The organism is Kaistella pullorum (assembly GCF_014837035.1).
In the GTDB taxonomy this organism is placed as follows: domain Bacteria; phylum Bacteroidota; class Bacteroidia; order Flavobacteriales; family Weeksellaceae; genus Kaistella; species Kaistella rhinocerotis.
The window spans coordinates 57,672-115,342 of record NZ_JACSPS010000004.1 but is presented as its reverse complement, the minus strand read 5'-3'; the positions used below and the strand labels follow the sequence as shown (position 1 = coordinate 115,342).

Here is a 57,671-nt window from a genome sequence, read left to right as displayed (position 1 = left end):
CTTTGTCTACATCTACATCCACATTCAGGTCGGCAGCTCCTTCCTGAGCCTTAACTAAAATGGTGGCAAAATTTGCAATGATTGCCAATGTAAAAAACTGGATTTTCGTAAGTAGGTTAGCGCGTGTCATAATTTTATTTTTTTAAATGTTATGAACTGAGATATTCTAAAAGCGTACCAAAATTGGGTGATGTGATTTTTTTGAATATCTAATTTTAAATAAAAAATGCCGCAACCAAAGAGGTTACGGCCATATTTGAATTTTGATTATTTTTTTCTTCCTTTAAGGATAAATACCACAGCAGTGACCAAAATCAATGCACCAACAACCAAAAGCAGCGGGTTGCTCATGAAACTTTCGGCTCCGGGACCTTTGCCCTGGTCTTCGGCTTCTACCGAGAAATCGGCGCCACGTTCCTGTGCGGTTAGCACTAGAGAAGTGAATGTAAGAAAAAGTGAAACTGCGAAAAATTTTATCTTGGTGAGTAGGTCTGTACGTATCATAGCTTTATTTTTTTATGTTATAAAGCGATACTTTCTAAAACTGTACCAAATATTTTTTCCGGGAAGATTAAAAAGGGCGTTAAAGATGGTGTTCCATCATATAGTCATTCATCACGAAACCTTTTCCGATGTCAATAACGGCTTCACCATATACTCTAAAACCCTGGGAATCGTAGATTTTCTTTGCCGGATTGTTCTTGTTCACATTCAATATGATCCGTTGGTCGCCAAACTCCGAAACTCTTGCTTTTAAAAATGAAATGGAAGCTTTTCCGAGGCCTTTCCCAATAACTTCCGGAACCAGATATAAGCGGTGAAGTTTCGTGGTATTCGATTCATAATGCAGTTCAAATCCCATAAATCCAACCGCGTTTCCTTCGAAAATAATAATGTAATATTGATATTCAAAGGTTTGAAGTTGGTTGATAAGTTCTGATTCTGAATACATCTCAGCAAGCATATAATCGATCTGTTCCGCAGAAAGGATCTCGCGGTATGCGCTGCGCCAGGATCTTTCCGCGAGATACTGAATCAGTGCCACTTCTTTTTCGCTTGCTTTTTGAAATATAATATCCATGCTGATTATTGAAGTTCAAACAGTGTGATCTCAGGCTCTATACCCACGCGACCCGGAAAACCGATTACGCCGAAACCGCGGTTTACGTAAAGATATTTACCTTCACTTTCATACAGGTCCGCCCATTTTTTGTAGCGGTACTGAACCGGTGACCAGCGCACATTCTTCAGGTCGAGTCCGAATTGCATGCCGTGTGTGTGGCCGGAAAGCGTCAACTGTACATTGGCCGGATGTTTTTTCACGATTTCATCAAAATGCGTCGGATCATGGCTCATCAGGATCTTCACAGCTGAAACTGGGATTCCCGCCACGGCTTTATTGAGGTCGCCATATTGCGGAAAAGGCTTTATTCCCCAGTTCTCAACGCCCAAAAGATAGATTTTTTCCTCTCCACGCTGAATTACGCGGTGTTCGTTTCTTAAAAGTTCAAAACCTGCCTGCTGCTGAAGTTCGGTAAGAAACGGAATATTACGGTCTTTATCGGCCTGGGTGCGCCATTTTGCGTAATCGCCGTAATCGTGGTTTCCGAGCACGGAGAATTTGCCGTCTTTGGCTTTTATTTCAGCAAACATTTTTACGAAAGGCTCAAATTCCTGTGCATAATTATTCACCATATCGCCCGTAAACAAGACCATATCTGCGTCTTGCGCTTTTATCAGATCGATCGCAGGCTGCAGTTTGGCGGGATTAAAGAAACTTCCCGCGTGAATATCGGAAATTTGGATAATCTTATAACCTTTAAAAACATCGGGTAAACCTGCAATTTTCAGTTTTACTTTCCGCACGCGGTGCCGGTATTTTCCGAACGCAATACCATCAATAATAAGAATCGAAAAAACGCCCGCGATAGCCAGTCCCGTTAAACTCATGAACTTTCGGCGTTCAGGATAATAAGTCTCGGGCTGTGCAAAGAAGGTAAACAGGTATCTGAAAAACCGCGAAATATCTTCTATGAACAGAAAGAAAACCACGAAGAGTTTCGGCAATATAAATATTAAGAAGAGCGAAGCGACGATCTGTACGCGGTGATGATCACGGTCTTCCCGCCGAAAGCTCATCACTTCAAAAATGAAGTACGCGTAGGTAAGAATTGTGATGATCCAATATGCGGTGCGCAGCCAGGGATTCGAAACCACTGTTCGGAATGCCTGATATACGTAAAACTCCAGCAAAAATGTGATGCCGGTGATGATGAGGATGTTTTTCTGCATTTGTCTTCATTAAAAAAGCACAAACTGAAATGGTTTTGTGCTTTTATTTCTTAAAAACTTAAATCTTAATTAGGGAAACCTGTACACCAGCGCGTTGATGTTCATTCCTGCGCCCACAGACGCAAATACGATCGTTCCTTTTTCTTTAAATGAATGTCCTTTCATCTCACCTTTGATGATAAGGTCAAACATGGTAGGAATTGTCGCAACGGATGAATTTCCTAACTGTTGGATGGTCATCGGCGCAATCGCGTGATCATAGTTAGTGATGCCGTATAGTTTAAAAAGTCTAGAAATCATCGCATAATCCATCTTCGCGTTGGCCTGATGAATCAGGATCTTATCAATATCTTCAATGCTAAGTCCAGCCTGGTCAATGGTTTCTTTTATGGCAATCGGAACATTTTTCAGCGCATATTCGTAAATTTTACGGCCATGCATCCTGATGTAGAGGGGTTTACGGTCTTCGTCCTGTTTCAGAGAAGGCGCATTTTCCAGATACTGAAGTTCAGAATCGTTATCACAAAGTGTTGAATCAGCGATAATCCCGACATTTTCGTCGTCTGTTGCTTTTACCACCACAGCGCCGGCGCCGTCTGCAAAAATCATCTTGTTACGGTCATAGGCGTCAGTTACACGGCTTAGCGTTTCAGACCCTATTACTAGGATAAGTTTGGCTTTTTTAGCCTTGATAAGTGTATCCGCCATGATCATTGCTTCTACCCAGCCCGGGCAACCGAAGATCATATCGTAATTTACACATTTGCGGTTTCTGATGCCCAGTTTGTTTTTCACGCGGGCAGACATTGAAGGCATAAAATTCGTCATGCCATTTTTGTCAACTTCGCCAAAGTTGCTGGCGTAGATAATGTAATCCAGATCTTCCTGATCAATTCCCGCGTCATAAATGGCCTCTTTGGCCGCGCGGAAACCGAGGTCTGAATTAAACTCATCATCTTCCAGATAACGGCGGTCTTCAATCTCGGTGATTTCTACAAACTTCTGGATGATTTCTTCTACCGGTTTGTCTATTTTATCGCCTTCATCCGTATAAAAAACGGAATCCATAAAATGGTCGCGCCCGATAATTTTTGTTGGAATATAACTTCCGGAGCCTATAATGATAGTGTTCGGCATTTTTTAAATTGAAAAATTTAAAGCAAAGTTAATGATTAATATTGTATCATCAAGAAGCAAAATTATTATTAAATTTGCTCGGGATTACTACAAAATTAAATATGAAAATAAGTGCATCTACAAAGGGTTTGATCATCGCGGTTCTCACCGTATTATTCGCCTTCGGTGTTTATTTTCTTTTTTTGGCGAAACGCAACTACTACCTTGTAGATAATCCGACGGACAATACCTATTATTTCATTCTGAATAATGGCCGCGAGAACACCATTACCGCCGGCCAAAACTTTAAGGTTGATCTTAAAAAAGGCCGGAACCATGTAAAGGTTCTTGATGACAAGCGGAATTTGCTGTATGATTCCGCATTTGAGGTGAAAAAAGAACGCGGATTACTGAACATTGCACATGAGGATTATTATATCAATGAGCAGTTTTATGGTTATGGGCTTAATAAAGATTCGCTTATAGCTGCCCGAAAAGCCACTGTCATCGACAATAAAAACTACCTGAACGAACCAAAACTGATGAACAGGCTTTACAGCGAAGATTTTTATTATAATGTCGATGAAGATTATGACAAGGTGATAAAAAACGTACAGAAAATAGAATCACGTACCAAGATTTTCCGCAAAGACGACTTTCTTATTTACTATAAAGAGTACTATAATTTTTAAATAAAAGATTTTGAGCCAGATAAAACCATATAATACCGAAGCCGGCAAAAAACGCGAAGTAGAGGAGATGTTTGATAACATCGCCCCAAAATACGACCTGCTGAACCATGTGCTTTCGATGAAAATCGATGTTTTATGGCGCAACACGCTTGTGAAATGGATGAATGCAGACAAGCCGAAGCTCGTGCTTGATGTTGCCACGGGAACCGGCGATCTCGCTATTGCGGTTCAAAAGGGTACCGGCGCAGAGGTCGTAGGCTTAGATCTTTCACAGCAGATGCTGAATGTAGGTATCGAAAAAATTAAAAAAGCGAATCTCACCGAAGCTATTTCGATGCAGAAAGGTGATGCGGAAAACCTGCCGTTTGAAAGCAATAAATTCGATGCGGTTTGCGTTGCATTTGGAGTTCGGAATTTCGAAAACCTGGAGAAAGGCCTGGCTGAACTTAGCCGTGTGGTGAAAGAGAAAAAAAGCGTCTATATTTTGGAATTTTCGAAAGTTGAAGGCTTTCTGGGTCCTTTTTATATGTTTTATTTTAAGAATATCCTGCCGCTCATCGGGCGTCTGGTTTCCAAAGATAACCGCGCTTACACGTACCTGCCGGACTCGGTGAATGCGTTTCCGTTCGGTGAAAAGATGAAAAACATACTTTTGAACAGTGGTTTCAGTAAAGTAGAGTATAAAAAACTTAGTCTGGGCATTGCGACTATTTATAAGGCAACCAAATAATATGCGGAAAATATTTTCAAAGCTTAATGTTCTTACAGCCATTTCAGTTGCCACGCTCAGCAGTGCGCAACTTTTCCGCAATAAGGACCGGATGGACAACCTTGAAGGATTTGATAACCAAAAATTCAGCTATGGCTTTTATCTCGCAGGCAACAATTTCGATTACAAACTGGTTTTGGACCCCAAATTCGGGATGGACGGACAGAAAAATCTTGTGCAAAGCAAATCCACGTACAGTTTCGGCGCGGGCCTTATCGGTAAACTGCGCCTGAATGAAAATTTTGACCTTAGATTTGAACCCGGGCTGCAGTTTGTTGAAAGAGAACTTTATTTTGATACACAGGCTAATGACCGGTTTGCTGCAGGCACCAACTCCAACCCGCCGTTTACGCCTCGTGTTTTGAGCGATGCGGATAAACTCCGAACTATAAAATCTACCTACGTAGATCTACCATTACTTATTGAGATCCACGGTGACCGTTGGTATAATTCCCGACCTTACGCCGCGGCAGGTGTAAACTGGATGCTGAATTTGCAGTCAAATTCCAACGCAGCAGATGATAATTCGCAGGGCCTTTTCCGTTCCACTTCGAGCAATTTCGCGTGGTCAGCCGAGATCGGTATGCAGTTTTATTTCAGCAGATTCAAGCTTACACCGGGTTTCCGAGGCACCTTCATGATCAATGACGAAATGGTTCCCGACAATGCCGATACGCCACCGTATTGGACGCCGGCGATCGTAAGCGCGAAAAGCCGAGCTTTCATGTTTGTGCTGAAGTTTGAGTAAATACTCCTGACTTACTGTCGGACGTTGAAACACAGCACTTCGCCTGTTGCTTACGCTAAGATATTCTTAAAATAAGCGTCAGTATTACCCAAAATTTCCTACTTTTGCTAACAGTTAGAATAAATTGAACCTGAAAAATGCTGAAGGACCTTGAAAATAATTTTTCGGAATTAGAGAAAAAGATTCTAAGCATTAGCAAAAGCTACAAGAGTATCAGCGAGAAGTATTCAGAACTCTCAAAAGAACATGAGGAACTGAAAAACAGATACGATGAAGAGCGGAAAAAAAATCAGGTATTGGCAGAAGAACAGAAAAATATAAAACTTTACTCAGCAATCAGCGGAAATCCAGATCACAACAGGCTGATGAAAAACCACATCAACCGTCTGATAAAGGAAGTAGACCAATGCATTGCCGAACTTCAGAATAGCGGCTTATAAATGGAAGTAAGAAGAATAACCATCAACATTGCCGGGAGAACCTACCCGCTGAATGTGCCGTCTGCGGAAGAAGAAACCCTTAGAAAAGTAGGAAAGCAGATCGAGGGTATGATTAAAGATTTTGAGCAAAACTTCGATGTAAGGGATAAACAGGATGCGTTGGCAATGTGCGCCCTTAAACTGGGAACCAACGCTGAAGTGATGGCCCTAAGCAACGAAAAAAATATGAACGCGGCCAGCGAGCGGATCCAGGAGATCAGCAAACTGCTGGACGCAGTGGAAGAGTAGATTTTTCTCTTCCCTACAACCGACTGCCTACAATAGTTCTAACACATTAAGGTAAACTCAACGCTAAACAATTACCGGACGAAAGTTCACTTGATGGCGCGCCGGCCTGCCCGGATTACAGAAAGTGAAAATCAGTTCAAATCGTGTTGATTAGGAGTTTACTCTAAATCACTGAATTATTGTAGGCTTTTTTATGCCTTATTTGCAAACTGATTTTTTTAAATATGAACATTATTAAAACTAAACATATATGATAACAACCATTATTGTCGGCATCGTCTGCCTCATCGGAGGTGCGTTGGCAGGGATACTTTTCTCGAAAAGTTCTCTTAATGCCAAGGCGAAATTCATCATCGATGATGCACGCAAAAACGCCGAAAACCTTATAGAAAAAGCAAATGTGCAGGCAGAATCTGTGCGCAAGGAAAAGCAGCTTCAGGCAAAGGAAAAATTTCTTGAACTGAAATCCCAACACGATGCCGATATCCAGACACGTGAGCGAAAGATGCAGGAAGCGGAGAAACGTACGAAAGACAAAGAAAACAAGCTGAACGACGAACTGAGCAAAACCGGAAAACTGGAGAAAGAGCTTGAACGTAAGATCGCTGACTACAACAAGAAGCAGGAAGTAATCGAGAGAAAACAGCAGGAACTCGATGTAGCGACTGCCCAAAAAGTTGAGATGCTTGAAAAAGTAGCCAACTATTCTGCCGAAGAAGCCAGAAACGAACTGGTGGAAGCGATGAAATCTGAAGCCAAGACCCGTGCGCAGGCTCATGTTCAAAGCATTATGGAAGAAGCCACGCTCAATGCAAAGCAGGAAGCTAAGAAAATTGTAATTCAAACAATCCAGAGAATCGGTACCGAACAGGCGATAGAAAACTCTGTGTCTGTATTTAATATTGAATCTGATGAGGTGAAAGGCCGCATTATTGGTCGGGAAGGTAGAAATATCCGTGCTTTGGAAGCTGCAACAGGTGTTGAGATCATAGTAGATGATACGCCGGAGGCGATCCTGCTTTCATGTTTCGATCCTGTAAGAAGAGAGATCGCAAGACTTTCACTCCACAGATTGGTAACTGACGGAAGAATTCACCCGGCAAGAATCGAAGAAGTTGTTGAAAAAACAAAGAAACAGATCGAGGAAGAAATCATTGAAGTTGGTAAACGTACCGTAATCGATCTTGGTGTTCACGGGCTTCATCCGGAATTGGTGAAAATTGTCGGACGAATGAAATTCCGTTCATCTTATGGCCAGAACCTTCTTCAGCACTCGCGTGAGGTAGCGAATATCGCAGCAACAATGGCGGCTGAACTTGGTTTAAATGTAAAATTAGCGAAGAGAGCAGGACTTCTGCACGATATCGGTAAAGTTCCGGAGCAGGAATCGGAACTTCCACATGCACTTCTTGGTATGCAGTGGGCAGAACGTTACGGCGAAAATGCAGAGGTTGTAAACGCAATTGGTGCGCACCACGATGAGGTGGAAATGACTTCTCTTTTGTCGCCGATCATCCAGGTGGCAGATGCTATTTCGGGAGCGAGACCGGGCGCCAGACGTCAGGTTTTAGAGTCCTACATCCAAAGACTGAAAGACCTTGAAGCTGCTGCTTTGAGTTTTGACGGTGTTTCAAGTGCCTACGCAATCCAGGCCGGACGTGAGCTTCGTGTAATGGTAGAAAGCGGCCGTGTGAATGATGACCAGTCTTCACAACTGTCTTACGACATTTCAGAAAAAATTCAGAATGAACTTACCTACCCGGGCCAGGTGCGCGTCACCGTGATCCGTGAGACAAGGTCAGTTAATATTGCGAGATAATTTTTAAGAAATCAAGATAAACTCTCTTCCCACAAGAAGGGAGTTTTTCAAATAACTGCAAATGATGATGCCCTGAAAGTTTTAACAAATCAACACTAAAAAACTTTCTTTATTTATTATTAATAAGACTATTTTTGAACTATGAAAAAAGTATTTTACTTAAGAACTTGCGATACCTGCCTGAAAATCATTAAAAAATATAACCTGAAAGATTGGGAGATGCGCGAGATTAAAATAAATCCGGTCACAGAGGAAGAACTAGATGAGATGTACAAATTGGCCGGCTCTTACGAAGCACTTTTCAGCAAAAAATCTAACCAGATCAAACTTCGCGAGATCAATCCGAAGACTTTGCAGGAAGCAGATTACCGCGAACTGATCCTGGATCATTATACTTTTCTGAAACGTCCGGTTTTCATTACAGACAAAGAAATATTCATTGGAAGCGAAAAGAAGAACCTCGATGCGCTGCGCGGATTCTTTGCTGAACTCAATGGTTAATATATGACAAATTTTCAGGTTTGAATTTTTAATTTAGCTTTTTAAAAGTCATAATGACTTGAACAGCAGTATATTTATGAAAAAATGTCCGCCAAAGTGAGCGGGCATTTTTTTTGTGTTTAAGGAAGCAGATAAGTTGAAGTTTAACCTTAAAAATTTAAAGCAATGTCTAACCTAATCAGAAGAAACAGTTTTTTCGATGATTTCATCACCAAAGATTTATTCGATTTTGCGACACCAAGATTCCAGAAGACTGACTTCACACTTCCTTCCGTAAACGTAAAAGAACATGAAGCCGGCTTCGAGATCCAGGTAGCAGCGCCGGGAATCAAGAAAGAGGATTTCAAAATCAATCTTGAAAGAAATGTGCTCACTATCTCGAGCGAAAGACAGTCTGAAAACGAAGAAAAAGATAATAACGGGGCTTTCACACGCCGCGAGTTCAATTACAGTTCATTCTCGCGTTCATTCACACTGCCGGAGGTTGTAGAAGCGGATAGGATAGAGGCGTCTTATGAAGACGGCATCCTGAAAATTGATGTCCCGAAAAAAGAGGTGACCATGCAGAACGTGAAAACCATCGAAATAAAATAATTGGAGTTATTGATTTGAAATGCAAAAAAAGTCGGCTGGAAATCTTTCCAGCCGACTTTTTATTTAATATCATAACTTAAACAAAAGGAAGTTTCACCACTTTCGCCGGCACGCTTTTATTCCGGATCTTCACGAAAATATCAGTTCCAATCTTGAAATGTGGTTTGTCAACATATGCCAACCCGATTCCGATATTTTTCATCGGACTCATCGTCCCCGAAGTCACCGTCCCGATCTTGTTGCCCTCCGCATCTTCGAGCTCGTAGCCATGCCGCGGAATTGCGCGTTCCTGCATCTCAAAACCCACGAGTTTTTTGGTTACGCCTTCTTCTTTCTGTTTCGCGAATAATTCTTTATCTACAAAATCTTTGTCAAATTTCGTAATCCAGCCTAAACCGGCCTCAAGCGGCGACGTAGTATCATCGATATCATTTCCGTACAGGCAAAAACCTTTTTCCAGTCGCAGTGTGTCGCGCGAGGCAAGTCCACATGGCAAAAGACCAAACTCGGCGCCGGCTTCCGTCAGTGCAATCCAAATTTTTTCGGCACTTGCATTTTCAAAGTAAATTTCGAAACCGCCACTGCCCGTGTAACCAGTGTTAGAGATCATCACATCACTCACGCCAGCCACATTGCCTTCAGTGAAATGATAATAAGGAAGCTCAGAAAGATTGGTATCCGTAAGTTTTTGCAATGTTTCAGCCGCTTTCGGACCTTGGATCGCAATCAATGACAGCTCATCGGACCTGTTCGTGAGTGTCGCGTTATATTTTTCATTGTGCTTCGTAAGGTGTTCCCAGTCTTTTTCAATGTTCGAAGCATTTACCACCACAAAATACTTTTCGTCAGCCATCTTGTAGATGATCACATCGTCCACTATGCCGCCATTTCCGTTGGGAAAGCAAGTGTACTGAGCCTTTCCGGTCTCCAGGTTGTCAACATTATTTGTAGTCACATATTGCAGCAGGTCTTTGGCCGCGGCACCTTCTACCAGGAACTGGCCCATGTGCGAAACGTCAAAAATTCCAACTTTCTCGCGCACCGCAAAGTGCTCTTCGGTCACACCGCTGTATTGCACAGGCATGTCAAATCCTGCAAAAGGAACCATCTTCGCACCCAGCGAAACATGTTTGTCAAATAAGGCCGTTTTATTCATTGTTCAGATTTTTATATTTTTTTGGAGCCCGAAATTTTTTTCATCTCCTGAAGTCTGCGCCGGCTTTCCATTTTATCCCAGTCACCGCTTGCGCGCCGCCGGGGGATGCCATTGCAATCCGGGCTAAAAGTTCAGGCATTTTCCCCTCACCCAGGCGTTCGTGGAGATTTAGAGGTGATGTTTATATTCGTTCAGGATGATTTTGAACCATTCCGTGAAGTTTTCCGGGTTTGCCGCCATCTCAGCATCCAGATTTTCCATGGAGATGTACCGAATTTCAGACACTTCCTCACTGTTGAAATCTATTTCACCATCATATTTTCCGGTGAACACATGGTCCAGCTCATGTTCCCACAAGTCCTGGCCGACGTCCGCTTTATACGTAAAATGGAATTTTTCTGTAAGTTCCGCTTCTATTCCAAGTTCTTCCTGTAACCTGCGTTTTGCGCCTTCTTCGTACGTTTCGTCGATCCGCGGATGAGAACATACAGCGTTGGTCCATTGACCCGGCGAATGATATTTTCCGTCAGCTCTCTTCTGTAACAGCATTTCACCATTCTCATTAAACAAAAATACCGAAAACGCGCGGTGCAAAATACCGTTTTGGTGCGCCTGCATCTTTTCCATCACGCCTAAAACTTCGTCGTTCCTGGAAACTAAAACTACCTGTTCTTCCATCCTTACAAAATTAAGGTTTATAAAGCGGATGCTCAAATTTTAATACCAAATCTTACCACTTGGTGCATAGCATGTTAATAAGAAATACTGCCGGTAACCAACGAAATGTTGTAATTTTGCCCCTTCCTAAAAATTTTCCGATGGAGTTAGAATACAAAGATCACCTAAGCCCAATGCTGAAAGGCCATATCAAGAATTACCTGATTGATATTGACGGTACCATTACAGACGATATTCCTAATGAAGAACCTGAACGCATGGTGACATGTGAACCTTATCCCGATGCTTTGGAAACCATCAACCGCTGGTATGATCAGGGTCACATCATTTGTTTCTTTACTTCAAGAACTGAAGATTTAAAGCAAATTACGGTAGATTGGCTCGATAAACACGGATTCAGATACCACAGCGTTCTGTGCGGGAAACCGCGAGGTGGCAACTATCACTGGATAGATAATCATCTCGTGAGGGCAACACGCTACAAGGGAAAATTCACGGATATGGTTGAAAAGCAGGTGACAATTGAAGTATTTAAAGACTAAAGCAGAAGCATGAAGATATTAGCAAACGACGGATTAGACCGTTCTGGCGTTGAGGCGCTTACTCAAAAAGGATTTGAAGTAATTACAACCAACGTTCCACAGGAATTCCTTGCAGATTTCATCAATGAACACCGAATCCGTACTCTGTTGGTGCGCAGTGCAACGAAGGTGCGCAAAGAACTCATTGACGCGTGTCCTACTTTAGAAATCATCGGACGTGGCGGTGTGGGTATGGATAATATTGATGTAGATTACGCGCGCTCCAAAAATATTCACGTGATCAACACGCCAGCAGCTTCTTCGGAATCTGTTGCCGAACTTGTTTTTGCTCATTTGTTTTCGGGCGTTCGATTTTTGCATGATTCTAACCGAAAAATGCCGCTTGTTGGCGACACCAATTTTAGCCAGCTTAAGAAATCTTATGAACGCGGTATCGAACTTCGCGGTAAGACAATTGGAATCATCGGCATGGGAAGAATTGGTCAGGAGGTTGCGAAAATCGCTTTAGGTTTGGGAATGCGCGTGATCGCTGCGGACAGTAATGTAGGCCGCGCAAGCATTAAGCTTACTTTTTACAACAACCAGTTTATCAATGTAGATATCGAAACAGAGCCGCTTGACGGTGTACTGCAGCACGCAGATTTTATCACGCTTCACGTTCCTTCACAGGAAAATGGTTACGTGATTGGTGAACGTGAAATTGCGCTGATGAAAGACGGCGCAGCGATTATCAATTGCTCGCGGGGTGGTGTGATTGATGAAGAAGCTTTAGTTTCCGCGCTGGATGCGGGAAAAATTTCATTTGCAGGACTCGATGTGTTCGCCAATGAACCTGTGCCGGCAAAGAATATCTTAAGTCATCCTAAAATATCACTTACGCCACACACCGGTGCCTCTACGCTCGAGGCGCAGGACAGGATAGGTCTGTCACTCGCTGCCCAGATTTGCAGCATCCTACAGATACAGTAAAATAAAAGCCCATTCCGGTCAGGAGTGGGCTTATCTTTTCATTTTTTAAATATTACAAACCGGAATTTCTGTTTCTCAAGAGGTCGCGGATCTCCATGAGCAATTCCTGATCTTTTGTAATTGTTGTTGCCACTTCCTCATCTGTTTCGGCCGGTTTCACCACTTTGTTGGCAATTTTAATCAACCAGAAAAGTACGAGTGCGATACATAAAAAGCTAATGACTGCAGACAGGAAATTTCCGTAAGTTACGCCGTGCCAACTGAGTTGCGCGATGTTTTTAGCACCTACTGCATCCAAAGCGGGATTCAGCAGCAGCGGGGTGATGACATCTTCTACCAGTGAAGAAACAATTTTGCCAAATGCTGCGCCAATGATCACACCCACCGCCAGATCAATCACATTACCTTTAAAAGCAAAGGTCTTAAACTCCTGGATAAATTTCATAATCTTAGTTTTTTAGTCCTATAAATGTAACAAAATATTGCGTCACAAAAATATAATCATATTAAAATTGTCGCACGTCTAATATTTTTATACTTTTATTTTAAACTAACAACTGATGAAAATTTTTAACTCCTCCCAAATCCGGAAGGCAGATGCCTATACTATTGCGCATGAACCTGTGACCGAACTTAAATTAATGGAACGCGCCGCTGAGGCGTGCGCAAAATGGCTGGAGGACGAGATTCCGAGGGAAACTGTTTTTTACATCTTCTGTGGGTCCGGAAACAACGGCGGCGATGGACTTGCACTTGCGCGTCTTCTTTGTCACAACGGTTTATCAACCCACGTTTTCGTTGGTGAAAGTAATGAACAAGCGTCTGAGGCCCGTTCCGTCAATTTTCAGCGGCTCGCGGAGCATCCCGAGATCGCGGTTCATCAGTTGGAAGACGCAGTCGAATTAGATTTTGAGGCAAATTCAGTACTGGTCGACGCGCTTTTTGGTACCGGCTTGAACCGTGAAATTGATGGGAAATATGCCGAGTTAATTAATTTTTTAAATGAACTCCCGTTCCGCCGAATATCAATCGATGTTCCGTCTGGCCTGTTTGCAGACCGATTGATTAAGGAAAATGCCACGGTTTTCACGGCGCACGATACGCTGAGTTTTCAGTTTTGGAAGCAATCTTTCCTGCATCCTGAGACCGGCGCTTTCTGCGGAAATGTCCACATCCTTGATATCGGTTTACACAAAAATTTTGTCGAGTCCGAGCCTTCTAACCGTTTCGTGACGGATGATGCGGTGATATTTCAGCTGTATAAACCACGGTCACCATTTACACATAAAGGAAAGCTGGGTAAAACCAGAATTATCGCCGGAAGCTATGGAAAGATGGGTGCCGCAGTTCTCGCTGTGAAGGCCGCGGTACATTGCGGAAGCGGCTTGACTGTGATTGAAGCACCGGAATGCGGGAATGAGATTCTGCAGACCTCCTGTCCCGAAGCAATGTTTGAGCTTAATGGTGACCAATATGCGACGGCTTTCCTGATAAATGAGAATGAAAGTGTAGGAGTTGGTCCAGGACTGGGTACGAATCCCGACACAGCCAAAGCTTTCCTGAAGTTTTTGCAGGATTGCACCCAACCAATGGTTATAGACGCAGATGCATTAAATATCATCGCATCAAACCCGGATTCCTTAAAAATGATTCCAAAAGATTCAATACTCACACCGCATCCGAAAGAATTCGAAAGGCTGTTTGGCTCCACTGCAAATTCTTATGAAAGGGTAGATTTAGCCCAAAAAATGGCGGCAGAACTCGGTGTCACTATTGTCTTAAAGGATCATTTCACCCAAATTTGTTTGCCTGATGGTTCAGTTTATTATAATACCACTGGAAACGCAGGAATGGCAAAGGGCGGTAGCGGCGATGTATTACTCGGAATTATAACGTCGTTGCTCGCACAAAAATATGAGCCGGCTCAGGCGGCAATCTTTGGTGTCTGGCTGCATGGCAAAGCCGGTGATTTTGCTATGCAAAAATCATCTGTGGAGGCCATGCTGCCTACAGACTTAATCTCAGAACTAGGTTCGGTATTTAAATGTTTAAGTGAAAAGAAAGGGCAAATTCACTAAATGATTCCTGCACTATTCCGGTTTTTCGTTCTCCGCTTCGGTAATGCGGTTGTTTTTAGAATACCACATAATGAAGAATCCGGCTAACATGAATGGCAACGAAAGTATCTGTCCCGTATTCAGACCGGCAAATTGAATGAATTCATCGCCCTGCGGCTCTTTCAGGAACTCCACGAAGAAACGTACTGCCCACAGGATAATGAAGAAGAGCCCGAAAAGCCAGCCTTGCTGATATTTCCTCTTTGTGTATCTGTATAGAACCCAAAGCAGTATAAAAAGTAAGAAATAGCCGGTAGCCTCGAAAAGCTGTGTTGGGTAACGCGGTACGATCGCTCCATATTCGGAACTTTGCTGCGGGAAGAGGATGGCAAACGCAGATCCTTCCGGCGCAGGTTTTCCGATGATTTCAGAATTAAAAAAGTTTCCGATCCTTACGAAAGCACCTCCTAAAGCAACTACAATCCCTATTCTGTCATACACCCAGAACGGATTTTTCCTGATTACTTTGTAAGCGTAATATAATGTTGTGAAGATCAATGCGATGGTGGCTCCGTGGCTCGCAAGTCCCGCAAATCCTGTAAATTTAAGTTCAGGTTTGGTTTGAATAGGTAAAAAAACTGACCAAAAATCTTCTTTAAACAATTCTGGCTGATAAAAAATAACATGCCCTAATCTGGCACCCAGAATAGTTCCAACCAGTGTCCACGTGAAAAGTGGCTCCACATATTTAAGGTTGACATTGTCAATTTTGTAGATTTTTGACATTATCACATAACCCAGACCGAATGCCAGCACAAACATGAGGCTGTAATAATGCAGCGTGAACGGTCCTAAATTAATGCCCGTCTCGGGGTCCCAGGTAGTGTATAAAAATGTGAGCATCATTGATTATGTACTTTTTAATGTTTATTTAATTTAATTTTTTGGTGGCACCGGATCGTAACCTTCGCCTCCCCACGGATGGCAGCGTGCAATACGCTTCGCGCCGAGCCAAAATCCTTTTATCGGGCCGTGTATGCGCAATGCATCGAGCATATAATGCGAACAGGTGGGCTCATAGCGGCAGTTTTTTGGTAAAAGTGGAGACAGGAACCACTGGTAAAATTTGATAAGTAAAACCAGCGGAAGTGTAACGATTTTATTCAGCATTGCCTTGCAAAAGTACTTAAATAGTTTAATTTTGTTTGCAGTTTGGGCCGAAAGTTGCGCCACGCCTTTACCTTTAAAATCCCGAAATTTATTTTGAATTCAAACATTCCGCTTGCCGAACAGATGAGGCCGAAGACTTTAGATGAAGTTCTCGGTCAGGAGCATTTAACCGGAAAAAACGGCACCGTGCGAAAGATGCTTGAGAATGATACGCTTACTTCGCTCATTTTTTGGGGTCCACCGGGCACGGGAAAGACAACTTTAGCGGAAATCATCTCAGAGCAGAGCGGACGGAAGTTTTTCAAGCTTTCCGCCGTGTCCAGTGGGGTCAAAGATGTGCGCGAAGTGATCGATACGGCAAAACAGCAGAACTTATTTTCGGGAAAATCGCCGATTCTATTCATTGATGAGATTCACCGGTTCAACAAGTCGCAGCAGGATTCGCTACTTCACGCAGTGGAAAAAGGTTGGATCGTATTGATCGGCGCCACAACCGAGAATCCTAGTTTCGAAGTGGTTTCGGCACTTTTATCCCGTTCGCAGGTCTATGTTTTAAAGGCTTTAAGTTTTGAAAAACTGGAAGAACTTACAGAACTTTCCCTTAATAATTACAATTCTATCCACGGCACCGATTTTAAGATAACGGAAAAAGAAGCGTTCATTCAGTACTCCGGCGGTGATGCACGCAAACTGATCAATGCGGTGGAAAATGTACTTAATAATTTTAAAAGTTTAAAAAATACAGCCATTACCAACGCCAAAGTTCTCGAAGTCTTACAGGAAAATATGGCTTTGTACGACAAAAACGGCGAGCAGCACTACGATATCATCTCGGCCTTTATCAAATCTATGCGCGGCTCTGACCCGAACGCGGCAGTTTACTGGCTCGCAAGAATGCTGGCCGGTGGCGAAGACATCAAATTCATCGCGCGGCGGATGTTGATCCTGGCATCCGAAGACATCGGACTTGCAAACCCGAACGCGTTGGCCGTTGCAAACAGTTGTTTTCAGGCGGTAAATGTAATCGGAAACCCGGAATCGAGGATTATTTTGAGTCAGACGGCGGTTTACCTTGCTGTTTCGCCCAAATCTAACTCCACTTACACCGCAATAAATGAAGCGATGGCTTTCGTGAAAAAGACCGGTAATCTTCCCGTTCCTTTGCATCTCCGCAACGCCCCAACGAAACTGATGAAGGATATGGATTATGGCAAAGATTACGCATACGCGCATTCTCACGAAGGAAACTTCGTAAATCTGGAGTTTCTTCCGGATGAAATTGCAGGTACGGCTTTCTATTCGCCCGGTAACAATTCTACAGAGAATAAGATCCGCGACGAGTTGGCCAAAAAGTGGAAAGGAAAATATTAAAAGACGCGGGCAGTATTTATATTTACTGCCCGCTTTTTTGTGACAGGTTATTCAGATTTAAAAATTTCTGAACGCTCCGAGATTCCATTATTGTTAAATGCTTCGATTTGGAAATAGTATGCATCCGTGCGGTCTGCGCCGGTGAAGAAATACTCGTTTTTGCCATTAACCATAATGCTTCCGTAGAGTTTATCGGGTGTTTTTCCGAAGTAAATTACGTATCCGTCCGCATCTGGGTTTTGCTGCCATTTCATCCAGATGCTGCGGCGTTCTCCAAATTTTTTCGGATCTGCGCGTAAGGGAACAAAGTTTTCAACCTTACCCGGCTTTTCACCACCGCCTTTACCGAACACCCGAAATCCACTGAGTGCAAATTTGCCGGTAGGCATCTTCACGTTTTCCATTTTCAAGTAGCGCGCTTTGGCTGGTTTTTCAAGTTCGATATAATCATGCGGAACGTCGGTGGTGTTTTTACTTTTATCGATTAAAACCTTCCATTTTTTGCCGTCATCAGAACTCAAAACACGGTACTGATGCATTTTGCCAAGTGTTTTACCTTTAAATTCTGCATCCTGATCTGCGTAATTGATTTGGATCGCATTAATGGTTGAGATTTCACCCAGATCGGTTAGGAACCATTCATTTGCGCCCGCAGATTTGGCTGACCAGTACGTTTTGATGTCTTCATCCACGGCATAATTGGGTAAATATCCGCCAAGTGTTGATGAAACCTGAACGGGTTTATTGTAGTTCAGTAACATCCAGCCCGGAAATAGACCTTTCGTAAAATCTTTGCCCTGCGCGTACTGCGGCAGCAATGTAGGGTAGTCGCCGTACGCGGTGTTTGCGTACATCACGTCATCTTTATCAAAACCGGCCGGCCAGATACCGAGCCTGCGTTCAAAGTTGTTTTTTGTTGAAATGAAAATGGTAGAAACATGCCAGTAGTTGCCGAAGTTATCCTGAAAAGTCGCGCCGTGGCCCGCACCGCGTGCAAAACCGCCGGGTTTATAGGAGAACGGATTGTGCTGCTGGTATTCGTAACCTTCAAGCGGATTTTTAGATACGTAAACTCCGTCTGCATACCCGCTGAATTCGGTGGCGGGCGCGCCGTACTGCATGTAATATTTACCGTTGTGTTTTGTTACCCAGGCGCCTTCCACAAAAGGTTGCAGGAAAACATTGTCATTGTATTCGCCAAATCTTTCCCATCCGTGATCTTCTGGTTTCAGCTTTATAATAGGCTTTACGAATCCTTCAGACTGCAGGGTTTTCATCTTGACTTCTGTGCCAAGCAGTGGCCACTCATTGCTCGAACCCCAGTAAAGAAACAGTTTATTGGTGTCTTCATCATAATGAAAAGCCGGGTCCCAGGCGCCCACTTTCAGCGTATCTACCGCAATTTCCCATTTGTTGTTGACCGGATCTGTTGATTTCCATATCGGAAAATCTGATTCCCAGGTAGAGCCGTAAACGTAAAGCGTATCCTTCATTGCCCAGGCCGCGGGCGCGTTCAGGTCGTGGATATATTTATCGTCGCGCAGGAACTTCCGCGATACAAATTTCCAGTCGAGCATATTATCGCTGTGCCAGTAACCTTCCTGATTAGTGGAAAACAGATAGAGTTTTTTCTTAAAATTCACGATTACAGGATCCGCTGTAGCGCGGTGTTTCCCCTGTTTTGAAAATACGTCAAAAGGTGTGTAGCCGTAATCGATGTTGATCGGGTTGCAATAGGTTTTCTGCTGTGCAGCTCCGAATGTCATTAAAAACATTAAAATAAAAGAAAGCGCAATTCTGGAATTCATAATTAAGAATTTGGGTACAGTAAAGTTAGTGTTAATTGGCTTTTAGAAAAATGAGCACACAAAAAATCCGCACAACAAACTGCACGGACTTCCTTGATTATGAAAAAAAAACTTGCTTTTATGCTTTTACTTCCGCATTGATTCCTTGGCTCATCTGCATTGAAGACAGAGAAATAGCGGGCATCGCGTAGATATGTGACTTGGCGCGGAGCTCTACAATTTTCTTGATATAGTTGAGATCTTTAGCTTCCTCAATTGTCATATCTTTAAATTCATAGATGTTCACAGCACCGTTTTGGGCGAAAGACTTCTTTACTTCCAAAAGCTCTTCATCACTTCGAACTTCTACGCTTGTGATCAGTTTATCCTGATTTGCAGCAGGACGCGATTCTTTTAATCCAAGTACTGTTCTCCAAAATGCCTGCTTTTGTGCGCGCGGGCTGGCAGGATTGGTTTTGTAAATAATGTAATCTTCATTTCTGATTCCGGTTCTTTCCAAAGATTCGGATACATTTTTTGCCTTTTCCTGGCTTTCGAATAATCCAACTACAGTTAGGTTCATCATTAAATATTTTTTAGTGTTATTTTCGATGCAAATTTAAGTATTAATAATACCTAATTTTGTTAAATATTTAAACATTAACATAAACTTGACAAAAATCATGTAAATAATTGTGATATGTGTAATTGCGTTTTTTAGAGGTTTAATATTTAAATAAAGTAATAGATTTGCGGGATGAATATCGTTTTAGCTTCTACATCCACGCTGTTTGGCGGGAATTATCTGGAATATCTGGAAAATGAAATAAGATCATTGTTTGCAGGATGCGAGGAGATCATATTTATACCGTTCGCAAGACCCGGCGGAATTTCACATGACGATTATACCCAAAAAGTCGCCGAATTTTTTGGAAAGCTCGGCATCCGCGTGAAAGGACTTCATACTTTTGAAGGTATGGTCGAAGCACTCAATTCCGCTCAAGGCTATTTTACAGGTGGTGGAAATACTTTTCTGTTGGTTAAAATGTTGCATGAGCTGAAGCTGATGGATGTACTGAAAATGAATATTGAAACAGGCAAACCATACTTAGGATGTAGTGCAGGCTCCAATATTGGCGGTCTGAATATGAAAACGACGAACGATATGCCAATTGTTTATCCGCCGACCTTTGACTGTATGGCGCTGGTACCGTTTAATATCAATCCGCATTATTTGGATCCAAGCCCTCATCTGAAACACAACGGCGAGACACGCGAAACGCGGATTAAAGAGTTTTTGACTCAGAATGAAACCAAAGTTGTAGGCTTACGCGAAGGAAACTGGATCCGCAGGAACGGTAATTCCATTACTGTGCAGGGATCTGAAATGACCAGGATTTTCGAAAATGGCAAGGAACCTTACGAAATAGAACCTGGCACTACATTATAGATTTAGTCTATCCAATTTTGCCGGATGAGGTCCATTAGAAATGATGGGCACCGGATTACTTTTCCGGTCTCAGATGATAGAAAAAAGAGGGTGGTTTTGGCTTCAGTGATCTTTACTTTAGAACTGTTATAAATTTCGTATTCGAACTCTATCCTTACGCCTGGAATCTTTTTGATGTAAGTGTTGATTTCCAGAAGTTCGTCATATCGCGCGGGTTTCAGATACTTAATGTTAAACTCTGACACAGGCAACCAAATTCCCTGATTTTCAATCTCGTCATATGACATCCCGAGTTCCCGGAAGAGCTCCACGCGGGCCACTTCAAGGTACTCCGCATAGTTGCCATAATAGACGTATTTCATGGGGTCAGTTTCGCCGTAACGTACTCTTAATGAATGTGTTGTGTGAATCATGGTGTACTTTTAAATGAAGCATACAAATATATTTTTTAATAACCAATAGCGCAATAATTTTTTTTTGAGGTTTTAATATGAGATATTTGTCTTCCCATAAAAACCAAACACCGCCAGCTTGAAAACTGGAGAAAAATATGAACGAAAATTTACCACTTATTTGGGAACGATGTCTGCAGTTTATGAGGGATAACCTCAGTGCTGCAGAGGACAATACGGATCTTAAAAAACTTGAAAATTCGTTCGATTTACTCTTTGATAATGTACGCCCGGTGTCACTCATCAGCAACAATCTTACGTTGCTTGTACCCAGTGATTTTTACAAGGAATATATAGAAGATAACTATCTGACTCTGTTATCTGCGGCCCTGCGCAAAAATATTGGTAAAGGTGTGAAGCTTTGGTATTCTGTAATGGAAAATAAGCCTGCAGGTCAGGAAGCGCCAATCACTGTGAATGTGAAAGGCAAAAGTATACCGGCACCAAAATTACAGCCTACGGCTCCGGCAGCATTTTCTTCGAATCTCATCAATCCATTTGCGGATCAGGGTGCGAGGAAAATGAACATTGATTCAAACCTTAAAGCTGATTTCTCATTTGACAATTACGTGGAAGGTGAGAGTAATAAGTTTGCATCTACTGTAGCCAGATCTATCGCGAAAAGACCGGGTGCCACTGCATTTAACCCACTGTTTTTATACGGAGGTTATGGTGTCGGTAAAACGCACTTAGGACATGCTGTAGGTCTTGAGGTGAAGAATTCCTTTCCTGATAAAGTAGTGCTTTATCTGTCTTCGGAAAAATTCATTCAGCAGTTTGTAACTGCGGCAAAGTCTCATAAACAGACAGAATTTGCGAATTTTTACCAAATGGTTGACGTACTGATCATCGATGATATCCAGTTTTTGTCCGGTAAGAAATCCACGCAGGACAGCTTCTTCCATATTTTCGACTATCTTCACCAAAATGGCAAACAGATCATCCTTACTTCTGATAAAGCGCCGGTGGATATCCTTGATATTCAGGACCGAATTGTTTCCCGTTTCAAATGGGGGCTTTCTGCGGAGATCAAATCACCGGATTTCGATACCAGACGTAAGATTATCGTAGATAAACTGAGTCGCGACGGAATAGTACTTACCGAAGATATGCTCGATTTCCTTGCATCCGAAGTGAAAACTAATGTTCGTGAACTGATCGGTGTTATCAATTCCGTCATCGCTTATTCCACGGTATATAAGTCAGAACTTAGCCTTGAATTATTAAAGGAAACCATTAACAAGATCGCTGCGAACCAGAAAAAGGTCATCAACATCCCTTATATTCAGGAAGTTGTCTGCGAATATTTCGGGATTCAGCGCGAGCAGCTTTTATCGAAAACCAGAAAGCGCGAAATTGCACTGCCGAGACAACTTGCGATGTATTTTGCAAAGGAACTTACGAACGCTACGTTTACAAAAATCGGTGAAGAAATGGGCGGAAAGGACCATTCTACTGTGATGTATGCCTGCGATACGATAAAAGATGTGTCGAAGATTGATAAGGAAGTGAAAAAGTACGTCAGGGAACTTTCAGAAAAAATCAAGCAGTAAAACGCTGCAAAATATATAAAGTAAAAGAAGGAATTTTGTTGATTCCTTCTTTTTATTTTAAATTGGGTCGAACTTTAAATTTTAAATACGTCAAATGAAAATACTCATGGTATGTTTGGGGAATATATGCAGGAGCCCGCTTGCGGAAGGAATTCTAAAGTCAAAACTGCCGCAGGATTTCATTATCGATTCAGCCGGAACCATTTCACTTCACGAAGGTGAAAATCCGGATAAACGCGCAGTGGCGACAGCGAAAAATCATAGCGTGGATATTTCTAAACAACGTTCGCGACCAATTACCACAAAGGATTTTGAAGTTTTCGATAAGATTTACTGCATGGATCTGAGTGTGATGGAAGATGTAATTTCCCTGGCCAAAGATGACATTCATCGTGAGAAAGTATCGCTGTTTTTGGAAGAAGCGATGATTCCGGGCAACAATTATGAGGTTTTTGATCCATATTGGAGTGAGATGGATGGTTTCGAACGGGTTTACAAATTGCTCGACGAGGCTTCGGAAAATATTAAAATTAAACTTACTTCAAATTCTTAAAAGATCCTGCCATGTTATTTTTAATTCCAGCTTACCTTTCCGAAAACTCGCCGCAAGATTTTTTTGCGCCAGTTATCAAAGAATACATCTTAAAAACGGACTATTTCTTTGTTGAAAACGAAAAGACCGCGCGCAAAATTATCAAGTTTTTTGCACCGGAGAAGAAGCAGGCAGATTTGAAGTTGTTCTTACTCGACAAATATTCGGAAAATTCAGATTTAAAGGAAGCGCAGACACTGATGAAAAACGGTCAGGATTTCGGATTACTTTCTGAAGCGGGTTTGCCCTGTATTGCCGATCCGGGAAACCTGATGGTGAAATGGTGCCATGAAAATTCGGTGAAAGTGGTACCGGTGAACGGACCTTCGTCGATAATCCTGGCATTGATTGGAAGTGGTTTCAATGGGCAGGAATTCACGTTCCATGGTTATTTGCCGATCGATAAATCCGAGAAAAAATCAAAAATACAATGGCTTGAATCTCAGGTGCAAAAGACCGGTTATTCGCAGATTTTCATGGAAACGCCTTATCGCAACAACCAGCTTTTTGAAGATTTATGCCAATTCCTTTCGCCACAGTCAAAACTTTGCATCGCCGCAAATATTAATGATCCGATTGACGAATTCATTAAGACAAAAACCATAAAAGACTGGCGGAAAAATAAACCCGAACTGCATAAAATCCCCGCAGTTTTCGTCCTTGGGAAATAAGTTTAACATCCATTAACGGCCGCTTTGCACCAATCTTGTAACTGTCTGCACTAAAAAATAAACAGTTATGCAGAACAAGAAATCAGCGGGCGTATGGCTCGACCAGACTCAGGCATTTATCGCGATTAACCATGACGGACGTGAAGTTTCCGATTTCCATCTTGTAGATTCCGTCACAGCGGTTATCCAACAGGGAAACTCGAACGAAAATACAGGCAACAATGCCGAAATTACAAACCGACACAAGTTCTTTAAGAATATCCTTGAAAAACTGACGAATACCGACGAGCTGTTTCTTACGGGAACCGGTACCATTCAGGAAGAATTTAAATCTTATCTTCTTGAAACCGCACCTTTCAAAAACACCAAAGTTACACTCGGTACTTCGCAGCAAATGAGCGAAGAACAGGTTTTGGAGGAAGTGAAAAAGCATTTCGGATCATAAAAAATGGCGCTTAAATAAAGCGCCTATCTATTTTTTATAATGATAAGAATATCCGTCGGCCGTATGGTCGCCAAGATAAAGGTTTGATGCGTCTATGCCGTCGACAAAAACGTCAGGATAATTTGAAAAATCAATAAAGAGTTTTTCAGCATGTTCGGTAGGCGTCACTTCTTTGATGATGCTATAGCTGCCGTCGCTCACGGTTGCATCATTCTCCTTTACGGTGTAGGTGTAGTTATCTGTAAAAGTGATCGTGAGCTGTACACCGGTGTTTTCGGGAGTATCGTTTATGTTTCCGGTTCCGCCGGTGGTGGAAGCCCAGTTCCAGGTTCCCACAAACTGCTCGTTTGACAGTTCATCTTCCCGTGTACCGCACGCTACAGCAACCGAAAGAAGGGATAGACCAACGAAAAGTGCACTTAATTTTTTCATGAAATTCAATTTAAAGCGTAAAATTACAATTTTTTATGCCTGTTTAGATTGGATGTGTTCAGGGATTGGGATGAGAAGAATCATTAAATGCCAAGAAGTTGCGACAACATTTGATCTCTATAAAAAAGACGCACGGTTTGTGCGTCTTGAAGTATTATTAATGGAAAATCTTATCCGATTTCTACGCCGTTTTCTACTTTTTCGTCAGGTGTTACGAAAGACAGTTTTCCGTCTGGTTTTGTCGTCAGCAGCAACATTCCCTGGGATTCGATACCGCGGATTTTTCTCGGTGCAAGATTCAGTAAAATCATCACCTGTTTTCCGATGCATTCTTCCGGCGTGAAGCTTTCAGCGATTCCGGAAACTACTGTTCGTACGTCAACGCCTGTATCTACGGTGAATTTTAGCAATTTATCTGCTTTTTCCACTTTTTCAGCGGTAAGGATCGTCGCTGTTCTTAAATCTATTTTGGTGAAATCATCAAACTGAATTTCGTCTTTCATGGGATTGGCTTTTGGATTGGTTTTTTTGTTGGATTGTTTCGTGTTTTCCAGTTTCTGAATCTGGAATTCAATGGTTTCATCTTCAATCTTCGAAAACAGTAATTCCGCCGGATTGATCTGGTGACCGGTTATAATAAGGATTTTCTCGTCAGCGATTTCTTTCCAGTTGAGTTGGGAAACATTAAACATTTTCAGTAATTTTTCTGAACTGAAAGGCATAAACGGTTCTGAAATCTGCGCTAAACCAACCGCAATCTGGGCGGCTACAAAAAGTGAGTTTGCTGCTTTTTCAGGATTGTCTTTGATGGTTTTCCAGGGTTCTTCAGTCTGAAGATACTGGTTCCCGAATCTTGCCAGATTCATCATCGCAGAAAGCGCGTTTCTGAATTCATAATTTTCCAGGAAGTTTTCAACTTCAGTCGCGGCCTTTGTAATTTCTGCGAGTTCCGGAGCATTTACATTGCCTTCAGGAACAATTCCGTCATAATATTTGTGAATCAATACGGCAACTCTGTTGATAAAGTTTCCGAAGATTCCTACGAGTTCTGAGTTATTTTTGGTCTGGAAATCTTTCCAGGTGAAATTATTGTCCTTGGTTTCCGGTGCGGAAGAAAGTAACGCGTAACGCAGAACATCCTGCTGTCCCGGGAATTCTTCCACATATTCGTGCGCCCAGACTGCCCAGTTTCTGGAAGTTGAAATTTTATCGTTCTCAAGATTTAAAAACTCGAAAGCGGGCACATTCGCAGGCATGTTGTAATCGCCGTGCGCTTTCATCATCGCCGGAAAAATAATGCAGTGGAAAACGATGTTGTCTTTTCCAATGAAGTGTACAAGGTCTGAATTCTCGCTCTGCCAGTAATCTTTCCAGTCTTTTCCGTTCTTTTCAGCCCATTCCTGCGTGAACGAGATATAGCCGATGGGCGCATCAAACCAAACATAAAGTACCTTTCCTTCGGCATTCGGCAAAGGAACGGGAACACCCCAATTGAGGTCTCTGGTCATTGCGCGAGGTTTCAAACCGTCATTCAGCCACGATTTTACCTGTCCGTAAACATTCGGTTTCCAGTCGTTTTTGTGACCTTCGATGATCCATTCATTTAAGAAAGTTTCATATTCGTTCAGTGGCAAATACCAGTTCTTCGTTTCTTTCAGCACGGGAATATTTCCGCTCAGCATCGATTTAGGGTTGATCAATTCTGATGGCGAAAGTGTAGAGCCGCATTTTTCGCATTGATCACCGTATGCATTTTCGTTACTGCAATTCGGGCAGGTACCTACAATATATCTGTCAGCGAGAAATTCGTTGGCCTGCTCATCGAAATACTGTTCAGAAACTTCTTCAATGAACTTATTCTTATTGTATAGTGTCTTGAAAAAATCCTGGCTGACTTCATAATGCTTTTTCGAGGTCGTGCGGGAGTATTCATCAAAGGAGATCCCAAGATCGGTAAAAGATTTTTTAATGATTTCATGGTATTTATCCACGATATCCTGCGGGGTAACTCCTTCTTTTTTCGCGCGGATGGTAATAGGAATTCCGTGTTCATCAGATCCGCAGATAAACGCGACATCTTTGCCCAGTCTGCGCTGAAATCTTGCATATACATCCGCCGGAATATAAACACCGGCCAAATGCCCGATGTGTACCGGCCCGTTGGCGTAGGGCAGTGCCGCAGTAATCAATTTTCTGTCTCGCATTATGCTATTCTCAATTTTCGGCAAAGATAAGATTTTAAGCGTTCTGTTTTGGGCTCATTTCAAGTAAAAGGAGGTACGAAAATGTCCCTGGAGCTTAATTTGGGACATATTAAAGCTAAACAAATGTTTAACTTTATCTTAAAATCGGTATGGGTATAAGAGGCATTCCTGTTTTTGAAATTATTGATAATCAGCGAAATAAAAAATGCCATGCATATAATATATGATAATAATCACTAATTATTAACATAAATTATAAATTTTTAGTAATATTTATAATTTTAAGTAAATTGCAAGTCTTCTAACCATGAAGAACGGATATCTTGAATATTAATCCTTAAATATTATTTTTGTGAGAAACTATACGAAAGTTTTGAAAATTGCGCCGGCATTTCTATTGGCAGGCTCAATTCTACAGGCACAAACAACGGACACGCTACGGACAGCAGAAATTGAGCAGGTTGTACTGATTGGCTACGGTTCGCAAAAGAAGGAAGACCTTACGGGTTCTATTTCTTCTCTTACGGCTAAAGATTTCAACGTAGGTTCTACGTCTGCTGACCAGCTTATCCAGGGCAAGGCACCAGGTGTTAACATCACCAGTAACGGCGGTAATCCGGGTGCAGGTTCTACAATCAGGATTCGTGGCGGTGCTTCGCTATCAGCACTAAACGATCCGCTGATCGTAATTGACGGTGTCCCGATGGATTATAGAGGGATCTCTGGTGCCGCAAATCCATTGGCGCTCATCAATCCAAATGATATTGAGTCTTTCAGTATTCTTAAAGATGCCTCCTCAGCGGCGATCTATGGTAACCGTGCTTCAAATGGTGTAATATTGATTACCACCAAAAAAGGTACATCCGGCAGATTCAAAGTAGATTTTTCTACGATGGCCAGTGCTTCAACCAGAATGGGTGACCAAAAGGTGTTGAGCGCCGACGAATTCCGAAATTACGTGCAGGCAAATGCAACTCAGCCAAAGTATCTGGGTCTTTTAGGTAATGCGGACACAAACTGGCAGGATGAGATTTATCAGACCGCCTGGGGAACCGACAACAATCTTGCGCTTTCAGGTGGTATCAAAGGTTTACCTTACCGTCTTTCATTAGGTTACAATGAGCAAAACGGTATCGTTCGCACCAATGAATTCCGCAGAACGTCTATTGGTTTAAATTTAACACCGAAATTATTCGACAGACACCTGTCAATCAATGCCAACCTAAAAGGTTCATTGACAGAAAACCGCTTCAATGCAGGCGTAATCGGTGCTGCCCAGCTGATGGATCCTACTCAGCCAGTTTATGATTCTTCACCGCGTGGAAACAGCGTAGGTAATTATTGGGAATGGTTCCTGCCTACAGGCGGTCTTAACGTAAATGGTACCGCAAACCCGGTAGCTTCTCTGGAAGGTCGTCGTGATGTTTCATCAGTTCAGCGTGGTATTGCAAGTTTGCAGTTGGATTATAAGTTCCACTTTTTACCTGATCTTCATTTCAACGTGAACGCAGGTTATGATTATCAGAAAGGTACGGGGGCAGTAACCGAATATCCGAATTACCGCGCCACCTATTTCACTTTGGGCTCACGCAGAGATTATACTCAGGAAAAAACCAATAAACTACTGGAAACGTTTTTTAATTACGTGAAGACTGTAGATGCGATAAATACCAAAATGGACTTAGTGGCAGGGTACTCTTACCAGAAGTTCAACAACCAGGTTCCGGGTGTACTGACTTATTTTGGTGATCCATCGCAGAATGCGACAGATAAACCAAGAGACACAAATGAAAATTTGGTTTTATTGAGTTTCTATGGACGTGGAATCTTTACTATCGCCGATAAGTATATCCTAAACGGATCTGTAAGACGTGACGGTTCATCAAGATTTTACAACGGTATTGATACCAAAAACAACTGGGGAACATTCTATGCAGCTTCAGGTGCGTGGAAAATTATAAATGAAGATTTCCTTGCAGATTCCAAAGTGTTCTCGGACTTAAAACTCCGTGCAGGATACGGCCAAACGGGGCAACAGGAAGTTGGAGGGTACTATAACTCTTTCCCTTCTTACGGCCTTTCGAACCCGGGAGCACAGTACGGATTTGGCGAGCAGTATTATTATATGTACCGCCCAACGCAGTATAATGATAAGTTGACATGGGAAACAACAAATACTGTTAATGCAGGTCTTGATTTTGGCTTTGCCAATAACCGAATTACAGGTTCATTCGACTGGTTCAAGAAATTTACGTCTAAGCTTCAGGGACAGGTTGCAGTACCGGCAGGTGAATTCAGTAATCAAAATATCAGAAACATTGGAGAGATGGAAACTGACGGTCTGGAATTCCTGATTAATATAGTACCTGTGAAAACAGATGATTTTACATGGGACTTCAGTTTCAATGCTGCCATGTACAATCCGGTCATCACGAACCTCGCGGACGTTGCAGAAGGATATTTTATACCTACAGGCGGTATTTCCGGTGGTATCGGTAATACGGTGCAGGCTCATCAGGAAGGCAATACACCTTTCGGTTTCCTTGTTTACCAGCAGGTTTATGATAACGCTGGTAAGCCGCTGGAAGGAGTTTACGTGGACAGAGACGGTGATGGCGCTATCACGCAGGCGGATAAATACTTTTACAAGTCTACCACGCCGGATGCAACGTTTGGTTTCTCTACGAAATTCAATTACAAAAACTGGGATTTCTCCACTTCACTTCGTGCAGTAGTTGGAAACTATGTTTACAACAACTTCGCATCACAGTCGAACGTTCAGAGCATCGCTACCAATGATTATTTACAGAATATCTCCAGCGTAGCAGCATCTTATGGCTTCAAAAACGTTCAGTACTGGAGTGATATCTTCATCGAAGACGCATCTTTCCTCAGAATGGATAATATCTCATTAGGCTACAATTTCGGTAGTGTCTTGGGAGACAAGAGCAACCTTCGCGTGTACGGTATGGCGCAGAACGTATTTGTAATTACAGATTACACCGGTGTAGATCCAGAAATCTTTGGCAATATCGATAATGGTTTCTACCAAAGACCTAAAGTGTATTCATTAGGTTTAAACTTTCAATTTTAATATTTTACGAAAATGAAAAATTTCAGAATAACAAGAAATACTATTGCAGCTGCACTTCTGGGACTTACGCTTACCGTATCTTCCTGTGTGGATGATCTGCGGCAGGAACCCGTAACGGAGGTTACCGGTGCGCTATTATATAAGGACTTTTCGAATTATAAAAGTCTTCTCGCAAAACTTTACGGCGGTCTTGCCCTTGGCGGACAGGACAGCGGTGACGGAAATGGTGACATCGCGGGTATCGACGGTGGATTCTCAATCTACACACGTTTGCTTTACACGATGCAGGTTATTACAACAGATGAAGCGGTGATTGGCTGGAATGACGGCTCACTGCACGAATTCCACAAAATGATCTGGACGCCTGCAAATGAATTCAGCAACGCAATGTATTTCCGTCTTTACACAGAGATCGCGTATTGCAATGAATTCATTAAAAATACCACAGATGAAAAGCTTAGCCAAAACGGAATCACCGGTGAAAACCTGAATGAGGCCAAGGCAATGCGTGCGGAAGCCAAATTCCTCCGTGCACAGGCCTATTATCACCTGCTTGATATGTTCGGAAATGTTCCTTTCGTAGACGAAACTACATTTGGTACCGTTCCAAAGCAAATCTCAAGACCTGAAGTTTTTGCTTATGTTGAAAATCAACTCAAGGAAGCAGAAGCTGAGCTGAAAGCACCAAGAACCAATGAATATGGCAGACTGGACAAAGCTGCAGCCTGGACTTTGATGGCCAGACTTTATCTTAATGCTAAAGTTTACACAGGAACAGAAAGAAACGCAGACGTAATCGCTTATTGTGATAAAGTGATCAACGCCGGTTATTCTCTGAAAAACAAAGTGATTCAGGTTCCGGACCCAACGAATCCGAACAATACGATTGCTAAAGACATCAGCTACGAGAGTCTTTTCCTTGCAGACAACCACGTTGCAAATCCTGAGAATATTTTTTCAGTGGTTTATGACGGCCAGAGAACACAGACCAACGGTGGAACGACGTACCTGGTACATGCAGCGATCGGTGGATCTATGGATCCGAAAGATTTCGGTGTGAATGGTGGCTGGGGCGGTCTCAGAACTACAAAAGCCTTCGTTCAGAAATTCGAACCAAATGATAAGCGTGGCCGTTTCTATACTGCCGGGCAGACATTGGAAATAGAAGATTTAGGAAACTTCAATGACGGCTATGCATTCATCAAATACAAAAACCTGAAAAGTGACGGGTCGGCCGGAAGCCATGAAAACTGGGTAGAAACTGACCTTCCGATGTACCGTCTAGCAGATGTGTATCTTATGTATGCTGAAGCCAACCTGCGTGGTGGTGGCGGTAGCGCTGCTACAGCTTTAGGTTATGTAAATGCTTTGCGTGCCCGTGCGGGAGCCTCTACAGTTTCGGTTCTGAATCTGGACTTTATTCTTGATGAGAGATCGCGCGAGCTGTCTTGGGAAATGACGCGCCGTACAGACCTTATCCGTTTCGGTAAATTCACTTCTTCATCTTACCTGTGGCCATGGAAAGGAAACGTAAAGAACGGAACTTCAGTGCCGGAATACAGAAACCTATTCCCAATTCCAACCAACGATTTGGTAGTGAACCCGAATCTTACACAAAACCCTGGATATTAATCTAATATTTTAAGAGACAATGAAAAATAATATTTTTAATCACTTATTCGTGATGTTTGCGATGTTGCTGGGGCTTTCCTCATGCCAGGATCGCGAGATTATTACGATCAATCCGGAGTCGTCGCCGATACTGATCGATCTCTCGGCGGAAACACTTTTCCTTGATGCAAATTTTCCATCAAATCCCGCGCTTACCGTTACCTGGAGCAGAGCAACGTTTGATGTGCCGGTTGAAACGAAATACCGTGTAGAGATCAGTGCTAATGATAAATTTGATGATGCACTGGAACTTACTTCCACAACGCGTTCTCAGAATTATGCTTCTTTTACCGCTGCAGACCTGAACTCAGCCGCTAAAAAGATTGGTTTTGTGCCGGATGTAGCACAGAAGATGTACTTCCGCGTGGTTTCTTTCATCGGAACCGACGATTTTGTACAGAGTTCTAATGTCACCAGCCTGATGGTTACGCCGTATGCATCAGCACCGATCTATGATTTTGTTGACCTATACCTCGTGGGTGATGCAACCGCCGGTGGTTGGGACAATTTAGCTACAAACAATAATCTTTTCCCGCTGCTGAAAAGTACGGAAGCAGGTAAATACACATTTACTGGCTATTTCAAAGCAGGTGGTTTCAAGATGATTAAAGTGAAAGGCTCATGGGATGATCAGTTCGGTTTGGGTGCTGCACCAGGGCTTCTTAGCTCAGACGGTGGCTCGGGCAACATTCCGGTAGCTGCTGACGGATACTATACGCTTACCGTAGACACTGCTGACCTTACGTATACATTCGTTCCGGCTACAGTTCCTGCTACAACGTACAGCAATATCTCAATCATCGGAACCGTGAACGGAAACTGGGATACAGATACACAGCTTACGCAGTCTACATTTGACCCACATGTTTGGACGGCTTTCAATGTTACATTGAACGCTGGTGAATTCAAATTCAGAGCAAACAATGCCTGGGATACGAGCTGGGGAACAAATGCCGAATTCTTCGGTACAGCATCACCGGGTGGTGCGAATATTCCGCTTGCGGCAGAATGGACTTATGACATTTATTTTAATGATGCTACAGGCGCTTATACACTGATTCCGGTGAAATAAGGGCAGGCTAATAAATTTAATCAGATCTTATGAAAAATATATTTAAAACCCTGATGGTGCTTTGTCTGCCATTAATACTTCTCACGGCCTGCAGAAATGATGCTGACAGAGACTGGGCTTCTCCGGAAGCGTCTTTCACGCTGCACAATACTGTTCCCGGGGTGTCTGTTCTTTATCCGTCGATGGATAACAACCCATATATCCTTACGTGGGAACCTTCAACCGGTGCATCTACGTATTCGGTAGTGGTTTCCGCTACGGAAGATTTTGCTAAGAAGTCAGTTTTAGGAACTTCAGATAAAACTACGCTTCGCACAACGATTGGTGAGCTGAATACAGCAATGCTGCAGGTGGGCGTAAAGCCATACTCACTTCAAACGGTTTATATCCGCGTTGAAACCGGATCCGCAGTTTCTAATGCGATTGCATTTTCTGTGACGCCTTACCCGTCGGCTGTTCCTGTTATTACTAAACCTACCGCAGGTGAATCTGTTGTACTTGACGCTGCAAGCCCGCTTGCAACCGCAACTGTAGTAACCTGGACAGATTATGCTTACGGTGTGAACGTATCGTATAATGTAGAGATCGCGAAGAAAGGTTCTACAGACTTCGTTTCTACGGGTACGGTAACGGACCTGAAGGAATTGGCATGGACAAACTTTGCCCTTAACAATGCGGTTATCGGATTAAACTTACCGGTTGGTGTTGCTTCAGAAGTGGACGTGCGCGTAACAGCGAGCACTACTTCTACAGGTGGTACCATTACGAAAACTTCTGAGGTGGTTACATTCAAAGTAACGCCTTTCCAACCTGCGTTTGTAGATTTCTACATAGTAGGTGGCGGATCAGCAGTAGGCTGGAATGCTTCTGCAGCTCAAAAGCTTAACAGAAACAATGAGATATCTGAAATTTACACCTATCTGGAAAGTAACGGTTCTTTCCGTTTCTTAGGTCAGCAAGACTGGAGTCCAATTAACTACAGCCTTAACGCGCCGGGAATGAATGAGGGTTACAAGTACTTCAATACCTGGTCTGCAAACCTGGAGCCTGACGGATCTGAAAACATGAAGTTTACAGGAAATTCAGGTATGTACAAGATCACGATTGACCAAAACTCACGTGATATCAAAGTAACGCCTTCATCTGTACCTACATTGCCAACCAACGTATATTTGGTAGGATCTATCCAGGGCTGGAACGCTGGTGCAGCAATTCCGATGACCCAGGTGGGTGACGGTGTTTATGAGCACGTAATTGCTATTGGAGATGATGCTGCTTTCAAATTCCTCGGACAGCAAGACTGGTCTGGACAGGAGTGGGGCAACATGCATTCAGCCGGAACCTCAGGATATCTGGGACCAAATGGCGACAATGGCGACATCAAATTCAATGGTGGCGGCAATATGTACAAAATCACCGCTAACATTAAACTGGGAACTTATACGGTGACACCGCAATAGTTTTCCTTTAACACTTACATTTATTTAAAACTGTTGCCTTCGGGCAGCAGTTTTTTTATCTAAATGTTGCACATCCACGCACAGGCCGCCCAATTTCTCATTATACCGTTTCTGTGTGCCATTATATCATTTCTGCAGCCCGATATACCATTCCTGCACCTCACTATACCATTTCTGCATATCTACTGATAAATCCCGTCTGGCGGAATTTGCGTAAACACCGCGTTGAAAAACCTTTTTAGGACGCGAAAAACTTTGTTTTGAGGCGCATTTTCTCTAAATTTATTGATTCGAAAATTATCGTATGAAAAATATAAAAATATCTGCGCTTTTCCTGTTGATGGGAAGTTTCGCACTCAACGCACAGTCTGTTAAATCGCCCGACGGAAAATTTGAAATGAATTTTCAGTTGAAGAGCGGCGTTCCTTTTTACAACCTTACATACCAGGGAAAAACCGTGGTTGAAGATTCAAAATTAGGGTTAAGACTTTTGCGTGATGGCGACATTCAGTTTGCCTCAGAAATCGAAAATAAAGACCAGAAAGGTAAAAACCTCGACAGCGGATTTACTAAAACTGCCGAAAAGTTCGATTCCAAAAATGAAACTTGGGATCCGATTATGGGTGAGAAAAAATCCTATATTAACCATTATAACGAATTGGCGGTTACCCTAAATCAGGATGAAAACGACAGACATATTGTGCTGAAATTCCGTTTGTTCAATGACGGATTAGGTTTCAGATACGAATTTCCGGAGCAGAAAAACCTAAACTATTTCATCATCAGAGAAGAAGATTCCGAAATTGATCTTCCAACCGATATGAAAGCGTGGTGGCTTGCAGGCGATTACGATTCGCAGGAATACCAAACGCAGACAACAAATCTTTCTGAGATTCCTGCAAAATGGCCAACTTCTTATGACGGAAATGCGTCGCAGACTTTAATTAAAAATGCTGTCCAGACGCCTTTAATGCTGAAAAAAGAAGGCAAAGACCAATTGTATGTAAATATCGCGGAAGCAGCGGTAATCAATTATCCGGCTTCAAATCTTGAACTGGATGCGGCAAATTTTAAGTTCAAAACCCATTTAACGCCGGATTCTCAGGGTGCGAAAGGCTATATCCAAACACCTGCGGTTTCGCCGTGGAGAACGATCATCGTTTCGCCAAAAGCGGAAGAAGTACTCGCTTCAAAAATGATTTTCAACCTGAACGAACCGACCGAATACAAGGACACTTCGTACATCAAACCCACAAAATATATGGGGGTTTGGTGGGAAATGATCATCGGAAAATCGAACTGGTCGTATTCTACCGCGAACAATGTTCACATCGGAAAAACCGATTTTTCTAAACTGACGCCCAACGGAAAACACGCAGCCAACAACACCAAGGTGAAAGAATATATCGACTTCGCCTCGGCACACGGTTTTGATGCGCTGCTTATTGAAGGCTGGAATGTGGGCTGGGAAGACTGGTTCGGGCACAGCAAAGAATTTGTTTTCGATTTCATCACGCCTTATCCGGATTTCGACATTAAAATGCTGAATGATTATGCCCATTCCAAAGGCATGAAACTTATGATGCACCACGAAACTTCCGGCTCTGCAACCAATTACGAAAGATGGGCTGACAAGGCTTTTCAACTCATGAACAAATATGATTATCCTTCGGTGAAAACGGGCTATGTAGGAAATATTATTCCCCGTGGCGAACATCATTATTCGCAGTGGACGATCAATCATTATCTGAGAATTGCCGAAAAAGCAAATGAGTATAAAATCATGGTAAACTCGCACGAATCTGTTCGTCCAACGGGTTTAAGCCGTACATATCCGAACTGGATTGCTGCTGAAGCCGCGCGCGGAACAGAGTTCGAAGCTTTTGGCGGAAACAATCCGGATCATCAGACCATTCTTCCCTTCACCAGATTTATGGGCGGACCGATGGATTATACGCCGGGAATCTTCCAGACCAAACTCGATTATTATTTCCCGGGCGACACAAGATTCGTGAAAACTACGCTTGTGAAGCAAATGGCATTATATGTTGTGATGTATTCTCCGCTGCAGATGGCGGCAGATTTACCGGAAAACTACGCGAAACATTTAGACGCTTTCCAGTTCATCAAGGACGTTGCGGTAGATTGGGATGATACCAAAATTCTTTCGGCAGAACCTGGCGATTATATCCACACAGCCAGAAAAGCAAAAGGTAAGGATGAATGGTATGTTGGCGGAATTACGGATGAAAATGCCCGAAACTATACTGTAGATTTCTCCTTCCTGCCAAAAGGTAAGAAGTACGAAGCCACTGTATATGCCGACGGTGATGATGCTGATTATATCAACAATCCGCAATCATACAAAATCTATAAGAAAACGGTCACCAGCAAATCGAAACTGCCGATGAAACTTGCAAGAAGTGGTGGTTACGCCATTTCGGTGAAGGCCGTGAAGTAAACTTTTCAGGAGCCTAATCCCGCTGTCCGCTGTATCTTTTGTTCCGCTGCGCTGCACAAAGGAATGCCGCTTCCATCGGGGCTAGTAGAGCTTTGTGAACATTGGCGCTCGCTTCGCTCGCGCCCAACCAATAATCAACCAACCTTGTCAGGACTCAATCCCTGGCAAGGTTTTTAAAGAAAAAAAATGAAAAAACTCTCAGTACTTTTTCTGTTCATTTCCTTATTCGGTTTTGCCCAGATCCAGAAAGTGGAACCTGCCTTTTGGTGGAAAGGAATGAAAAATCCGGAACTCCAGATTTTGGTGTATGGAAAAGATATTTCAAAATATTCTGTGGAATTATCCGATAATATTCAGGTTAAAGATCTCACGAAAACCGAAAACCGGAATTACGTTTTCATCACGGTGAATACCGATGAAATCAATACTTCATCCTTCAAAATCAATTTTAAGGAAAAAAACAGAACGCGCTATTCCTACACGTACGAACTCAAAAACCGCAAGCCGGGTTCCGCTGACAGAAATTCGTTCACTTCGAAAGATGTGATGTATCTCATCATGCCGGATCGCTTTGCAAACGGTGACCCTTCGAATGATTCTCAGAAAAATCTGGCAGACAAACTGGACCGCAATGCGGCGAACGGCAGACACGGCGGCGATTTACGCGGCATCATCAACAATCTTGATTATCTGAAAAATCTTGGCGCAACTGCACTTTGGTTGACGCCGGCCAACGAAGACAACGAAAAACAGACTTCGTATCACGGTTACGCGCAGACCGATTTATACAAAATTGACGGCCGCTACGGAACCAACGAAGAATATCTTGAACTTTCGCGCGAACTTCAGAAACGCGGCATGATGCTCATTCAGGATTATGTGACGAATCACTGGGGCATTTCGCACTGGCTCATTCAGGATTTACCAACCAGAGACTGGATTCATCAGTTCGCGGATGGTGAAGGAAAGTACGGTTTCAAACGTTCCAACTACAGAACCACTTCACAGTTCGACACCAATGTTGCTGAAATCGACAGACAGGAAGCATTAAACGGCTGGTTCGATACCACGATGCCCGACTTAAATCAGAGCAATCCTTTGGTTTTAAAATATCTGACCCAAAACGCCATTTGGTGGATTGAATATGCTGAACTCGGCGGTTTGCGTGTTGATACATATCCTTACAACGACAAAGTAGCGATGGCGAAGTGGGCAAAAGCAATTACCGATGAATATCCGAAATTCAATATTGTGGGCGAAGCCTGGATGTACAATCCTGCACATGTTTCTTACTGGCAGAAAGATTCCAAAATAGGTGAGATTGATGGCTACAACTCGAATCTTCCGTCTGTGATGGATTTTACGCTGTACACCGATCTTCCCTCAGCTTTAAAAGAAGAAGAGAGCTGGGACAAAGGGATGATCAAGATTTACAATTCATTTGGCAACGATTTCCTTTATCCAGACATCAATAATATATTGGTCTTCTTCGAAAACCACGATACGGAAAGGTTTAATGAAATCTTCAACGGCGATTCGCGTTACTACAAAATGGCTTTAGCTTTGATTTCCACCGTGCGCGGAATACCGCAGATTTATTACGGCTCTGAGATTGGGATGAGAGGTGAAAAATCGAAGGGCGACGCCGATATCCGACGTGATTTTCCAGGTGGCTGGAAAGGAGATCCACAAAATGCTTTCAACTCTGAAACTCGTACTGCCGAGCAGAAAGAATTTCATGATTTCACGCAGAAAGTCTTGAATTGGAGAAAAGGCAAAGACGTGATCCACAACGGGAAAACCAAGCACTATATGCCCAAAGAAAAGGTGTATGTGTATTTCCGATACAATGAAAGCGAGAAAGTAATGGTGGTGATCAACAACAATGAAAAAGACCAAACTTTTGACCTCACCCGCTTTGCGGAATCCTTAAATGGAGTTTCTGCCGGAAAAGATGTGATCTCAGGCAGGGATTTTACGATATATTCCACAGGTAAACTGACCGTTCCAGCGAAATCTTCACTAATTTTAGATTTGAAATAATTCAAATTTAAACCAGTAACCATGAAAAAACTTGTTTCTCTTTTCGTATTGATATGCGCTTTTATATTTTCAAATTCGCTTTCTGCACAGAAAAAAGGCTTCTATGAAAATGTTCAGAAGAAAAATGTCAGCAAAGTCTTAGACGACCTGAATCTTTTTGCGGCACAGGCTGATTATAAAAACTATTTCGAGCTTTTCGCAGAAGAATCCATTTACATTGGCACGGAAGCCGGCGAGGTATGGAACAAAGAGGAATTTATGGCTTGGTCTAAACCTTATTTTGACCGTGGAAAAGCCTGGAATTTCACGTCTTTAAAAAGAAATATTTATTTCAGCAAAGACGGTACTTACGCCTGGTTTGATGAACTTTTAGATACGCAGATGAAAATCTGCCGCGGCTCCGGCGTGCTGGAGAAAATCGGTGGGAAATGGAAAATCCGTCAGTACGTGCTGTCGGTAACCGTTCCGAACGATGTGGTGGATGAGGTGACGAAAATCAAGGCACCATTGGAAGACCGCGTGATTTCTGAACTAAAAACGAAAAAATAACAGATCTTTACTTTAAAATAAACATTTAAAATGTCAAGAAGAATAAAACCGCAACTGAAACTTGCCCAAATCATCAACATGAGCATGGGTTTTCTGGGAATACAGATGGCATTTGGCCTTCAAAACGGAAATGCCAGCCGCATCCTGCAAAACTTTGGTGCAGATGTGCATCACTTATCATGGTTCTGGCTGGTAGCGCCTTTCACAGGGCTCATCGTGCAGCCAATCATCGGTCACATGGGCGATCACACCTGGTCTGAAAAATGGGGCCGTAGAAAGCCTTTTTTCCTCATCGGGGCACTGCTTACGGCTGTAGGTCTGGTTTTCCTTCCAAATTCAGCCTCGGTAGGCGTTATGATGGCGAGTGGAGTTTTACTTTTTGCTGTTTTGTTCCTTGCGTTGATGGATGCGTCGATCAACGTGGCGATGGAGCCTTTCCGTGCGTTGGTGGGTGACATGTTGCCGAAAAGCCAGGGAACCGTTGGTTTTTCTGTTCAAACGATTTTGATTGGAATTGGTGCCGTAATCGGATCAAATATGCCGGCTTGGCTTACACAGCTTGGTGTTTCAAATGTTGCCGCTGAAGGTTTCGTACCCGATTCTGTGATTTACTCGTTCTACATTGGTGCCGCTGTACTTTTGCTGACGATCCTTTACACGATTTTTACCACGAAAGAATATTCACCGGATGACTTTGCTGATTTTTCTGAAGAAGAACCACACGAAGTGACACCGCGTTTCACCGATATCTTTAAAGATTTCGCCAACATTCCACCATTGATGAAAAGTTTGGGCGTGGTGCAGTTTTTCTCTTGGTTTGCACTATTCACCATGTGGGTATATACAACCAGTGCCGTTGCAACGCACCATTTCGGACTCTTACCTGACGATGCAAAATCCGCTGAATTCAATAATGCCGGTAACCTTGTCGGCGAACTTTTCGGATATTATAACCTTTTCGCGATTGGTTTCGCTTTCCTGCTGATACCTTTAGCAAAAAGAATCGGCAAAAAGCAGACACATGCACTGGCACTTTTCTGCGGAGGTCTGGGTTTGATTTCGTTGTATTTTATCGAAAATACAGCGTTGCTTTGGTTGCCGATGGTCGGGATTGGTTTTGCCTGGGCCAGTATTTTGGCAATGCCTTATGCCATGCTGATTAACGCAATTCCGTTGAAAAAAATGGGTGTGTACATGGGGATTTTTAATTTCTTCATCGTGCTTCCGCAAATCATAAACGGAATCATCGGCGGACCTGTTGTCCACAGTCTTTTCGGAAATTACGCCATCGGTTACGTAGTTGCAGGTGGTGTGGCGATGATCATCGCAGCCTTTATTTCCCTTACACTAAAAGGTGTTGGAAAAGATGACGATGCCGAATCAATTGAAGCCAGCGCAACGGTTGAGAAATACGCTTAATGAGTAATCGATTGTGAAGTTTAAAGTCCGTCAATTCACTTTGACGGATTTTTTTATGAACCGCTTCAGGCGAACTTAACCTAAATCAACACTATACAGCTTTCATTCACCTAAATTTGTAACCATAAATCTTCAGAAAATGAAAACAGTATATCACAACGCAGACACACGTGGCTACGCCGATCACGGTTGGCTGAAATCTTACCACAGTTTCAGTTTCGCCAATTATTATAATCCTGAACGGATGAATTTTGGCGTATTGAGAGTACTAAATGACGATCAGGTTGCTTCCGGCATGGGTTTCGGGAAACATCCGCACCGCGACATGGAAATTATCTCCATTCCCCTTGAAGGTGATCTGGAGCATCAGGATTCAATGGGGACTTCGGCGGTTATCCGCAAAGGTGAAATTCAGGTGATGAGCGCCGGAACCGGTGTGCAGCATAGTGAATTTAACCGAAACAAAGACCAACTTGTAAAATTCCTGCAGATTTGGGTAATCCCAAATAAGATGAATGTCGCGCCGCGCTACGACAAGATCAGCATCAGAGAAAATGAAAAGCTGAATGGTTTCCAACAGATCCTTTCACCCAATCCGGATGATGAAGGCGTTTGGATCCATCAGGATGCCTGGTTTTATCTGGCTAAATTTGAAAAAGGCAATTCTAATGAATATCATTTGAACCGCCCGGAAAATGGAGTTTATGTTTTTGTGCTGAAAGGTTCGGTAAAAATTGGTGACCAAGTTCTGGAAACCAGAGATGGATATGGCATTTGGGAGGTAGAATCTTTCACACTGGAGGCCACGGAAGATGCAGAGATTTTACTGATGGAAGTTCCTATGCAACTGCCACAGTAACCCCATACTGAGCTCCTAATATTTAAAGAAAAAGCGGAAAAGTGATTTTCCGCTTTATCTTTTTTAGACTTAAATTTTTATTTCTTAATCAGCGAAAACGCTTTGCTTCCGAGTTTAAAAATGGGAAGCGCGATAAGTCCGCCAATAATTCCGGCTAAAGCTTCTTTGATGATAGAATTAAGGTTTGGAAGGAAATGATGGTGCATCCATTCGATATTATGAACAAAGATGCCACCGGCAACAAGAATTAATGCGATCGTACCTACCACACCTAAACCTTTTATCACCCAAGGCAAAGCATTCACAAGAAAGTTTCCAAGCGAAACCAGCGGACCTTTTTCCGTGCTGGATTTTTTGATGAGTTTGTAGCCGGCATCGTCCATCCGCACAATTAAAGCAACAATTCCATATACGCCTATCGTAGCAATAATCGCCACGATGGAAACGGTTACAACTTCTACCAGAAACGGATTAAACTGCGATTTTAGCGCCTCATAACCCACTTTTGCTGACGCCAACGCTATGATTACAATTTCAAGGGAAAGGATAAAATCGGTGGTCACGGCGGATTTTATCTTAGATTTTTCAAGGTCGGTGCCGCTTTCTGTAGTCTCACTGGCCTCATCGATTACTTCCTTTCCTTTTTTATTACGGTGAAATAAATATTCGATAATTTTTTCAATTCCTTCGTAAGCCAGATAAAATCCACCAAAAATCAGAATGATTGTGATAGCGGGCTCGTACAGCCATTCCAGCAAAAAAACTGCGGGAACAATGATGAGTTTATTCACAAAAGAACCTTTCATGATCTTCATCAATACCGGAATTTCACGCGATTCCAAAAAGCCTGTAGCCTTCTCGGCGTTTACTGCCAGGTCGTCGCCAAGGATCCCCGCGGTTTTCTGGGTTGCTAATTTTGCTGTTACTGCCACATCATCCATCAGCGCAGCTATGTCGTCTAAAATCGCAAAAAAACCTGAAGCCATATATATTGTTTCTTATTGGTAGGGAGCAAAAATAATGATTTAAGTTGTTAACGCACGCGCCTTTTTTCGAAAGCATTTTGATAATTATCTGGCGTCAGGGTTTTATTAATCATTTAAAAATCCTATTTTCGCAGAACAAATTTTTTACACTTGGAACCGCGTATATTACATCTTCCACAAAAGAAATTCCAAACCTTTGGAGGTGCAACTTACGCTGAAAAATACTAGAAAAGCCGATGGTCCGAATGACTGTCGGCTTTTTTTATGAACTTGTTTGACCAAAAATTCACACATATTATAATGAGCAATACCTATAAATCAGCCGGCGTAGACAAAGAAGAAGGTTACAAAACCGTCGATAAGATCAAGAAAGCAGTAGCCGGCACGCACAATGCGAATGTGCTGAACAACCTCGGAAGTTTCGGTGCTTTATACGAAATCGCAGGTTATAAAAATCCGGTCTTGGTTTCCGGAACGGACGGTGTCGGAACAAAGTTGAAAGTGGCACTCGATTCGAAAAAATACGGCTCCATCGGCGTCGACTGTTTCGCGATGTGTGCCAATGATATCCTTTGTCATGGCGCGAAACCTCTTTTTTTCCTGGATTATCTGGCATGCGGAAAACTTGATTCTGAAATCGCCGCGGAAATCGTTTTGGGAATGGTGGAAGCCTGTAAAGACAACAATTGCGCATTAATTGGTGGCGAAACGGCCGAAATGCCAGGCATGTACCAACCTGGAGATTATGATGTAGCCGGATTTTGCGTGGGTATTGTTGAAAAAGAGGAAATCATTGACGGTTCAAAAGTAGCGGCTGGTCACAAGTTGATCGCACTGCCAAGTTCCGGATTTCACAGCAACGGTTTTTCATTGGTGAGAAAAATTTTCCCGGATTTCAATGAAGAATTTGAAGGTAAACCTTTATACGAAACGCTTTTGGTTCCGACACGTTTGTATTACAAACCAATTCATAAATTACTCGAAGAAGTTGAGATAGACGGAATCGCACACATCACCGGTGGTGGACTTATCGAAAATGTGCCGCGAATGATTCCGCAAGGTTTAGGCGCTAAAATCGATACCTCGAAAATTCAGATTCCATCTATTATGCTTGAACTTGAAAAACGCGGAAAAATTGCGCGTAAAGAAATGTACGGAACATTCAATATGGGTGTCGGAATGGTTCTCGCGGTAGATGCCAACCACGCTCCGAAAGTTTTGGATCTTCTTGATGATGCTTACGAAATTGGCGAGATCGTGAAGTCCGAAAATCAAATTGAACTGTTTTAAATTATTGCTGAAAGCAAACGGAATATGAAGCAGATTTGTGTTTTGGTATCAGGTTCAGGAAGCAATCTTCAGCGAATCATTGATGCGACCATAAGCGGCGAAATAAAAAACGCTGAGGTTAATCTGGTAATTGCCGACCGCGATTGCTATGCGCTGAAACGTGCTGCAAATCATGAAATTAGAACACTGCTTATCCCGCGCGGGAAAGGCTTTTCTGCAAAACTTTCTGAAGCAGTTTCCACAGATACCGATCTTGTTGTTTTAGCCGGTTTTCTGTCGATTTTGAATAATGAGTTCTGCGAAAAATTTAAAGGAAAAATTATCAATATTCACCCGGCACTTTTACCAAAATTTGGCGGTAAAGGAATGTGGGGAAATCATGTACATGAAGCCGTGCTGAAGGCGGGCGAAAAAAAATCAGGTGCTACGGTGCATTATGTGACTTCAGGAATTGACGAAGGCGAAATAATCCTGCAGAAGTCATTTGACATCACATCAAATGATTCAGTGGAAAACATTTCGGCTAAAGTCCACGAAATCGAACATGAAATTTTTCCAAAAGCCATCGATCAAATTTTGAATAATACCGGGAAAATTGCTTTCATTACAGATCTTCACATGTTGGAGAAAAACGTTGAAAAGAAAGGAATTAAGACTGTTCAGAATTGGAAAACAGTTTTGGAAGATGCAAGAAATCGTGGTATTTCGAGTATAGTTTTTGGCGGTGATCTAGGCGAAAAGGAAGCTTTGAAAATTTTAGAAGAAGATATCATAGGTTTTTACTGTCAGGTCATCCTCGGCAATCACGATAAAATAAAGCATCTCGACAAATTCTTTCCGCAAGCGAAAGGAAAGGAGGAGTTATTCTACACAACAATAATTGCAGGAGCCGATGGCATTTTTCTCGATACATCATCATACAAATTAAGTGAGGAGCAGCAAACATTTCTTCAAGAATGGCTTACAAATGCCAACAATCCTGTTATATTTATCCATCATCCTGTCCTGGGCGACGGTAGTTGGATGGATAAAGAACATCCTTTGAAAAACCGCGAAAAAGTACAGGAAATTTTAAAAGAAAGCGGCAAAAACATCACCTTGATTTCCGGGCATTATCATCATTTCCACGATGAAACGACCGGCAGTATCCGTCAGATTATTGCGCCGGCGGTTTCTTATCAGATTTTGAAGCAGAAAGATTATAAAGCAGATAAGAAGTCATTTGGTTACCTGATTCTGGACTTCACTAAACCGCAACTTGAAGTTGAACAGGTGTTGTTTTCGGTTTAAATAGAAATTAATCACCACAAGCAGATATTATAAAAAGCAAAACGTAAAATGAACAAGAAGCGAGTATTAATCAGCGTCTCCGACAAGACAAACCTTATAGATTTTGCCAGGTTTTTGGAAAGCCAGGAATACGAACTCATCTCCACCGGGGGAACTTTTAAACATCTTAAAGATGCCGGCCTGAATCCAATTCAGATTGATGAAGTAACCGGTTTCCCCGAAATGCTGGACGGCCGTGTAAAAACGCTACACCCAAAAGTGCACGGCGGATTATTGGCAGTGAGAAACAGCGAAGAGCACATGAAAACCGTACAGGAGCATGAAATCGGTTTGATTGACATGGTAATCGTGAATCTTTATCCGTTTTTTGAAAATGCCAATTCTGACATTTCTTTAGATGAAAAAGTGGAATTCATTGACATCGGCGGACCTTCCATGCTCCGTTCCGCGGCCAAAAACTTTACCTCAGTGACTGTCATTACACAGGTTGAGGACTACGAATTGATTCAAAATGAAATCGCTGAAACCGGCAACTCTAAACTTGAAACCCGTAAAAAGTTAGCCGGAAAAGTGTTCAATCTTACTTCTGCGTACGATGCGGCGATTTCAAAAATTCTTCTTGAGGAAGATTATCCACAGTATCTTAATGCTTCCTACCGGAAGGTTTTAGATTTGCGTTACGGCGAAAATCCGCATCAAACTGCAGCTTACTACGTTTCTACAACCGGCAGCGGCGCGATGAAAGATTTCGATATTCTGGGCGGAAAAGAATTGTCTTTCAATAATCTTCGCGACATGGATCTGTGCTGGAAGGTGGTAAACGAATTCAAAGATGAAATGGCCTGTTGTGCCGTGAAACATTCCACGCCATGCGGTGTTGCGATCGGAACTTCAGCGCTTGAGACGTACACGAAAACTTTCGAATGTGATCCGGTTTCAATTTTCGGCGGAATCATCGGGATGAATTTCAAAGTAGATGCGGTGACAGCTGAAGAACTAAACAAGACTTTCCTGGAAATCGTGATGGCACCGGATTTTGATGCTGACGCTTTGGAAATTTTAAAGAAGAAGAAAAATTTAAGAATCATCAAAATCAACCATCCCGTTTCAGATGCTCAAACTTGGGTGAAAGTGGATGGCGGAATTTTGGTTCAGGATAACGATAATCAGTTTTCAGAGGACATAAAAACGGTCACGAAAACGGCTCCGAGCAACGAACAGCAAAAAGCATTACTGTTCGCACAACGCGTCGTAAAATACGTAAAATCGAATGCTATTGTGGTCTCAAATGGCGATCAGGCCTTAGGAATTGGCGGTGGCCAGGTAAACAGGATCTGGGCAACGCAGCAGGCGATCGAACGCGCAAAAGAAAAATTTTCGGGTGAATTGGTTTTAGCTTCTGATGCCTTTTTCCCATTCCGTGATGTTGTTGATTTCTGCGCACAGCAGGGCATTAAAGCAATTATCCAGCCGGGTGGCAGCGTGCGTGATGCTGATAGCATAGAGGCGGCCGATGAACACGGAATTCCGATGATGTTTACCGGAATGCGGCACTTTTTGCATTGAGTAAAAAAGACGACGGATTAGCACGTGCTTTTGGTTCTTTTTTGACGCTCAGATGCGCAAACTTTACCATAATCGCCACTAATTTGTACACTCAATTCACTAAATTTGAAACATTCAAATCATAAGCTATAAACAATGAGAATACTGATAGTAGGGAATGGCGGACGTGAATCTGCCATCGCGATGAAACTGAAAAACGACAAAAGGATTTCCAAGATGTACTTTGCGAAAGGTACGGTAACCACTGCCCAGCTCGGCCAAAATGTATACGAGGACAGCGTGATCGACCTGCGCGATTTTGCCATCAAGGAAAGAATTGACCTTACAATCGTAGGTCCGGAAGCACCGCTTGTCGATGGAATCGTAGACGAATTCAAAAAGCACAACCTTGCTATTTTTGGCCCGGAAAAGCGGGCCGCCGAATTGGAAGGAAGTAAGGCATTTTCGAAGAAATTCATGCAGTCATACAATATCAAAACGGCCAAGGCTGTGGTTTTTGATGCTTATCAGGATGCGATTGATTATGTGCGAAAAGAGAAATTCCCACTCGTTATCAAAGCCAGCGGACTTGCAGGTGGAAAAGGTGTCGTGATCGCTGAAAGCCTGGAAGAAGCGGAATCTACAATCCATAAATTCATGATCCAACGAATCTATGGTGATGCCGGCATTCAGTTGGTGATCGAGGAATATCTGAAAGGTTTTGAGGCCTCTGTGATTGCATTTTCGAACGGAACCAAGCTTTTCCCATGTATCGCGGCGAAAGATTATAAGAAAGCCGGTAACGGTGACAAAGGGCCGAACACAGGCGGTATGGGCAGCGTGGCGCCAAGCCCGGAGTTCACGGCAGAGCATTTCCGCGATTTTGAGGAAAACATCATGAATCCTACCCTCAGCGGACTCAACAAACAGAACATACACTTCAAAGGTTTCATTTTCTTCGGCCTGATGGTCACTGAAAAAGGTACTTTTCTGCTTGAATACAACATGAGAATGGGCGATCCGGAAACGCAGGTGATTCTGCCGCTTCTGGAAAATGAACTTTTCGATGTCATTACAGACTGTATCGAGGGAAAAGAAGTGGAACTTCGTTTTAAAAATGAAAAAGCAGTTTGCCTCGTGATGTGTTCGGGCGGTTATCCGCGCAAAATCGAGACCGGATATGAGATCCGTAATCTGGAGAAAGTGAAACACAGCGATGTGCTTTTCGCCGGCGCACGGCAGGTGGGCGACCGGATCCTGACTTCGGGTGGACGGGTGCTCAGCGTAGTGGCAACGGGCGACAGCTATGAAGACGCGCGCAAAAAAGTCTATGAAGACGCCAAGAGCATTAGTTTTGACTACGAGTTTTACCGCGAAGACATTGGCAAATTTTAAACAGAAAAGCGTGATCTCTCACGCTTTATTTTTTTAGGAGCTTTTTCCCGCTTTCCATTGCAATCTTTTTTGGCGGCTTCGGTTGCCTCAGCCACCAAAAAAGGATTTCCATTGCAATCGGGGCTAGGGAAGAGAGGCAAAAAATACGATTTACAATAAAAAGAAGGCACATTCATCAGTTAATAATTTATCAAAAACAATTAAATAAAAAATGCAGCACGGCATCATCCTCCTCGATTTCGGATCACAGTACAACCAGCTTATCGCGCGGCGTATCCGCGAGCTTGGCGTTTATTCCGAAGTTTTGCCCTTCAATACACCACTCGCAGACATTCTCGAGCGGAAGCCTTCCGGTATTATTCTTTCCGGCGGACCAAGCTCCGTGAATGTGGAAAACGCAAGGCTTGTCGAGAGAAGTTTATTCGAGCAGGAAATTCCTGTTTTAGGAATCTGTTATGGCATGCAGCTTTTGACCCACATGCTGGGTGGAAAAGTAAAGAAAGGCAACAAAGGCGAATACGGTAAAGCAACCCTCGAAATTATCAAATCAAGTGCCTTGCTTTCGGGCGTGGGCCGTTTTTCAACCGTGTGGATGAGCCATTTTGATGAGGTGCAGGAAGTACCGGCAGGTTTCGCGATCAATGCACAGACAGATGTGATCTCATCGGTTTCCGATGAAAAGAAAAAGATCTACGGCGTACAGTTTCATCCTGAGGTTTCACACACCGAGGAAGGTGCACGCATGATCGAAAATTTCGTCTTCGGGATTTGTAAAGCCCCGAAAAACTGGAAACTCACGAACTATATTGACAAAACGGTTGCTGAAATCAAAGAAAAAGTGGGCGACCAAAAGGTAATCCTTGGACTTTCCGGCGGCGTGGATTCTTCAGTTGCAGCGGTACTTATTCACAAAGCAATTGGCGATCAGCTTCAGTGCATCTTCGTGGACACGGGTCTTTTGAGAAAGGATGAAGCGGAAAAAGTGATGACAAATTATGGCGAACATTTCCAGCTAAAGATAAAACTTATCGACGCAAAACGCCGGTTCATGTCAAAGCTCGAAGGAGTCGCTGATCCGGAGGAAAAACGTAAAATCATTGGAAATGAGTTTGTAGCGGTCTTCGATGAAGAATCGCACAAAATTGAAGGCGCAAAATTTCTCGCACAGGGAACCATTTATCCCGATGTCATCGAAAGCCAGTCTGTAAAAGGACCTTCTGCGGTTATAAAATCACATCACAATGTGGGCGGACTGCCGGAAGAAATGGATTTTAAACTGCTGGAACCGCTTCGCGAACTATTCAAAGATGAAGTGAGGAAAGTAGGTGAGGAACTTGGCATCCCGCACCATCTTGTGCATCGCCATCCGTTCCCCGGTCCGGGGCTGGGCATTCGGATCTTGGGTGAAGTTTCAGAGGAAAAAGTAGAGATACTGCAGCAAGCAGATGATATCTTCATTGAGGAATTGTACAAAAACAATCTCTATGAGCAGGTTTCGCAGGCTTTTGTTGTTTTACTTCCTGTGAAATCCGTCGGCGTGATGGGCGATGAAAGGACTTACGAGTACACCGCAGTTGTCCGCTCCGCAAATACCATCGATTTCATGACGGCGACTTTCAGCAAGTTCCCATGGGAATTTCTGGAAAAAGTTTCGAACCGAATAATCAATGAAGTTCGCGGTATCAACCGTGTGACTTACGATATTTCAAGCAAACCGCCTGCTACTATTGAGTGGGAATAATAAGATAATGCCTCTTCGGAGGCATTTTTTATTCTGTACTAATCCCAAATTTCTGCATCCTGATTTCAGTGTAGGGCTTTTCAAATTTCAGCGTATCGGGATATTGAAAATGCTGCTTTGTATTTTTAGCAAAATTGAAACGCAGCATGAAAGGAACTTTTTCATAGGTGTTTCCGAGTAAAACCGCGGTTGAGTCCTTTGCCCAATAGGCCTCTTCAATCCTGAAAGAAGGTCCGAAAAATGCGATCTGTTTCGCGGTTTTTGTCTTTAAATCTACCAAGACCACCTGTTGGTCGGCTTCAAAGCTGGCACTGCCGTCTTTAGCTAAAATCCAATGGTAACTGTCGAAATCCAGGTATGCGGTTTTGCCTGTATTAAATACAAGGAAAGGTTTATAAATTTCATTGAAGCCTTTCTGATTCAGCGCAATCACATTGCTCGGACTGTACGTTATTGCACTGGTTTCGGTGAGTCTGAATTTATCTTTCGTGAACTCCGGATTGTCTGCCTGATAGTAACTCAGCCATTGAACGAGCGCAGAATCCAGCGGTTTTACGACCGGTTGCCTGGTCGGAATTGTCTCTGCCACGCTGTTTTCCAGCCCTTTTTCTTTCTTGTCGGTACAGGCAAAAAGAATGAAAAACAGAAATGCGGAAAAGACTCGGTTCATCTGTCGAAATTACAAAATATTTAATCCTGCCAAAAAACATATCTTTGCCGAATGGAAAAACTGACGTTCGCGGACTTTGATCTACCTGAAAAAATCCTTGATGTATTAGCTGATTCTGAACTTTTTGAGCCGACGCCAATTCAGGAAAAATCGTTGAAACCTATACTTTCAGGTCGTGACGTGATGGGAATCGCACAGACGGGTACAGGTAAAACACTTGCGTATTTGCTACCGGTGCTCAAGATGTGGAAGTACAGCAAGAGCGGAAACCCCACCGTGCTTATTCTGGTTCCGACACGCGAATTAGTAGTGCAGGTTACAGATGTGGTGAAAAATCTAACGCAAAATCTCACGGCACGCGTGCTGGGAATTTACGGCGGTGTGAACATCAATACTCAGAAATTGCTTTTCAACGAAGGTTGTGATATTCTTGTTGGAACTCCCGGACGAATCATGGACTTAGCGATTGACAATGCGATTTCATTAAAAGAGGTGCAGAAATTAGTGGTGGATGAGTTTGATGAAATGCTGAACTTAGGTTTTAAGATGCAGCTCACTACCATTTTCACTATGATGAGGGAAAAGCGGCAGAATATTCTGTTTTCAGCAACGATGACGGAAGCTGTAGATGCCGTTTTGGATGAATATTTTGCGTCACCTATTGAAATTTCGTTAGCCAAATCCGGTACGCCGCTTGATAAGATTGAGCAAATTGGGTTTAAAGTCCAGAATTTTAACACCAAGATTAATTTGCTTGAATTTTTGCTGAAATCGGATGATGAAATGTCTAAAGTTCTGGTTTTCTGTAACAATAAGAAGAACGCGGATTATCTTTTCACCAAAGTTGATGAAATGTTCCCGGGCGAATTTGATGTAATTCATTCAAACAAATCCCAGAATTACCGTCTCAATGCGATGCGAAATTTCGAGGATCAGCAGCTGCGCGGATTGATTACTACCGATATCATGGCGCGTGGTCTCGATATTTCAGATATTACCCACGTTGTCAATTTTGAAATCCCTGAAGTTCCAGAACAGTATATTCACCGCATCGGACGTACCGGCCGTGCCGATAAGGACGGAAAAGCGCTTTCGTTTTTTACAGAAAAAGAGGAAATCAATTTACTTGAAATAGAGGTTTTGATGGATAAATCCCTGGCCTTGCAGGATTTTCCGGCTGACGTAAAAATAAATCCCGTAAAGATCGCATCTGAAAAAGATGAGGTGATTATGAAAATCGCGCATACCGTAAAACTCGAAGAGGGCGGTGGTGCATTTCATGAGAAAAAAGACAAAAACAAAAAAGTCAACTGGGGTGGACCCACAAAACGGAACCCACCAAAAACCAAACCCGGTAACCGTGCCCAGGCTAAGGCAAAATCAAAGGCGAAACGAAAAAAGTAGTCTCGAAATTTTTTTGCTATTTCCAGAATTGGTCGTCGTACTCGGGCTCTTTCAGAACAGGATGCGGCAGCTCCAACAGCTCCCGAAGTTGCTTGTCTGTGGCTTGTCTCTCAATTTCCGGAAAAATCTGGCGTTCCTCCTTCCGGATGTGAACTTCCAGTAAATCCCTGAAACCTTGTATTTCTGCGATATCGCTGAATCCGCGTGCTACCATCTCACGCATTATGTTATGTTCCGTCAGTGCTTCTGAAATCAGCGGATGTTTTTCACCTAAAATATTGAAGATTGTTTCCTCTTCCTCGGCAAAATGCGGTGCCAGATTGTGATTAAAAAATATAGAAATATACCGCGCCATTCGGCCTGCACCGATGTTTTTTACAATTCCCTGTTTCAGTTTCCAGCATAGCAGAAGTCCAAAATGGTGATCACGGCTGAGTTGCACCAGTGCTTCATGTCTTTTCATAATTTTCTATTTAATGTGCGGAGCCATCTGTGTGGCCCATATTTTATAACCTTCAGGCGTAAGATGCAGCTGGTCATCCAGGAAAAGTTCCTTTCGTGCTTCCCCGTTACTATTGGTCATTGGTTTCACAATATCGATATAAGCCGCGTTTGGTTTAAGCTCCATAAATTTACGAATCATCTTGTTCGTAGCGGTGAATTTAGGCCACAAGTGTTTTCGGCTTGGTGAAAGCTTGATTGAAATGTACGAAACAGGGACATTCGGATGGTATCTTCGCACTTCGGCGTAGAAATGCTTAAAGCGGTTAAAGACTTCGCGAGGTTTTAGATTTTCATTTGCAGCAAAATCATTTTCACCGCAATAAATAATGATCTGACTGGGTTTATAAGGTTGCAGCAGTTCTTTTGAATAAAAATTCAGATCAAAAAGACTTGATCCTCCGAAACCACGATTGATAAATGTCTTTCCCGGAAAATAATCAGCCACATCTTTCCACATAGTAAATGAAGAGCTGCCGACCAAAAGTATCGCATCCTCCGGCGCGCGCATTTCTCTGTCGGCCTTCTTAAATTTTTCGATGTCGTCCCAAAAAGCTGGCTTCGTCTGCGAAAAAAGGGCCTGCGAAAGAATGAGAAAGGTAAGTATAGTGAATAGTTTCTTCATTTTATTTGCTTTAAAACTTAAATTTAAGCAAAAAAAATCCCCGGAATTGTACACCGGGGATTAAAAAAAAGATATTTCACCTTACTGACTTGTCTGTGCCGTTACGTAGATGCGCGCCATATCATTGTTTATATTGTCACAATTGCTGCTGTTTCCACCATAAACAATTTGCGTATATCCCGATGTAACTACGGGCAGATTTCTTCCGTAAACTTCCACATTGTGTGTGCCGACAGGAAGATCATTAAAGATACCGGCAAGATTAAACTTTCGCCAGCTGCAGACGTAGGTAGTGCTCGTTGTATAATATTTGCTCGCTAGTTTTAGTTGTCCGTTAACGAAGATCCCAATTGCAAACTGAAATTTTTGGTCGGTTGTTAAGCTGTTATTTACCTGCACCATACCTTCTGTGATTACATAGTTGGTATTGGTCGCTTTGGTGATTGTCACGGTGGTACCTGCATTCAGTTTGGTCCAGCCTGTTGTGGAATCATTTAAATTGAACAACGGAACCGTAGTCGGGAAGGTACTGACAGCCGTACTTGCTGTAGAATTTCCGTTAAAATTTTCAGTTTGCTTAATGATTGCCAAACCATCACTTACCGCGAAATTGCGGTTCCATTTTCCTGCAGCCCAAAAATTTGATTGCCCGGTATTGGTATTTTGAACCAATAAACCTCTCACAGGACTCGGAATCGTACTGTTATCTGTACTGCCTGTAAGTGCAACCTGCGGCAATAAAATGCCGTGACGGTCATCCTTAATATCGAGCACCGCACTGGAATGTGGCGTAGTGCCCAGCGCAGGATTGGTAGTGATGAGAACCTGCGCATTATATCCGGTAATCATGGCAGCGATAAATAAAGTGGTAATTGTTGCTTTCATGATTAAAAAACATAAGGTTGGTTAACGAAAATCGTACTGCTGATGGCCGATTCGAAAGCACTAATGGTATTGCATGACGACGATGTATTTGGCGCGCCGTAAGTAACAGTGAGACCACTTATCGCAGGCGCTTCGATATTACGGATTGCAAATTTCACCGTGTGGTTTCCTACAGTGAGATTGTTCGCCACGCCATAAATCATAAACTGCCGGAACGCACATGAGGAGGCAAAGTCGAGGAACATCGGTTTCACATCGATCAGTTTGTCATCCACAAAAAAGCCGATGGTAGAGGTAATACCACCAGTAGCTGAACTTCCGTTATTGGCTTGGTACATACCGTTGATGTTCATCAGCACCTGATTTTGCGCGCGGTCCACTACGATGTTTTTAGTAATCGATGATATTACAGTCCATTGAGATGTATTGATCGTCTCACCATATGCATGCGCACTGTAACCTAAAAACTGTGAACTTGTGAAAGTATATCCGGTGCTGGATGTTGCTGAGTAATATTTAACCTGATTGAGCAAATTGGCCTGATTAAGGTCTGAAAAGAAGTAATCCCACCGGCTCCCGTTCCAGAAATAATATCCTTCATTGCCGGAATCACTTGTGTTGGTATTATAAATTATCAGGGATTCCTTAGGATTCGAAACGGATGTAACATCGGTTTTGCTTAAAAGCGCAACCTTCGGAAAACTTACTCCTTTATTGTTTGCGCTGATATCCAGCGCGGCAGAAGCATGTGGCGTGCGTGTGTTAATTCCCACCTGCGCGGACAGTAGTGTGCACCCGAATGCCAGGAGTGAAATGTATAAATTTTTCATAATTTGTGTGTGTTTAAGGTCTTTCTGAAATTTGAATGCTCATCAGCGATTTATCCATCAGCGGACTCAGGTTGCTGCAGGATGCATGCTTAGCACCAAAAGTGATGCTTTGAGTACTGATCTCGGTAACACGTAAAGTCTCCCGAAGTTCAATAAGGTGGTTTCCTGTGGATAAATTGCTCACATTGAAATAGACATTGAAGTCATTGTACAGGCATGATTGCTTTCCCGTGATCATGAAATTACGCACGCCGCTTAGTTTAGAATCAACGAAAAGGGCGACAGAGTAGGACATGAAAGTGTTTTCATAAGCAGCAGAATTTATCTGTGCGATACCGCTTCCGGAAATTGAAACTGTGTTCTGCCCGGAATAGAGCGATATTGTTTTGCTGAGCCCCGGGATCAGCTGCCAGTCGTGCGCTGACGGGCTTTCACCCATCGTGTAAGAAACGCCGGTTATCGGTGAACTATCGTTCACACCTCCGGTGGAAATCGCGCTCTCCGATCTTACGATCCCCAGGTATTTAAAAATATTTGTAGTATCGAGAATCGGGTTCCATTTGTTGTTTTGCCAAAAGTAGAAACCTTTACCGGTCATGGTATTCGTGTTGTAAACCAGCAGAGACGAGGCCGGAGAAGAGACCGGAGCCGCGTTGTTCAGATTGGGAATAGAAATATTTGGTAGTAATACTCCTTTGTTGGTTGCAGCAATTTTTAGTACCTCAGAGTTGTCAAAAGTGGTGACATTGGTGCCTATGCCGACCTGCGCATGGCATAGCGCAACTTTTACCAGGAACCCCAGTAGTAGATTTTTTTTCATCAGTCGTGTTTTGTGTTAGCACAAATATACGACTAAATATGAAAGCGCAAACTAGGTCAATTCACCTTAATAAAAGAGTGAATACACCTTTCAACATTAATGTTAAAAAGTACCGGGCAGTAGATTTAAAAAAAAAAACGCTACTGAGTTCTCAGTAGCGTTATCAGATAAATCCTTTTGAAGACTAATTTAGTATCTGTAATACTCAGGTTTGAAAGGTCCTTCCACCTCCACACCGATGTATTTTGCCTGCGCTGGCGTGAGAACTTCAAGCTCTACGCCTAGCTTCTTCAGGTGAAGTGCTGCAACCTTCTCGTCAAGATGCTTCGGAAGAGTGTACACTTCGTTTTTGTAAGCAGACGCGTTCGTCCAAAGTTCGATTTGTGCTAACGTTTGGTTGCTGAATGAGTTACTCATCACGAAACTTGGGTGACCTGTTGCACAGCCAAGGTTTACAAGCCGTCCTTCTGCCAGAATGATGATTTCTTTGCCATCGATATTGTAAACATCAACCTGGGGCTTTACCTCATATTTGGTGTCACCATAGTTTTCATTCAGCCAGGCCATATCAATCTCATTATCGAAGTGACCGATATTACACACAATGGTTTTATCTTTCATCTTCTTAAAGTGTGCGCCCTGTACGATATTGAAGTTTCCGGTCGTTGTAATGATGATATCTGCTGTTTCTACCACAGTATCGAGTCTTTTTACTTCAAAGCCTTCCATAGCTGCCTGAAGTGCACAGATCGGATCAACTTCGGTTACGGTAACGATTGAGCCCGCTCCGCGGAACGAAGCTGCCGTACCTTTACCTACATCGCCGTAGCCGCAAACTACCACACGCTTACCTGCCAGCATTACGTCCGTCGCACGGCGTATTGCATCTACCGCAGATTCTCTACAGCCGTATTTATTGTCAAATTTAGATTTCGTTACAGAGTCATTTACATTGATCGCCGGCATCACCAAAGTACCGTTCGCCATTCTTTCGTAAAGTCTGTGAACACCTGTAGTAGTCTCTTCAGAAAGACCTTTGATGTCTTTTGTAAGTTCAGGATATTTGTCAAAAACCATATTGGTAAGGTCGCCGCCATCATCCAAAATCAGATTTAACGGTTTTCTGTCTTCACCGAAAAATATGGTTTGTTCGATGCACCATTCAAATTCTTCTTCATTCATTCCTTTCCAAGCGTAAACCGGAATTCCTGCGGCCGCAATTGCAGCAGCTGCATGATCCTGTGTAGAGAAAATATTGCATGAAGACCAGGTAACGTCAGCTCCGAGTGCAACCAATGTCTCGATAAGTACAGCCGTCTGAATAGTCATGTGAAGGCAGCCCGCGATACGTGCGCCTTTCAAAGGCTGCGATGGACCGTATTCTTCACGGATAGCCATCAGTCCGGGCATTTCTGCTTCTGCAAGCATTATTTCCTTACGTCCCCATTCTGCGAGGGAAATGTCTTTTACTTTATAAGGTAAATATTGTGTTTGTGTGCTCATCTAAATAAAAAATTTTTGCAAATGTACGAAATTCTGCTTGTTTAAATTCAGCTTAGGATCAGGCGAAATAGGAGTTATATCCGGCTGCTACTTACGAATTGTCCATTTTTTCTGTTCTAAATAATTGCTAAATTTGGCAATAATCAATTACACATGCCTCTTTACCGAGATTTCTCCGATCATAATGCGACTATTTTACTCTGGAAATATGATGAACCGGAGGAGCTGGATGCAGAAAAACTTCTGGAAGAGGAGAATTTCGAGAAAGTAAAAGATTACCACCCGGTGAAGTTGAAAGAAATTTTACTCGTACGCAAAATCCTGCAAACTGTTCTTCCCGGCTATAAAATTCTATATGACGGCCGCATACCTTATTTGGAACCGCGCGATTTCGAAATTTCCATCACTCACTCGTTTCCATATGCTGCACTTGCGATTGCCAAAGAGAATATCGGGATCGATATTGAACCATTTAATGATAAAATTGCACGCATACAGCACAAGTTTTTAAATGAAAATGAAAGTAAATTCATCGAAAAGGGACGGGAAGTGCCTTACCTTACGGTGATCTGGTCAGTAAAAGAAAGTCTCTACAAGATCCACCATTCCAAATATTGGTCGCTGAAGAAACATTATGAAGTAAAGCCTTTCAGGCTAGATTTTCCATACAATATCCTGTGCCGCGTGCATGACGAAAACGTATCAGACCTTTTCAAAGCGCGTGTAGAATTCTTTGAAAATTACTGCTTTACAATTGTTGACTGAACGTC

General features: G+C 42.8%; 57 protein-coding genes and 1 pseudogene (2 of these 58 cut by a window edge). 34 read left to right on the top strand and 24 right to left on the bottom strand.

Annotated features, from left to right (window positions below):
- From H9628_RS10890 to H9628_RS10870, 5 genes are all read right to left on the bottom strand, one after another.
- Nucleotides 1–130, bottom strand: partial view of a hypothetical protein gene (locus tag H9628_RS10890; RefSeq protein ID WP_251834171.1) — the 5' portion only. It extends 104 nt beyond the left edge of the window; 130 of the gene's 234 nt are visible here — the first part of the coding sequence; its start codon is at nt 128–130; its stop codon lies off the left edge, out of view.
- A 137-nt stretch (nt 131–267) separates the two neighbouring features.
- A complete protein-coding gene (locus H9628_RS10885) occupies nt 268–504 on the bottom strand; it encodes a hypothetical protein (RefSeq protein ID WP_251834170.1) in 237 nt (78 codons plus the stop codon).
- Nucleotides 505–583: 79 nt separating this feature from the next.
- On the bottom strand, nt 584–1,081 hold the full coding sequence (locus H9628_RS10880) for a GNAT family N-acetyltransferase (RefSeq protein WP_251834169.1): 498 nt from the start codon (nt 1,079–1,081) through the stop codon (nt 584–586).
- A gap of 5 nt (nt 1,082–1,086) precedes the next feature.
- On the bottom strand, nt 1,087–2,292 hold the full coding sequence (locus H9628_RS10875; RefSeq protein ID WP_251834168.1) for a metallophosphoesterase: 1,206 nt from the start codon (nt 2,290–2,292) through the stop codon (nt 1,087–1,089).
- A 69-nt stretch (nt 2,293–2,361) separates the two neighbouring features.
- Nucleotides 2,362–3,429: a 3-oxoacyl-ACP synthase III family protein gene (locus tag H9628_RS10870; protein ID WP_251834167.1), complete on the bottom strand. Its 1,068-nt coding sequence runs from the start codon at nt 3,427–3,429 to the stop codon at nt 2,362–2,364.
- Nucleotides 3,430–3,530: 101 nt separating this feature from the next.
- Here H9628_RS10870 and H9628_RS10865 point away from each other — a divergent pair, with 101 nt between their 5' ends.
- From H9628_RS10865 to H9628_RS10830, 8 genes are all read left to right on the top strand, one after another.
- On the top strand, nt 3,531–4,100 hold the full coding sequence (locus H9628_RS10865) for a hypothetical protein (protein WP_251834166.1): 570 nt from the start codon (nt 3,531–3,533) through the stop codon (nt 4,098–4,100).
- 10 nt (nt 4,101–4,110) lie between these two features.
- Nucleotides 4,111–4,830, top strand: a complete 720-nt coding sequence (gene ubiE / locus H9628_RS10860; protein WP_262891809.1) for a bifunctional demethylmenaquinone methyltransferase/2-methoxy-6-polyprenyl-1,4-benzoquinol methylase UbiE — start codon at nt 4,111–4,113, stop codon at nt 4,828–4,830.
- Between the two features lies 1 nt (nt 4,831).
- Nucleotides 4,832–5,617 carry a type IX secretion/gliding motility protein PorT/SprT gene (gene porT / locus H9628_RS10855; RefSeq protein WP_251834165.1) on the top strand — a complete coding sequence of 262 codons (786 nt, stop codon included), beginning with the start codon at nt 4,832–4,834 and terminating at the stop codon, nt 5,615–5,617.
- 137 nt (nt 5,618–5,754) lie between these two features.
- Nucleotides 5,755–6,057, top strand: a complete 303-nt coding sequence (locus H9628_RS10850; protein WP_251834164.1) for a hypothetical protein — start codon at nt 5,755–5,757, stop codon at nt 6,055–6,057.
- The gene (locus tag H9628_RS10845) at nt 6,058–6,345 is read left to right on the top strand and encodes a cell division protein ZapA (RefSeq protein WP_251834163.1); all 288 of its coding nucleotides are present in this window, start codon (nt 6,058–6,060) and stop codon (nt 6,343–6,345) included.
- A 250-nt stretch (nt 6,346–6,595) separates the two neighbouring features.
- A complete protein-coding gene (gene rny / locus H9628_RS10840; protein WP_251834162.1) occupies nt 6,596–8,164 on the top strand; it encodes a ribonuclease Y in 1,569 nt (522 codons plus the stop codon).
- Between the two features lie 141 nt (nt 8,165–8,305).
- Nucleotides 8,306–8,665 carry an arsenate reductase family protein gene (locus H9628_RS10835; protein WP_251834161.1) on the top strand — a complete coding sequence of 120 codons (360 nt, stop codon included), beginning with the start codon at nt 8,306–8,308 and terminating at the stop codon, nt 8,663–8,665.
- A gap of 165 nt (nt 8,666–8,830) precedes the next feature.
- On the top strand, nt 8,831–9,259 hold the full coding sequence (locus H9628_RS10830) for an Hsp20/alpha crystallin family protein (RefSeq protein WP_251834160.1): 429 nt from the start codon (nt 8,831–8,833) through the stop codon (nt 9,257–9,259).
- 76 nt (nt 9,260–9,335) lie between these two features.
- Here H9628_RS10830 and gcvT read toward each other — a convergent pair whose 3' ends face one another.
- Entirely contained in the window at nt 9,336–10,415 is a 1,080-nt protein-coding gene (gcvT, locus tag H9628_RS10825) for a glycine cleavage system aminomethyltransferase GcvT (protein WP_251834159.1), read from the bottom strand.
- 168 nt (nt 10,416–10,583) lie between these two features.
- The gene (idi, locus tag H9628_RS10820) at nt 10,584–11,093 is read right to left on the bottom strand and encodes an isopentenyl-diphosphate Delta-isomerase (RefSeq protein ID WP_251834158.1); all 510 of its coding nucleotides are present in this window, start codon (nt 11,091–11,093) and stop codon (nt 10,584–10,586) included.
- 140 nt (nt 11,094–11,233) lie between these two features.
- On the opposite strand from idi, the gene H9628_RS10815 reads away from it, so the two are divergent.
- Both H9628_RS10815 and H9628_RS10810 read left to right on the top strand, forming a co-directional pair.
- A complete protein-coding gene (locus tag H9628_RS10815) occupies nt 11,234–11,635 on the top strand; it encodes an LNS2 domain-containing protein (protein WP_251834157.1) in 402 nt (133 codons plus the stop codon).
- 9 nt (nt 11,636–11,644) lie between these two features.
- A complete protein-coding gene (locus tag H9628_RS10810; protein WP_251834156.1) occupies nt 11,645–12,604 on the top strand; it encodes a D-2-hydroxyacid dehydrogenase in 960 nt (319 codons plus the stop codon).
- Nucleotides 12,605–12,656: 52 nt separating this feature from the next.
- On the opposite strand, the gene mscL is transcribed toward H9628_RS10810, so the two are convergent.
- Nucleotides 12,657–13,049 carry a large conductance mechanosensitive channel protein MscL gene (mscL, locus tag H9628_RS10805; protein ID WP_251834155.1) on the bottom strand — a complete coding sequence of 131 codons (393 nt, stop codon included), beginning with the start codon at nt 13,047–13,049 and terminating at the stop codon, nt 12,657–12,659.
- A gap of 115 nt (nt 13,050–13,164) precedes the next feature.
- On the opposite strand from mscL, the gene H9628_RS10800 reads away from it, so the two are divergent.
- Nucleotides 13,165–14,682, top strand: a complete 1,518-nt coding sequence (locus tag H9628_RS10800; RefSeq protein WP_251834154.1) for an NAD(P)H-hydrate dehydratase — start codon at nt 13,165–13,167, stop codon at nt 14,680–14,682.
- 12 nt (nt 14,683–14,694) lie between these two features.
- Here the strand turns inward: H9628_RS10800 and lgt are convergent, their stop codons facing one another.
- On the bottom strand, nt 14,695–15,564 hold the full coding sequence (gene lgt, locus H9628_RS10795) for a prolipoprotein diacylglyceryl transferase (RefSeq protein ID WP_251834243.1): 870 nt from the start codon (nt 15,562–15,564) through the stop codon (nt 14,695–14,697).
- Between the two features lie 33 nt (nt 15,565–15,597).
- A complete protein-coding gene (yidD, locus tag H9628_RS10790; RefSeq protein ID WP_251834153.1) occupies nt 15,598–15,831 on the bottom strand; it encodes a membrane protein insertion efficiency factor YidD in 234 nt (77 codons plus the stop codon).
- A 93-nt stretch (nt 15,832–15,924) separates the two neighbouring features.
- Here yidD and H9628_RS10785 point away from each other — a divergent pair, with 93 nt between their 5' ends.
- Nucleotides 15,925–17,202 carry a replication-associated recombination protein A gene (locus H9628_RS10785; protein ID WP_251834152.1) on the top strand — a complete coding sequence of 426 codons (1,278 nt, stop codon included), beginning with the start codon at nt 15,925–15,927 and terminating at the stop codon, nt 17,200–17,202.
- Between the two features lie 47 nt (nt 17,203–17,249).
- Here the strand turns inward: H9628_RS10785 and H9628_RS10780 are convergent, their stop codons facing one another.
- A complete protein-coding gene (locus tag H9628_RS10780; protein WP_251834151.1) occupies nt 17,250–19,010 on the bottom strand; it encodes a discoidin domain-containing protein in 1,761 nt (586 codons plus the stop codon).
- 118 nt (nt 19,011–19,128) lie between these two features.
- A complete protein-coding gene (locus H9628_RS10775; protein ID WP_251834150.1) occupies nt 19,129–19,575 on the bottom strand; it encodes a hypothetical protein in 447 nt (148 codons plus the stop codon).
- A gap of 171 nt (nt 19,576–19,746) precedes the next feature.
- On the opposite strand from H9628_RS10775, the gene pepE reads away from it, so the two are divergent.
- Nucleotides 19,747–20,439 (top strand): dipeptidase PepE, encoded by a 693-nt coding sequence (pepE, locus tag H9628_RS10770; protein WP_251834149.1) that lies wholly within the window; start codon nt 19,747–19,749, stop codon nt 20,437–20,439.
- Between the two features lie 2 nt (nt 20,440–20,441).
- Here pepE and H9628_RS10765 read toward each other — a convergent pair whose 3' ends face one another.
- Complete coding sequence (locus H9628_RS10765) at nt 20,442–20,852, bottom strand: acyl-CoA thioesterase (protein ID WP_251834148.1); 411 nt, start codon at nt 20,850–20,852, stop codon at nt 20,442–20,444.
- A 137-nt stretch (nt 20,853–20,989) separates the two neighbouring features.
- Here H9628_RS10765 and dnaA point away from each other — a divergent pair, with 137 nt between their 5' ends.
- The 4 genes from dnaA to H9628_RS10745 all read left to right on the top strand — a co-directional run bounded on the left by dnaA (nt 20,990) and on the right by H9628_RS10745 (nt 24,152).
- Nucleotides 20,990–22,444 (top strand): chromosomal replication initiator protein DnaA, encoded by a 1,455-nt coding sequence (dnaA, locus tag H9628_RS10760; protein ID WP_251834147.1) that lies wholly within the window; start codon nt 20,990–20,992, stop codon nt 22,442–22,444.
- 94 nt (nt 22,445–22,538) lie between these two features.
- On the top strand, nt 22,539–22,997 hold the full coding sequence (locus tag H9628_RS10755) for a low molecular weight protein-tyrosine-phosphatase (RefSeq protein WP_251834146.1): 459 nt from the start codon (nt 22,539–22,541) through the stop codon (nt 22,995–22,997).
- Between the two features lie 11 nt (nt 22,998–23,008).
- Complete coding sequence (locus tag H9628_RS10750) at nt 23,009–23,707, top strand: SAM-dependent methyltransferase (protein WP_251834145.1); 699 nt, start codon at nt 23,009–23,011, stop codon at nt 23,705–23,707.
- 67 nt (nt 23,708–23,774) lie between these two features.
- Nucleotides 23,775–24,152: a hypothetical protein gene (locus H9628_RS10745; protein ID WP_251834144.1), complete on the top strand. Its 378-nt coding sequence runs from the start codon at nt 23,775–23,777 to the stop codon at nt 24,150–24,152.
- Nucleotides 24,153–24,179: 27 nt separating this feature from the next.
- On the opposite strand, the gene H9628_RS10740 is transcribed toward H9628_RS10745, so the two are convergent.
- The gene (locus H9628_RS10740; RefSeq protein WP_251834143.1) at nt 24,180–24,584 is read right to left on the bottom strand and encodes a hypothetical protein; all 405 of its coding nucleotides are present in this window, start codon (nt 24,582–24,584) and stop codon (nt 24,180–24,182) included.
- Nucleotides 24,585–24,754: 170 nt separating this feature from the next.
- Nucleotides 24,755–26,788, bottom strand: a complete 2,034-nt coding sequence (gene metG, locus H9628_RS10735; protein ID WP_251834142.1) for a methionine--tRNA ligase — start codon at nt 26,786–26,788, stop codon at nt 24,755–24,757.
- A gap of 352 nt (nt 26,789–27,140) precedes the next feature.
- Here metG and H9628_RS10730 point away from each other — a divergent pair, with 352 nt between their 5' ends.
- From H9628_RS10730 to H9628_RS10690, 9 genes are all read left to right on the top strand, one after another.
- A complete protein-coding gene (locus tag H9628_RS10730; protein ID WP_251834141.1) occupies nt 27,141–29,882 on the top strand; it encodes a SusC/RagA family TonB-linked outer membrane protein in 2,742 nt (913 codons plus the stop codon).
- Between the two features lie 12 nt (nt 29,883–29,894).
- Nucleotides 29,895–31,514 (top strand): RagB/SusD family nutrient uptake outer membrane protein, encoded by a 1,620-nt coding sequence (locus H9628_RS10725; protein WP_251834140.1) that lies wholly within the window; start codon nt 29,895–29,897, stop codon nt 31,512–31,514.
- 19 nt (nt 31,515–31,533) lie between these two features.
- Nucleotides 31,534–32,625 carry a SusF/SusE family outer membrane protein gene (locus H9628_RS10720; protein WP_251834139.1) on the top strand — a complete coding sequence of 364 codons (1,092 nt, stop codon included), beginning with the start codon at nt 31,534–31,536 and terminating at the stop codon, nt 32,623–32,625.
- Nucleotides 32,626–32,654: 29 nt separating this feature from the next.
- Complete coding sequence (locus tag H9628_RS10715) at nt 32,655–34,085, top strand: SusE domain-containing protein (RefSeq protein WP_251834138.1); 1,431 nt, start codon at nt 32,655–32,657, stop codon at nt 34,083–34,085.
- Nucleotides 34,086–34,389: 304 nt separating this feature from the next.
- On the top strand, nt 34,390–36,546 hold the full coding sequence (locus H9628_RS10710; RefSeq protein WP_251834137.1) for a glycoside hydrolase family 97 protein: 2,157 nt from the start codon (nt 34,390–34,392) through the stop codon (nt 36,544–36,546).
- Nucleotides 36,547–36,732: 186 nt separating this feature from the next.
- Nucleotides 36,733–38,589 carry a glycoside hydrolase family 13 protein gene (locus H9628_RS10705; protein ID WP_251834136.1) on the top strand — a complete coding sequence of 619 codons (1,857 nt, stop codon included), beginning with the start codon at nt 36,733–36,735 and terminating at the stop codon, nt 38,587–38,589.
- A 21-nt stretch (nt 38,590–38,610) separates the two neighbouring features.
- Nucleotides 38,611–39,138: a nuclear transport factor 2 family protein gene (locus tag H9628_RS10700; RefSeq protein WP_251834135.1), complete on the top strand. Its 528-nt coding sequence runs from the start codon at nt 38,611–38,613 to the stop codon at nt 39,136–39,138.
- 30 nt (nt 39,139–39,168) lie between these two features.
- The gene (locus tag H9628_RS10695; RefSeq protein ID WP_251834134.1) at nt 39,169–40,557 is read left to right on the top strand and encodes an MFS transporter; all 1,389 of its coding nucleotides are present in this window, start codon (nt 39,169–39,171) and stop codon (nt 40,555–40,557) included.
- Between the two features lie 139 nt (nt 40,558–40,696).
- Nucleotides 40,697–41,416: a pirin family protein gene (locus H9628_RS10690; RefSeq protein ID WP_251834133.1), complete on the top strand. Its 720-nt coding sequence runs from the start codon at nt 40,697–40,699 to the stop codon at nt 41,414–41,416.
- Between the two features lie 77 nt (nt 41,417–41,493).
- On the opposite strand, the gene H9628_RS10685 is transcribed toward H9628_RS10690, so the two are convergent.
- Entirely contained in the window at nt 41,494–42,402 is a 909-nt protein-coding gene (locus tag H9628_RS10685; RefSeq protein ID WP_251834132.1) for a DUF808 family protein, read from the bottom strand.
- A gap of 300 nt (nt 42,403–42,702) precedes the next feature.
- Here H9628_RS10685 and purM point away from each other — a divergent pair, with 300 nt between their 5' ends.
- From purM to guaA, 6 genes and pseudogenes are all read left to right on the top strand, one after another.
- Complete coding sequence (gene purM / locus H9628_RS10680; RefSeq protein WP_251834131.1) at nt 42,703–43,692, top strand: phosphoribosylformylglycinamidine cyclo-ligase; 990 nt, start codon at nt 42,703–42,705, stop codon at nt 43,690–43,692.
- 24 nt (nt 43,693–43,716) lie between these two features.
- A pseudogene (gene purN / locus H9628_RS10675) lies at nt 43,717–44,274 on the top strand (phosphoribosylglycinamide formyltransferase); the annotation flags it as partial.
- Complete coding sequence (locus H9628_RS10670; RefSeq protein ID WP_262891812.1) at nt 44,269–44,982, top strand: metallophosphoesterase family protein; 714 nt, start codon at nt 44,269–44,271, stop codon at nt 44,980–44,982. The pseudogene purN and the gene H9628_RS10670, both read left to right, overlap by 6 nt.
- 48 nt (nt 44,983–45,030) lie before the next feature.
- The gene (gene purH / locus H9628_RS10665) at nt 45,031–46,548 is read left to right on the top strand and encodes a bifunctional phosphoribosylaminoimidazolecarboxamide formyltransferase/IMP cyclohydrolase (protein WP_251834130.1); all 1,518 of its coding nucleotides are present in this window, start codon (nt 45,031–45,033) and stop codon (nt 46,546–46,548) included.
- Between the two features lie 135 nt (nt 46,549–46,683).
- Nucleotides 46,684–47,922 carry a phosphoribosylamine--glycine ligase gene (gene purD, locus H9628_RS10660; protein ID WP_251834129.1) on the top strand — a complete coding sequence of 413 codons (1,239 nt, stop codon included), beginning with the start codon at nt 46,684–46,686 and terminating at the stop codon, nt 47,920–47,922.
- Between the two features lie 211 nt (nt 47,923–48,133).
- A complete protein-coding gene (gene guaA, locus H9628_RS10655; RefSeq protein WP_251834128.1) occupies nt 48,134–49,663 on the top strand; it encodes a glutamine-hydrolyzing GMP synthase in 1,530 nt (509 codons plus the stop codon).
- A 28-nt stretch (nt 49,664–49,691) separates the two neighbouring features.
- Here guaA and H9628_RS10650 read toward each other — a convergent pair whose 3' ends face one another.
- Nucleotides 49,692–50,333 carry a hypothetical protein gene (locus H9628_RS10650; RefSeq protein WP_251834127.1) on the bottom strand — a complete coding sequence of 214 codons (642 nt, stop codon included), beginning with the start codon at nt 50,331–50,333 and terminating at the stop codon, nt 49,692–49,694.
- 51 nt (nt 50,334–50,384) lie between these two features.
- Here H9628_RS10650 and H9628_RS10645 point away from each other — a divergent pair, with 51 nt between their 5' ends.
- Nucleotides 50,385–51,737, top strand: a complete 1,353-nt coding sequence (locus H9628_RS10645) for a DEAD/DEAH box helicase (RefSeq protein ID WP_251834126.1) — start codon at nt 50,385–50,387, stop codon at nt 51,735–51,737.
- 16 nt (nt 51,738–51,753) lie between these two features.
- Here H9628_RS10645 and H9628_RS10640 read toward each other — a convergent pair whose 3' ends face one another.
- The 6 genes from H9628_RS10640 to ahcY form a co-directional block, all read right to left on the bottom strand.
- Nucleotides 51,754–52,200 (bottom strand): hemerythrin domain-containing protein, encoded by a 447-nt coding sequence (locus H9628_RS10640; protein ID WP_251834125.1) that lies wholly within the window; start codon nt 52,198–52,200, stop codon nt 51,754–51,756.
- Between the two features lie 6 nt (nt 52,201–52,206).
- Nucleotides 52,207–52,863 carry a GDSL-type esterase/lipase family protein gene (locus H9628_RS10635; protein WP_251834124.1) on the bottom strand — a complete coding sequence of 219 codons (657 nt, stop codon included), beginning with the start codon at nt 52,861–52,863 and terminating at the stop codon, nt 52,207–52,209.
- 81 nt (nt 52,864–52,944) lie between these two features.
- Nucleotides 52,945–53,748, bottom strand: a complete 804-nt coding sequence (locus H9628_RS10630) for a hypothetical protein (RefSeq protein WP_251834123.1) — start codon at nt 53,746–53,748, stop codon at nt 52,945–52,947.
- A 2-nt stretch (nt 53,749–53,750) separates the two neighbouring features.
- Nucleotides 53,751–54,578: a hypothetical protein gene (locus H9628_RS10625; protein WP_251834122.1), complete on the bottom strand. Its 828-nt coding sequence runs from the start codon at nt 54,576–54,578 to the stop codon at nt 53,751–53,753.
- Nucleotides 54,579–54,591: 13 nt separating this feature from the next.
- A complete protein-coding gene (locus H9628_RS10620) occupies nt 54,592–55,398 on the bottom strand; it encodes a hypothetical protein (RefSeq protein ID WP_251834121.1) in 807 nt (268 codons plus the stop codon).
- Between the two features lie 189 nt (nt 55,399–55,587).
- A complete protein-coding gene (ahcY, locus tag H9628_RS10615) occupies nt 55,588–56,901 on the bottom strand; it encodes an adenosylhomocysteinase (protein WP_251834120.1) in 1,314 nt (437 codons plus the stop codon).
- A 153-nt stretch (nt 56,902–57,054) separates the two neighbouring features.
- Between ahcY and H9628_RS10610 the strand changes: the two genes are divergently transcribed.
- On the top strand, nt 57,055–57,666 hold the full coding sequence (locus H9628_RS10610; protein ID WP_251834119.1) for a 4'-phosphopantetheinyl transferase family protein: 612 nt from the start codon (nt 57,055–57,057) through the stop codon (nt 57,664–57,666).
- Here H9628_RS10610 and H9628_RS10605 read toward each other — a convergent pair.
- Nucleotides 57,642–57,671, bottom strand: the final stretch of a protein-coding gene (locus tag H9628_RS10605; RefSeq protein WP_251834118.1) for an FUSC family protein. Its footprint extends 2,232 nt past the window's final position; 30 of the gene's 2,262 nt are visible here — the last part of the coding sequence; its start codon lies off the right edge, out of view — the gene reads right to left on this strand; it ends in the stop codon at nt 57,642–57,644. The genes H9628_RS10610 and H9628_RS10605 overlap by 25 nt on opposite strands.

Excerpts from the sequence above, each read along its gene's own strand:
- guaA (WP_251834128.1), top strand. The coding sequence starts at position 48,134 with ATGCAGCACGGCATCATCCTCCTCGATTTCGGATCACAGTACAACCAG.
- H9628_RS10745 (WP_251834144.1), top strand. The coding sequence starts at position 23,775 with ATGCAGAACAAGAAATCAGCGGGCGTATGGCTCGACCAGACTCAGGCA.
- H9628_RS10885 (WP_251834170.1), bottom strand. The coding sequence starts at position 504 with ATGATACGTACAGACCTACTCACCAAGATAAAATTTTTCGCAGTTTCA.
- porT (WP_251834165.1), top strand. The coding sequence starts at position 4,832 with ATGCGGAAAATATTTTCAAAGCTTAATGTTCTTACAGCCATTTCAGTT.
- H9628_RS10775 (WP_251834150.1), bottom strand. The coding sequence starts at position 19,575 with ATGATGAACCTAACTGTAGTTGGATTATTCGAAAGCCAGGAAAAGGCA.
- H9628_RS10845 (WP_251834163.1), top strand. The coding sequence starts at position 6,058 with ATGGAAGTAAGAAGAATAACCATCAACATTGCCGGGAGAACCTACCCG.
- pepE (WP_251834149.1), top strand. The coding sequence starts at position 19,747 with ATGAATATCGTTTTAGCTTCTACATCCACGCTGTTTGGCGGGAATTAT.
- dnaA (WP_251834147.1), top strand. The coding sequence starts at position 20,990 with ATGAACGAAAATTTACCACTTATTTGGGAACGATGTCTGCAGTTTATG.
- H9628_RS10695 (WP_251834134.1), top strand. The coding sequence starts at position 39,169 with ATGTCAAGAAGAATAAAACCGCAACTGAAACTTGCCCAAATCATCAAC.
- H9628_RS10870 (WP_251834167.1), bottom strand. The coding sequence starts at position 3,429 with ATGCCGAACACTATCATTATAGGCTCCGGAAGTTATATTCCAACAAAA.
- gcvT (WP_251834159.1), bottom strand. The coding sequence starts at position 10,415 with ATGAATAAAACGGCCTTATTTGACAAACATGTTTCGCTGGGTGCGAAG.
- purH (WP_251834130.1), top strand. The coding sequence starts at position 45,031 with ATGAACAAGAAGCGAGTATTAATCAGCGTCTCCGACAAGACAAACCTT.
- yidD (WP_251834153.1), bottom strand. The coding sequence starts at position 15,831 with ATGCTGAATAAAATCGTTACACTTCCGCTGGTTTTACTTATCAAATTT.
- H9628_RS10835 (WP_251834161.1), top strand. The coding sequence starts at position 8,306 with ATGAAAAAAGTATTTTACTTAAGAACTTGCGATACCTGCCTGAAAATC.
- lgt (WP_251834243.1), bottom strand. The coding sequence starts at position 15,564 with ATGCTCACATTTTTATACACTACCTGGGACCCCGAGACGGGCATTAAT.
- H9628_RS10685 (WP_251834132.1), bottom strand. The coding sequence starts at position 42,402 with ATGGCTTCAGGTTTTTTTGCGATTTTAGACGACATAGCTGCGCTGATG.
- mscL (WP_251834155.1), bottom strand. The coding sequence starts at position 13,049 with ATGAAATTTATCCAGGAGTTTAAGACCTTTGCTTTTAAAGGTAATGTG.
- H9628_RS10740 (WP_251834143.1), bottom strand. The coding sequence starts at position 24,584 with ATGAAAAAATTAAGTGCACTTTTCGTTGGTCTATCCCTTCTTTCGGTT.
- H9628_RS10815 (WP_251834157.1), top strand. The coding sequence starts at position 11,234 with ATGGAGTTAGAATACAAAGATCACCTAAGCCCAATGCTGAAAGGCCAT.
- rny (WP_251834162.1), top strand. The coding sequence starts at position 6,596 with ATGATAACAACCATTATTGTCGGCATCGTCTGCCTCATCGGAGGTGCG.
- H9628_RS10630 (WP_251834123.1), bottom strand. The coding sequence starts at position 53,748 with ATGAAAGCAACAATTACCACTTTATTTATCGCTGCCATGATTACCGGA.
- H9628_RS10710 (WP_251834137.1), top strand. The coding sequence starts at position 34,390 with ATGAAAAATATAAAAATATCTGCGCTTTTCCTGTTGATGGGAAGTTTC.
- H9628_RS10620 (WP_251834121.1), bottom strand. The coding sequence starts at position 55,398 with ATGAAAAAAAATCTACTACTGGGGTTCCTGGTAAAAGTTGCGCTATGC.
- H9628_RS10650 (WP_251834127.1), bottom strand. The coding sequence starts at position 50,333 with ATGAACCGAGTCTTTTCCGCATTTCTGTTTTTCATTCTTTTTGCCTGT.
- H9628_RS10625 (WP_251834122.1), bottom strand. The coding sequence starts at position 54,578 with ATGAAAAATTTATACATTTCACTCCTGGCATTCGGGTGCACACTACTG.
- H9628_RS10700 (WP_251834135.1), top strand. The coding sequence starts at position 38,611 with ATGAAAAAACTTGTTTCTCTTTTCGTATTGATATGCGCTTTTATATTT.
- H9628_RS10610 (WP_251834119.1), top strand. The coding sequence starts at position 57,055 with ATGCCTCTTTACCGAGATTTCTCCGATCATAATGCGACTATTTTACTC.
- H9628_RS10810 (WP_251834156.1), top strand. The coding sequence starts at position 11,645 with ATGAAGATATTAGCAAACGACGGATTAGACCGTTCTGGCGTTGAGGCG.
- H9628_RS10800 (WP_251834154.1), top strand. The coding sequence starts at position 13,165 with ATGAAAATTTTTAACTCCTCCCAAATCCGGAAGGCAGATGCCTATACT.
- H9628_RS10635 (WP_251834124.1), bottom strand. The coding sequence starts at position 52,863 with ATGAAGAAACTATTCACTATACTTACCTTTCTCATTCTTTCGCAGGCC.
- ahcY (WP_251834120.1), bottom strand. The coding sequence starts at position 56,901 with ATGAGCACACAAACACAATATTTACCTTATAAAGTAAAAGACATTTCC.
- H9628_RS10780 (WP_251834151.1), bottom strand. The coding sequence starts at position 19,010 with ATGAATTCCAGAATTGCGCTTTCTTTTATTTTAATGTTTTTAATGACA.
- metG (WP_251834142.1), bottom strand. The coding sequence starts at position 26,788 with ATGCGAGACAGAAAATTGATTACTGCGGCACTGCCCTACGCCAACGGG.
- H9628_RS10705 (WP_251834136.1), top strand. The coding sequence starts at position 36,733 with ATGAAAAAACTCTCAGTACTTTTTCTGTTCATTTCCTTATTCGGTTTT.
- H9628_RS10830 (WP_251834160.1), top strand. The coding sequence starts at position 8,831 with ATGTCTAACCTAATCAGAAGAAACAGTTTTTTCGATGATTTCATCACC.
- purM (WP_251834131.1), top strand. The coding sequence starts at position 42,703 with ATGAGCAATACCTATAAATCAGCCGGCGTAGACAAAGAAGAAGGTTAC.
- H9628_RS10640 (WP_251834125.1), bottom strand. The coding sequence starts at position 52,200 with ATGAAAAGACATGAAGCACTGGTGCAACTCAGCCGTGATCACCATTTT.
- H9628_RS10715 (WP_251834138.1), top strand. The coding sequence starts at position 32,655 with ATGAAAAATATATTTAAAACCCTGATGGTGCTTTGTCTGCCATTAATA.
- H9628_RS10755 (WP_251834146.1), top strand. The coding sequence starts at position 22,539 with ATGAAAATACTCATGGTATGTTTGGGGAATATATGCAGGAGCCCGCTT.
- H9628_RS10865 (WP_251834166.1), top strand. The coding sequence starts at position 3,531 with ATGAAAATAAGTGCATCTACAAAGGGTTTGATCATCGCGGTTCTCACC.
- H9628_RS10645 (WP_251834126.1), top strand. The coding sequence starts at position 50,385 with ATGGAAAAACTGACGTTCGCGGACTTTGATCTACCTGAAAAAATCCTT.
- H9628_RS10720 (WP_251834139.1), top strand. The coding sequence starts at position 31,534 with ATGAAAAATAATATTTTTAATCACTTATTCGTGATGTTTGCGATGTTG.
- H9628_RS10725 (WP_251834140.1), top strand. The coding sequence starts at position 29,895 with ATGAAAAATTTCAGAATAACAAGAAATACTATTGCAGCTGCACTTCTG.
- idi (WP_251834158.1), bottom strand. The coding sequence starts at position 11,093 with ATGGAAGAACAGGTAGTTTTAGTTTCCAGGAACGACGAAGTTTTAGGC.
- H9628_RS10750 (WP_251834145.1), top strand. The coding sequence starts at position 23,009 with ATGTTATTTTTAATTCCAGCTTACCTTTCCGAAAACTCGCCGCAAGAT.
- H9628_RS10875 (WP_251834168.1), bottom strand. The coding sequence starts at position 2,292 with ATGCAGAAAAACATCCTCATCATCACCGGCATCACATTTTTGCTGGAG.
- H9628_RS10765 (WP_251834148.1), bottom strand. The coding sequence starts at position 20,852 with ATGATTCACACAACACATTCATTAAGAGTACGTTACGGCGAAACTGAC.
- H9628_RS10850 (WP_251834164.1), top strand. The coding sequence starts at position 5,755 with ATGCTGAAGGACCTTGAAAATAATTTTTCGGAATTAGAGAAAAAGATT.
- purD (WP_251834129.1), top strand. The coding sequence starts at position 46,684 with ATGAGAATACTGATAGTAGGGAATGGCGGACGTGAATCTGCCATCGCG.
- H9628_RS10880 (WP_251834169.1), bottom strand. The coding sequence starts at position 1,081 with ATGGATATTATATTTCAAAAAGCAAGCGAAAAAGAAGTGGCACTGATT.
- H9628_RS10690 (WP_251834133.1), top strand. The coding sequence starts at position 40,697 with ATGAAAACAGTATATCACAACGCAGACACACGTGGCTACGCCGATCAC.